The 53,114-nt window shown below is 53.4% G+C and carries 16 protein-coding genes, 1 tRNA gene and 1 other RNA gene; 16 read left to right on the top strand and 2 right to left on the bottom strand.

Annotation, left to right across the window (positions count from 1 at the left end; all coding sequences use genetic code 11):
- The first annotated feature begins 18 nt into the window (after positions 1 to 18).
- From PHH49_05890 to PHH49_05840, 11 genes are all read left to right on the top strand, one after another.
- The gene (locus tag PHH49_05890; protein ID MDD5488473.1) at positions 19 to 26,994 is read left to right on the top strand and encodes a deaminase; all 26,976 of its coding nucleotides are present in this window, start codon (positions 19 to 21) and stop codon (positions 26,992 to 26,994) included.
- Positions 26,995 to 27,183: 189 nt separating this feature from the next.
- A complete protein-coding gene (locus PHH49_05885; protein ID MDD5488472.1) occupies positions 27,184 to 35,223 on the top strand; it encodes a hypothetical protein in 8,040 nt (2,679 codons plus the stop codon).
- A 185-nt stretch (positions 35,224 to 35,408) separates the two neighbouring features.
- The gene (locus PHH49_05880) at positions 35,409 to 38,249 is read left to right on the top strand and encodes a hypothetical protein (protein ID MDD5488471.1); all 2,841 of its coding nucleotides are present in this window, start codon (positions 35,409 to 35,411) and stop codon (positions 38,247 to 38,249) included.
- A 201-nt stretch (positions 38,250 to 38,450) separates the two neighbouring features.
- Positions 38,451 to 39,359 carry a sugar ABC transporter permease gene (locus PHH49_05875; protein ID MDD5488470.1) on the top strand — a complete coding sequence of 303 codons (909 nt, stop codon included), beginning with the start codon at positions 38,451 to 38,453 and terminating at the stop codon, positions 39,357 to 39,359.
- A gap of 21 nt (positions 39,360 to 39,380) precedes the next feature.
- A complete protein-coding gene (locus PHH49_05870; GenBank protein ID MDD5488469.1) occupies positions 39,381 to 40,262 on the top strand; it encodes a carbohydrate ABC transporter permease in 882 nt (293 codons plus the stop codon).
- A gap of 19 nt (positions 40,263 to 40,281) precedes the next feature.
- The gene (locus PHH49_05865) at positions 40,282 to 41,904 is read left to right on the top strand and encodes a discoidin domain-containing protein (GenBank protein MDD5488468.1); all 1,623 of its coding nucleotides are present in this window, start codon (positions 40,282 to 40,284) and stop codon (positions 41,902 to 41,904) included.
- A gap of 37 nt (positions 41,905 to 41,941) precedes the next feature.
- On the top strand, positions 41,942 to 42,532 hold the full coding sequence (locus PHH49_05860; protein ID MDD5488467.1) for a hypothetical protein: 591 nt from the start codon (positions 41,942 to 41,944) through the stop codon (positions 42,530 to 42,532).
- 191 nt (positions 42,533 to 42,723) lie between these two features.
- Complete coding sequence (locus tag PHH49_05855; protein MDD5488466.1) at positions 42,724 to 43,380, top strand: glycan-binding surface protein; 657 nt, start codon at positions 42,724 to 42,726, stop codon at positions 43,378 to 43,380.
- 153 nt (positions 43,381 to 43,533) lie between these two features.
- Positions 43,534 to 44,604 carry a glycoside hydrolase gene (locus PHH49_05850; GenBank protein MDD5488465.1) on the top strand — a complete coding sequence of 357 codons (1,071 nt, stop codon included), beginning with the start codon at positions 43,534 to 43,536 and terminating at the stop codon, positions 44,602 to 44,604.
- Between the two features lie 54 nt (positions 44,605 to 44,658).
- Complete coding sequence (locus tag PHH49_05845; protein ID MDD5488464.1) at positions 44,659 to 45,924, top strand: ROK family protein; 1,266 nt, start codon at positions 44,659 to 44,661, stop codon at positions 45,922 to 45,924.
- 20 nt (positions 45,925 to 45,944) lie between these two features.
- On the top strand, positions 45,945 to 47,180 hold the full coding sequence (locus tag PHH49_05840; protein MDD5488463.1) for an extracellular solute-binding protein: 1,236 nt from the start codon (positions 45,945 to 45,947) through the stop codon (positions 47,178 to 47,180).
- A gap of 84 nt (positions 47,181 to 47,264) precedes the next feature.
- Here PHH49_05840 and PHH49_05835 read toward each other — a convergent pair whose 3' ends face one another.
- Positions 47,265 to 48,152: a hypothetical protein gene (locus PHH49_05835; protein ID MDD5488462.1), complete on the bottom strand. Its 888-nt coding sequence runs from the start codon at positions 48,150 to 48,152 to the stop codon at positions 47,265 to 47,267.
- A gap of 201 nt (positions 48,153 to 48,353) precedes the next feature.
- Between PHH49_05835 and PHH49_05830 the strand changes: the two genes are divergently transcribed.
- From PHH49_05830 to PHH49_05820, 3 genes are read left to right on the top strand one after another with little or no spacing between them, the layout of a single operon-like run.
- Positions 48,354 to 49,973, top strand: coding sequence for a glycosyltransferase family 39 protein (locus PHH49_05830; protein MDD5488461.1), 1,620 nt, complete (start codon positions 48,354 to 48,356; stop codon positions 49,971 to 49,973).
- Between the two features lie 8 nt (positions 49,974 to 49,981).
- Positions 49,982 to 50,689, top strand: coding sequence for a glycosyltransferase family 2 protein (locus PHH49_05825; GenBank protein MDD5488460.1), 708 nt, complete (start codon positions 49,982 to 49,984; stop codon positions 50,687 to 50,689).
- Positions 50,674 to 51,546, top strand: a complete 873-nt coding sequence (locus tag PHH49_05820) for a ChbG/HpnK family deacetylase (protein ID MDD5488459.1) — start codon at positions 50,674 to 50,676, stop codon at positions 51,544 to 51,546. The genes PHH49_05825 and PHH49_05820 overlap by 16 nt, the downstream gene beginning before the upstream one ends.
- A gap of 94 nt (positions 51,547 to 51,640) precedes the next feature.
- On the opposite strand, the gene PHH49_05815 is transcribed toward PHH49_05820, so the two are convergent.
- Positions 51,641 to 51,727: transfer RNA gene (locus tag PHH49_05815), tRNA-Leu, on the bottom strand.
- A 121-nt stretch (positions 51,728 to 51,848) separates the two neighbouring features.
- Here PHH49_05815 and smpB point away from each other — a divergent pair.
- A complete protein-coding gene (smpB, locus tag PHH49_05810) occupies positions 51,849 to 52,304 on the top strand; it encodes an SsrA-binding protein SmpB (GenBank protein MDD5488458.1) in 456 nt (151 codons plus the stop codon).
- Positions 52,305 to 52,351: 47 nt separating this feature from the next.
- Positions 52,352 to 52,737: a transfer-messenger RNA gene (ssrA, locus tag PHH49_05805) on the top strand.
- Positions 52,738 to 53,114: the final 377 nt, after the last annotated feature.

Below are 53,114 nucleotides of genomic sequence, written 5' to 3'. Positions count from 1 at the left end.
GAAGAAATGACCGGCTTCATGCCCGAGAGCATGGGGGCAGGCAATGTGGTACCGTCCCTTGCGGGCGCGGGACTTATAGCGGGATGGGTTTACCAGGCCGTGAACGGGAAAGAGCAAGATCTTGCCGCAATGACGGCAAGTGCGGATATGAGGAATATCCTTGCGTCCATGTCGGTGGGTGACGCATTGATCGTAGTGGGCGGGATAATAGCCGTAGCGGCGCTTGTAAAAAGTGCGGCATTCATAAGGGCCGTTATCGCGGAAAGACGTTCACGAAAAGAAATAGCCAGGGACCGCGAATGGGTCGTGGATAACGCGCCTGAACTTATAAACCGTTACGACGAGCTGGTCGGCGAGAACATCAAGAGGGTGCGGCATATGCCGGAATATACGGATGAGTGGTATGCTTTTATGCTTTGCTACCTGACGCTACGCCGTGAAGGCAGCCTTACCCTGGCGCAGTTCACGGGCATTTTACGTAACGATCTTGAGCGTGGGATAAAGAACCTTGGCGTGGTAATAGCTGGAGGAGAAGACCAGCTTGAGGATATGAGGCGCGAGGCGCGGGATACCACCAATGAGTACGTTAGACAGGAAAGACTTCTGCAGGTCGACCGGGTCGAGCGCAAGCTGGACAGGGAGCGGGCCGATCTTACGTATTACGCCAGGATGTCGGAAAATGCCGAGAACTACGCGAGAAAACTGTTCGAAATGGTCTCTGCCGATCCGGATATGTACCCGGGCATAACCACGGCAGGGGAGTTGGACAATTCCGTGAGTTATAAACTGTCATACGTTCCTATCCCAGGTGAGGCCGGGAAAGCGCACTCCCTCCTGGGAGGGCCACTGGCCGCGTATGTGGAATATGACCAGAAAGAATTTGATGCCCTGCCTTTATGGAAAAAGGTTGTCTGTATGGCCGCCGGCCCATTGGCCAACATAATAGTGCCTTCGGTGGCGATGCTCGGTCTTGTATTGATGGGGCCTGGGCTCATGTCGCCCGAGGTGTTCACGAATACGGCATATGTATTATTTATATTTACGGCGGCTTCTGTTATGAACGGCCTTGCGCAGCTTGTGCCGATAAGCGTGGTTTTCAGGGAAAAAGGCGAAGAGACCGTAAGGGATAAGGCGTTAACGGCTGTTGTCGGGGTCCTTGCCGCGGTCATGTCGCCGATACTTTTACCGATGACGCTTCTACATGAAGCCGGACATTACGCGGCGTTCAGGTCGTTCGGGGTGAGGAACGTGCGGCTTTATATAGGAAAGGCTTCCGTTCTCAGCGGCGCGGGGATGGTGTCCACCGACGGTGGGTACATGGTGAGGGAGTTAAGGGAACAGGTGGCCGCCAGGGTCGCGCCGGATGCCGGCGCGCATGATATCACAGTGACCGCTATTAAGCCCTGGGCAAGGACGTTCCTGATGATGGGGCTAGGCCTGGTAGTGCCTGCTTTGGTCGAGCTCATGAAAAATGGCCACGTCGGGACCTTGTCCCTTGTTTGTCTCGCATCGGGTCTTTACTGCGCCATTGCGTACAGGAAATACCAGCTCATGTCATCGACGCTTAAGAGCGAAATGACGCGCTATTACGAGAACTTGTTCTTCGGCCTTAATGTGAAGTATGGACGGGTAAAAGTGAGATTCGACAGGGATGATGTCAGCGAGGATGAGGTCATAGCCGGCGCGAAGGCCGAAATAAACACGCTTTTCAATAATGACCTCGACGGTTGGAAAAGGGAAAGGGCTTTGCTGAAAGAACTCACCGACAGGGATATCAGCATGAACCCGTATAGCGCCCAGTCCCTTGTGCTGGAGGATGTCGTAGATCTTCTCGCCAACAGGATGCCTGTCGCGAGAAGCGATGGCTACCGTCATTCTGTAGTCGTGTTGCTAAAGCGGTCGGGAGACAGGTATGAAAGAATGGTAGCGTTCATGGTGGAAGCGCATGAGGCGTTCGTTCCCTCCAGTAGACCCTACGCGGCGTTCCTGGCGCATTTTAAGGGCATGATAGCGCTTCTTCCCGGGGTTTTTATGGCATACCGTATGTTCTTCGCCGCTAAGGGGGAGAGAAGGATCGAAGTGGGAGGGGCAGATACGCGCGGGCAGGATACATCGGTACGTGTAAGAATGGACGGAACGGGAGATAGGCGATCCATACCCATAATTAACGAGGATAAAGAGATATATACGCTGATGCCCATGTTCATGATCAAGATGGATAAGTTGCGGGCCGATGTCGAGGAGTACCTCCTGGATGAAGCGCCCAACGAGGTGTATTTCAGCGAGCTGTGTAAAGAGTTCGAGATAGAGGACAACAACAGCCCGATGGCGCGCAGGGCAAAACGGGTCGTGCGCGATGTCCTTGACAGGCTCGGGTATGTGCCGTTCAGCGCGAACGGGAACTTTTTCATAAAACCGGACACTTTTGATACGGGCCACGCGTTCAGGCCCTTGTCATGGTGGTCGGCCCTGGGGCTTGGAGGCGGCGTCGACTGGGTCGCGCTTTTTACGGGCGGTACAGGATATATTGCCTATCATCTTATGGCTCATGGCCACAGTATGCCGATGGCCTCCGCGCTTTCGTTGGGTATGCTCGGTATTATTTCTCTTGTTTTCGCGGTAACGAGTTTTATGCGGGTTAAGGACACGATCGAAGTTATACGAAAGGCCCACCCGGAATACACGCTGGCCGAAGCCTTGACAACAAATATAGGCCGTGACCCAAAAGCGTTATACATGCTGAAAAAAGAACACCCGGATACATATATACAGATCTTTTGCCATGAGACGTTCGAGACGCATGTCCTGGGGCTAATGGCGTTCATACCGAGACGTGCCGCGTTGAAACGTATTTTCTCTCGCGTTGAACGGCCTGTCGTGGAAGACGCGGTAACAGCCGATGAGATCAAGGACTACCTCGACGTGACGGCCCCCGCGCTTCAAAGAGCACTTTATTACCATTTTTCCCGGCAGGCCGATATGGGGATCGACGGGTTCCGTACTGTATCCACGTATCCCTTCGAGTGTCTTTACGCTTCCGGCGTGCTGAAAGCCATGCTTATCGGGAAATTCGCCGGCAGGATAAAGAAGATAGAGCTTGTAGCGGCAAAGCCCGTATCGCTTGAGACTTCGGACATAAAGGAACACATATGGGTCGAGATGGAACTGTTCGACGGGGAGAGCTATTACGTCAGCCTGGCCGACGGCCAGTTCGACCGGACCTTCAAAGGTGAAAAAGTAGTGGGGTACAAGGACACTTTTTCCTGGCCGGGCAGAGAATATTATTTCAAGGCCACAAGTGACGGGTTCGACGCGTGGTTCAGGGAGAACGGGATGTCCGCCTTTACCATGTTCAGGATAGACGGTGCCGGCCGAGGGGAATATGAAGCGTATAGAGAAGAATACCTGAATATCGGTGATAGGGTAGCCCGCGGAAGGGCAGTGGAAAAACGGCTGGACCCGAGGGTCGTGAACGCCATAATACAGACATATTACGAAGTTTCTTCCGGGTTGACCTACGTGGAGGAGAAGGAAGCGCCTGCCGCGCCGGAGGTGACCGCAGCGCCGGAAGAGAAATCCGCTCCGTCGCTTTCCAGGGCGGAACTGCAGGATATGGCCGCGGCCGTAGCCGCCGCGCTTTTCGTTTCGGACAATGTATCGTCGGTCCGTACGCGGATAGAGGACGGAGTAAGAACGCTTCTTTCGGTCACCGGCGCGACCGCGGGTCCACGGGTCGTGAATTTAGACGAGGCTATGCGCAGGCTGCGCTTGGAAATGACCTCCGTTCTGGAACGGGAGGGATATGACCGGGATATATATCCGGATAACGCCGAAGATGAACTTGCTTTCCTTAAACTGGTGAGACGGAATTTACTGCAGGTAGAAAAAGTAGAACCCACGATCACGGGAAATCCGGTCATTGATGCCGCGGTACGTAAAGTGCGAGAGGCAAAGCCGGGTATGTGCCTGCCGCAGTCGGTCATGTTGATAGAGGTCTTGAAGGGGCTTGGAGAGAACGCCGTCCTGATGGGATGGAACGAACCAGGCAATGAGCTGTCGGTCGTGGCGGACCATTATTACGTTGTGACGGAAAAAGCAGGCCTGGTAGATGTATATCCCGAGGGACGTCCTAGAGATATCGTGCTCACGCCCGGCAGTGATTATATCGGGAACGATTCCCCCACATACAGGCATATCGCCCCACATCTGGACCACGATGTGATCGCGAGGATCGTAGCGGAGGTAAAAACCGAGACCAGTGAACCGGCAATGCGGGGCATGGCCACTCTGGAAGTTCTCGGCAGGGTGATGAGACAGCCGTATTCGCCGATACTTGTAGCGCCTTTCGTCGAGGAACCGCTGAAGCTCGGGATACCCTTGGCCATAAAGGCCGTGCTTGACGCGTTCAATAGCGGGATGCCGATACTTAATGGCGGCATATATGTCGCGGCGCTTGTTACGGCGGCTGTGGGGTTCGTGGCGCTTCATGTCCTGAACGAACGCGCGCCTCCGGGATACGAGAACAGTAATTTCATTACAAGGATAGCCGCTACGTACAGGTCGCTCACCCCGGATGAAAGGTTCGATCTTCTTGTGGCGCCGGTCATAGTGGGTGTCGCCGGTATAGCGATAGGCGTCCTGCCGCTATTCACGGAAGCCGGTGTGCTTCCCGTTCTAGTGCTCAGCATGGCGTTCCATATGGGGGCCAATGTCTCGAGGCTCTTGTCGAATATCGGGCGTGGATACGCGACCATAGCGGCGCCGGAAAGGGAGAAAGAGGCCGCACCTGTCGAGACCATGAAAGGTATAAGTGATATCGCGTCCGCGATACTCGATATAAGGGATTATCTTCTTCTGGCCGCCGGGGCAAAAAAGACAGTACTTTCCGATATGAGGGAGACTTCGGCCGCCGGGTCCTATGCCGGAAAATTCGCCGATATACTCGAAAGGTCCGGGGATATATACGAGAGACGGCTGGAGACCAGAGGCATAGTGCCGGCAACGGCCGTCGCCAGGGATGTTTCTCTTTCAATGCTTACCGACGTCGTGAGCGCGTTCGGCCTGGATAATCTCGATATAGACGGTATCGAGACGTTGACCGAGGCCGGGGATATAGCCTCCGCGATCACCGAACGCGTAAATCTGGCTTATGGTATCAAGGACAGGGCCGAACGCGAGAAGACGTTGAGGCTGGTGGCGGCGGAAGAGTTCATGTACGGAAAGGCCAGGGAAAAGGACAAGGATCTCCAGGGCTTCGTGGAAGAGCTCAAGGCGGTAGGCCATGAAATGGCGGAAGCCATAGAGAAGTCCGATAAAGCCGCCGAGACCGCTAAGCGCGTAGCCGCGGAATCGATCTCCAGGGTAGAAGCGCTGGCCGAAAAGAAACAAGAACTGGAGGAAAGCCTTGCCAGGGAAGAGAAGAGGGAAAAGGAAGAGGCGCGTGAGCAGGAAGCGCTCACTATCGATCTCAGGGAAAGAGGGGATTCCCTTCTCGCGACCGAGTTCATGTTCAATTTCATGAGGGTGCGTGACCAGAAGGGGATGCTGGAATGCCTGGTCAAGCCCTACAGGTGTGAAAAAGGCATAGACAGGAGGCCCCGAGAAAGGCGGAATTGGCCGGAAGAGGACGAGATCCAGGGAGCGTACAGGATGTTCGCGACCAGGTTCCATCCCGACGCGAGGATAAGCCGCGGGACTCTCTTTTCCGACGATGCCGAAAAAGATGCCATGATAGCCCGGAAGATCATGCAGGCCGTACAGTTCATCTTTGACTCGCGTAACGGTCATGTCGACGTGGTAGAGTTCCTTGCGGAGCATGAGAACATCCGGTTAGCGTCCCGGGCGGCAAGGATAAGCAACGCCCCGTCCAATAGCTCGGTCTTCTCGTGGAAAACAGTGGATAGAAGGAACACCATCAGTAGACGGGCATATACGATAGACAGGATAAAGAAGGCGCGTGAGGGCCTGGAGCAGGTCGGCCGCCAGATCGAAGAGGCCCGCGCCGACATGTCGCGGACAGCCAAGGAAGCGGAAGAAGCCGCGAAAGCCGTCATGGACATACAGGCCGAGGCGGAGGCCCTGCGGCTCACGATAGCGTCCGTTGAGATAAACATCGATGCTCTTGAGAACGGAGGCGTCAATGTCCTTTCGGACGAGGAATATGCCGAAATGGAAGAGTACGTGGAAGAAAAGATGGGACTCGGATATGTGAAGAACCTCATCGATTCCACAGCGGACATAGATTCCAGGCGTTCGATACTGAGGAAATACGGCGTGCCTGTAAGGCTTAACCTCGTGCGGTCCGGCACCGAAACGCTCGAAGAAAATATCCCGCTCCTTCTCGAGCAGGGATATGACCCCGCGGATATAACCGCCAGCCTACTTTCCAGGTTCTCGTCGGGGAAACTTATGCGGGAAGAAAGAAAGAAGAACATAGACCGCATAACCGAGGTTAGCGCGGGCTCGGCCGGAGAGACAGCCATGGAAAGGGCTAAGGCTGTTTCCGCGAGGATAGAGGCCCATACCGAGTCCCGGGAGGACCTTTTCTATGATTCCGTGGACGGTTTGAGGAAAGAGATCAAGGCCCGGCAGCGCGAGCTCAAAAAGGCGAAAGCGGAGCTTGCGCGCATAGAGGCGCTAACGGTAAGCGGGCGGACCATGAACGCCAGGAAAGCCCGAGCGTTAAGGATCAGGATAGATGCCCTGGAACGTTCACTTACCGCGGAGAACGTGCTGGAAGAACTTTTCAAGGAGAACGGGATTCTTGAAAAAAGCCTTGTGTTCCATTCAGTGGAGAATTTCGCGTCCAACGCATTTTATAAAGGGATAGCCGATATCAACATGCTGGAAGAAGGCGGCATCCCCGCGTTGAAGGGTACGGCGATAGCACTGGTTACCGAAGCTAGACAGCGGCAGTTGACCAGGGAAGAAAGAAGGTCGCTGGAGGAAAAGATTGACGCGCGCGTGGACAAGCTATTCCTTAAACATGAGGACAGGATCCGCGAGGAGATAGCCGTGTTCATGGGTCGCGATCCGAAAAAGGGGATATCCGTCGAAGGACAACCGTCGTTCCTGACCGATATGGTCATGACGTCGCTTCTCGCGATCGATGATATCGCCGCGAGGTACGATGGCCTTAATAAGCTTCTTCCCGAAAAACGGAAAGCTTTCGATGCCGCCGTGAAAGAAATATGCCAGGGGACGGATACGTCTTTCGGCCTGGAAGACCATCTTATAAATGTCGCGGTACTTGACCTCAAGATATCGTGGGCGGTATACAGGGTCCGTGAAGGTAAAATGGGCCAGGGAGAACTTGAGGCCCTGCGCGCGGACAGGGAAGAAGAAAGAGCCCTTATCGATAAGGGGAAGAACGATATAATAGAGGCATGCAGGGAATATCTGGATATAACGCCGGCGGCGGAAATAGTCCAGGCCGATTGGACGAGAACGGGACGCAGGTTCGCCATGGCCGCGGCGCTTATGGTCCTGGTAGCGCCTTTGGCCTATTTGGGCGCGCAACAGCTTACTACAGGCACCACGGGTGATATGGCCGGCATGGAAGCCGCAGCGCCTCTTTCGGCGCCTCTTGCCGCGGTAGAAAAACCCGATATGGCGGGGCAGGTAAGCGCGGAAGGGATAAAGGCCGCCGACGTTATGGCCGTCCCGGGGATATCTCCCGGCCCGGTAGCACCGGTGGAGGAGATGCCGGTAACCGCTACGCCGGAACCGGCCGAGGAAAAACCTGTAGTCGCTACGCCGGAACCGGCCGAGAAAGAAGTTGCCGCGGTACCCGGAGCCGGGACCGTCGGGGAAAAACCTCTTGAAGAAAGACCCGCTATTCCCAAGGCGCCGGAACCCTCGAAAATAACTACGGGAACCCCCGCGATCGTAATGGCCCCGGCCATGGAGGTGCCGGAAGAACCGTTCAGGCCGTTGGTCATAGAAACCCCGGCCCAGCCGGAGTATTATACGCTCGCGCTGGAGGATTTCCATTCAGCCATATCCAGGATAGGTAACGGGCAGCTTGGTAAACATCTTACGAAGAAGGTAATTGAGGATATAATATCCAGACTTTACCGGATAAGCGTGGCCGAGGTCGGTGGATCGCCCGCGATGGATGAAGTCGCTTTCCAGGAAAAAATATTCAATAGGACGATGGTCTATTACACGGCGTACGGACGGAAACAGATCGAGCTTCCGGCCGTATGGTCCACCGTGCCAAGGGCCTTACTCCGTTATGACCAGGCGTATTACGCGGATATGACCGCCCCGGGGTTCCTCGAAGCCATGGGATTGGCGATCTATGAAACGGCCCAGGCGCAGTACATGCGCGGGGGGAAAGTGCCGAAAAAGGTCGTAAGGGACGTGGAATGGCTCATGCCTTCCAAAAAACCGCCGGCGCTCAGCCTGGAAAGATACAAGCAGCAAAGGGCCTGGCTGGAAACATACGAGTGGCCGGGTGACATAAGGAAGACCGTATTCAACATTTCACGTTTCGGTTCCCCGAACACGCTTTCATGGGGAGCTCCGCATTATAAACAATCCGGAGAACTCGTTGACTTGCTCACGGCCGGAAGGATGCTCCTGGGCAGGAGCCTTACTGTGGACCCGAGGCTGGTGGACCAGGCGTATAACGATACGGAATTATTGGCGGATATGGGGTTCTTCCAGAGAACGGAAGGGCTTAACACGGCCCAGATGGAAACGTTAGCGGCTTCGGTGGTCAAACCTCTCGCCGGAAGCGGCATCATAGGGATGTTCCCGCCGGACCAGGCAGGTGTCTTTCGATCAATGGAACAACAGAGGATGGTCACCGAGAGGAATATAAGATCGCATTATACCGGCCAGGCTATGATACAGGGTATGGCCGCGCAAGAGTTCTACAGGAATGAACTAATGGGTATATCAAGGCGCGAGGCCATATACAGGGGCCAGATCGACAGAGAGGAATCCAAGGTAAGGACACAGCATGCCGCGGCCAGGATGAGGGCGAATTTCCGGTCGGCGACCCAGCCCACGTATTATGACCCCTACGATCCCTATAGCGCTATGCGGCAGAGAGGATATGCCGCGCAGGGCGCCCAGATGGAAGTGGACGGGATAAATATCGCCGAATCACGGACCCTTCAGGACCTCGCGGGGCAGAGGGCCATGCTTACACGGCAGTACGAGGGTGAACGGGATAACGCGGCCGCGCTTTACCGGTATAAGCTCCGGCAGATAGTGCCAGATGCATATGTTGACAGCAGGGTGGCGGGCAGGATATTGGCGGATAACGCCCTGATAAGGGACCAGGTAGCCTTGAGGCAGAGATTCGTTGTGGCCAAGATGCTCCTTGAGGCGCTTTATCCGGGGAAGAGCCTGCATGAAATACTGGCGACAGAGGGAAAAGGAGAACTGGAAAGGGATATAAGAGCCGCCATTGAGCGGATAGAGCTTATCGGTGCGAGAATGGGGACAAGCCCGAGCTCCACGGGGAATCCCCTGGCCGACACCATGTCTTTCCTGTCGCAGAGAAAAATACCGACCAGGAACGGTTGGGAAAAATATTCTGAAGACTGGACGAAAGTGGTCGAGCAGGCCGTGATCGAGCCGATCACCGGGCTCATATACGTTATGTATACGAACGACCATCCTGTTACGGTGAACCGGGGCCACATTTTCGTTAAATCCCCCAAAGCAGGCATGCCGACGCTACGTGAGATCATAATAGGAGAACAAGGCCCTGACGGAACGGCGACCATTACGATTAAATATTTCGATTATCCGGACAAGCTCGGCCGTCCCGGCAGGATAACGGCCACGGGCATGGTGTTCGGGATAGAGCGTATATTACAGACCATGCAGGATATCAGGTATCACGGCGATTCGATGGAGATAGAGGACTGTGTCGTGGAAGATAATAAGCATGTCCGGCAGGACGCCTGGTGGAAGACCGACGCGGAGATATTGAACACTCTCAAAGCTATGCCTGATCCCGCATGGGGTATGGATGTCAAGGTGCTCAGGACCATGACCGGCATCAAGTTTCCCGATGTGGCGGCGCCGAAACCGCTTGATATTAAAGAGGGAAAGGCATTTTTCAGCGTCCCCGACAGTGTCCCTGAGGACGCGGACCTTGGCGGGATAAAGACCACGGCGGATGACATGGTCAGAAGGGCCATGGAACAGGCCAGGTTTGACGCCAGCGCCGAAGGCAGGTTCTATAACCGTATCGGGCGATATGGCGACGGGAATGCCCAGAAACATATGACCCCGGCTGTTATCAGGGATATGATGGCGAAGAGCTATAACGCCATGCGTTTCCAGACGGGCTACTATAAAAAGCCCCTGAACATATCGTTCGAGAAGTACGAAGAACTGGTTTTTTCCAGAACGAGCGGTTATTACGATTCCTATCGTTCGCGTAAGCTGCTTCTCATGGAAATATGGGGTAAGGTCCCGAGGGCGCTCATGCGTTATGATACCGCCTATGAGGTAGACAAAGCCGCTCCGGGCCTCATGGAAGCCATGGGCCTGGCCATGTTCCAGACCATGACGGAATATACGGCGCCACCTGTATATGCCCAAAGGACGGTACAAGGTGTTTTGGCCCAGCTCGACAATACCAGGGTCATACCCGAACAACATCGGGAAGGGGTAAGGGCCATCATGGTCGATAAGGCGAGGTATGAGTGGCCGGCGGCAATAACCGATTCTGTCGTGCCCACCGACAGGACAAGCGGCGTGGGGAGTGACGGCCAATCCATGATGCTTTTCTTCCGTTTCTCTGAAGGTCTTTCCGACAAGGATATGCGCGCTTTCGCGAGCGATATAGCGAGATCGGTCTACGATATGGGCCTGGTCGAGGTGTTCCCGCCGGACTGGGGCGAGGTGAACGCCGCCATAACACGTCAATCAGTAATGAACCGCAATATGGAGGCGGCGCAGAGGCAGGGACAGCAGATGCTGCGGAGAAGGGACGCTGAAAAGGCGCGTAATGATGAAATGCTGAGGGTCATGCGGCATGAGGCCGCGTATTCCTATATGCAGCAGTCCCAGGCCGCGCGGACCATGGCCGGGTTCAGCACCCAGAGACTTAACGCGCGTGCTTCCGCCGGGATGTCACGTCCCGTATATAACGGCGGGGACTACTATTCTTATTCATCCCAGCTCGACAGCGCGGCTTCGGCATTCTCGTCGCGTATGGCCGCAATTAACGCCGCCGAACGCCAGGAAACGGCAAGGATAAGCGCGAACCAAAAAACGATCGCGCGTGAACATGACCAGTGGAGAGCGCGCGTGGCCGCTGAGTATGACAGGAAGATAAGGTCGCTCCCGGGAAAGGGAGGCTCTTACGACAAGGCCGACAGCTATACCCGCGTAGCCGCCAGCCTGATAATAGAGAACGCCGAACTGGCTCAGGGCCTGGTCATAAGCAAAATGGTCATGGAGGCTATTTATCCGGGAAAAAGCATCAGTGAAGTATACGCGGAACACCCGGCCGAGGAAGTGAAAAGGAATTTTAACGCCGGGGTATCCCGGCTTCTTTTGATAGCGTCAAAGTTGCCCGCAGGCGAGAATGTGTTGTCCGACGCCGCATCGTATCTCGCGCAGAGGAAGATCCCCGTACGTGGAGGGTGGATAAAATATTCGGCCGATTGGAACAGTGTCATAGAGGAAGCGGTCGAGGACCAGGCGAATAACAGGATATACGTGCGATATACCGAAGCGCATAATGTGGTGCCGAACCGGGGGCATATATTCGTAAAGATGAACGTGCCCGGGATGCCCACGGTACGCGAGATCGTGCCGGTGAAGATACCAGGCATGGATAAGCCGTGTCTCACCGTAAAATATTTTGACACGTTCGATCGTTTAAGGCGTCCGACCAGGGAAATGAAGACAGTGCTTATTGACGGTGTGGAATATGCTCTCAGTGTGACCAATAACATAAAATATCACGATGATTCCCATGAGATCGCCAGCAGTGACGTGGTATATTACACGGATAAGGTGGACGCGGAAGGAAGGCACCGGGGGTCATGGGAAGAGCTGGGTACTGAGACCCTTAAAAAACTGCAGACAGTGAGGTCCAAAACGCTCCAGTCCGATATGAAGAGCATCAGGGTGTTCTTGGACGCGGATATAAAGGCACCGGCCCCGGTAAAGGCGCCCGGAGCCGGGACCATAAGATACATCGGGGAAAAACTGGGTATACCTTATTCTTCTCTCAGGGAAGCTCCCATAGTGGAGGAGGTTTTTAAGTTGGGGATACCTTTCGCCATATTAGCCGTATTGAACAGGATGCTCCCGGGTATGCCGATGCTGAACGTGGCAATATTCGCGGCGGCACTTGTAGTGTTCGGCACGTTGTTCCTGGCAGGTCATATGCTGGGCATGAGGGCCCCGCCGGAAGCGCGAGGCAGGAACATCCTCGTTAAAGCCATGTCGATATACAGGTCTCTCACTCCAACCGAAAGAATACGCATATTCTCCGTTCCATTAAGGATATTCATAAAAGGCGCTATCATAGCGGCGATATCCGTGACGCTTTCACTTTCAGTCCCGGCCGTGATAGGTGCCGCGGGGCAGGGTATACTGTCAGCGGCTTTGCCGGTATTGGCGCATCCGGTAACCGCCATAGGTGCCGGTATTGCCGTGCATTTCGCGGAAAACCTGCGTGTAAGCAGGTGGTACCGAGAAGTGGGCATGGAGGAGGAAACGGACCAGCGTCTTTTATCCGTTTTAGATGAGGTGATAGAAGCGGCTCGTCAGAACAGCCTTATTTCCGCTGAGATGCCAGATAAACCCGGGGTACAGGTAAGGCCGCTGGGGGTATCGGCCGCGCTGGTCGACGGCCAGGGCAACATAGTGGAACTGGCTTCACAGAGCATGCCTTCGGAGTTCTATGAGGCGACAGGTAAAAAGTACGACCATGCCGAGATAAATACCCTTCGCGCGGCGGAAAAGAGCGGACATACCGATTGGGCCGATTATACTCTGGTGGTTTCCCTCGAGCCGTGTGACGAATGCGCGAAGGCCATTATGGCGAGAGGGATCAAAAAGGTCGTGGTGGCTACGGCTGACCCGACATCTTTTATCCGGACAGAAGGTGTTCGCGCGCTTCTTTCCGCCGGGATAGAGGTCACGATCGCCGATGAAGGAAGACAGCGGGACGCGCTTGAGCATATCGTACAGGGCCTTACTAGGAACGATCCGTCCTATCTTACGGGTGACCCGGTGGCGGAAACGATAGCCGCGGTATCGCGTCCTATCATGGTAAGGGAACAGGGACGTACACCCGCGGCATTAAAGGCGGAAGCGCTTACCTATCTGGGCCGGGAGAATAACAGCGAAATTACGCATTACAGCAGGCACCATCAGTATGAGTTTGAGAGGGTGGTAAGGGAACTGCTCGCCGGAACGGCGCTCTCGGGCGAACGCGGCGTACTGCAGGTATGCGTTATAAACGCCGATGTTTTCGATCCGTCGCTGGGGCTGGATAAATACTCCAACATCCGTATGCCCGGTAACAGCATAAGGTGGGCGTTACAGGGGGCCGCTCCTAACAGGCCCCTAAAGGTGGTCATAGCGGGCGCGCCGCGAAATCGGATCCTGGTCATCAACGATATCAAGAACAGCGGTCTCGCGTTGGACGATGTATATGTGTTAGAGGGGTTGGGAAAAGGCGAGAAAGTGGAACTTGTCCCGGCCGCCGAGGCGCGTAACGCGTTCTTCAGCAAGGAAGAAGGCCCGCGCGACATAATGCTGATGGGGCCCGAGGAGATAATGGGTGACCTGCCGGAGGATATCAGGGAACATACGCTCCGGGAGGTCAAATATGCCGTGAGGATAGCGGAAGAGATGGGACTTTCCGCGAACGACATAGAACTCATAAAAAGGGCCGTATGGGCGCATGATGTCGCGTCGGCCGGGAAGTTCGAGTATCCGACCGAGCTCGCGGCCATAAACGAAGGGTTCCACCGGATCGACCGAGAGGACAGGGCGGAACCGGTAAGCCAATACCTGGAAAAATGGATAAGGGATATATCCCCTAAATACGGGGTCCCGGCGCCCGCCGTGGAAGAAGCCATAAGAAAGGCCCAGGCCGGGGACTATTATCCCATATGGGAGCTTTATATAACTTACGCGGTGCTTGGGAAGACATCGCTTACGGATAATGAAAAAGCCGTCGCGAGGAACACGTTCAGCCATGGTACTGGATCCGTGGAAAAGCTCAGGGACGCCGGCGTTTCAATGCCCGAGGAACTCGAGTTCGTGGTGAAATACCACCACGACTACGGGGCACTCGACAGGACCCTTGGCAATATGACGCTTAAAGGCGTAATGACACGGGAAAAGGCCGATCACATACGAATGCTTACATCGTTACTTATAGTGTCCGATTCTTTCGAACAGGGAAATAATTACTTGCGGCTTGTGGAGATGAAAGGCAAGCCTAGAGTGGAGAATTTTGGCGAGACCGTCGGCGGATGGATACGGCACAGGTTCAATGTCATGGAGAGGATAGGGGAAAGAAGCGCTTTGCAGGCGCTTGAGCGTCTCCTTGCCAGTAAGGACCATAAGTTGCTTTCCGTGGTACGGGAAGCCAGACGTTCCGATGAGCTCATGCCCGAAGATATCGCGTTCATGGAAGGGTTGAGGCCGGACGCGGCCAAGCCTATCACCGCCGTGGACAGGGAAGAGATATTCGCCATGTATAAAGGCGATTATGTGCGCAACCACGCGCATAGGGTGGCGAGGATAGCGGAACTTTTGATGTCCGAAATGGGCATAGTAACGAAAGATCCCGGCCTGGCCACGGAAGTGTTGGCGGCCGTTGTGGGACATGACTTCGGAGGGGCGGGTACTCCGCTGGGTCCGACCAGAGTAAACCAGCTTACGGAAAGCCTGCTTGCCAAGGGCGTGGAACTGCCTGTGGGTACGTCACGGGACGAAACCTGGTACGCGAGGACAAGAGATAGTTTGTTCACGGCTCCCGAGGGTACGTTCACGCCTCTTGAGATGGAATTCGCCCTGGACATATTCCAGGGGCCGAATTCACTATATGAACTGAGGAGCCGGAATGTGGAGGTATCGCGTCCGGTAGAAGTGGCGATACTCTTCCACCACCACATAGGTGAGCTGGAAATGTACCTGGAGGAAAAGGACTGGCCGGAAGCCGAGAAGGAAAGAATACGGATGATCACCTCGATCCTGGTGGCGTCCGACACCATAGAGAACGGGATGAACCTCTTTAAAAAGATATTCTTCAGAGATACCTATGTCACGGAGACCCCGGAAGAGACCATGGAATGGCTTGACCCGGCGAAAAGCGGGATAATCAAAACGGAAGTGGTGGAGGCATACAGTTCACTCGTGTCAAAGGACCCGGAAGAGTTCGCGAAGGCGCGTGAGGACGCTTCCATTGTCAGCGTGACGGAACTCGGCAACCTCGCGGACGTTGGTAAGAAGGAAAAATATGACCGCGTGAAAGGACTTGTCAGGACAGCCTACTATCCGGCTTCCGGCATGGACCAGGACAGGACTACGGTCCTTAAGGCCATCCAGGAGAACCCGGAACTGGATACGGTCGTGCTCGCGGACCTTTACGCGTTCAGTGCCCTGGCTTCCGCCGAGGAGGCCATTAAGGCGGCGGATGAGGGCCGGTTCCGAAGTCTGCCGCCGGGACAGAAGGTCCCGATATCCTCATCGGAGGAGAGGATAGAGATAGAGTTTACGCCCAACGTAGCGCCGGATCGCAGGATAAGGGTCGTTCTTTACAAGGTGGACGCGACCGGGTTCATTCCCGACGAGATAAGCAGGTCCGAAGGCGCGGGTCTGTACATAATAAAACTGCCCGGCACGAGCGGCCTTATGAGCACAGGGATAGATCTTTATGGAAGCGTTCTTTCAGGTATGAGGATAGGGGACAGGGTGTCGGTCGCGGAGGCGAGACAGCCCGTTGAGTATATATCCCCGGCATCCGTGGGACTTACGCATATAAGTGGGCCCAGATGGCAGAGGAAGAGCGATCATCTCCAGGATGAGAGGTTCAAGAAACCCGCGGTCTTCATGAAGACCAGAGAACCGGGCAGGGAAAAGATAGACGCGGCCCTGATAAGGGACCAGCGCAGGGGAGCCGCCGAAACAGCGCCGTCGATCTTCGAGATGAAAGAGGACATAAAACCCGCGCTTGATGAAAAAATGGCGGCTACCCACCAGGTCGCGCGGCGGCATTTCGCTGAACTGACCAGGAAAATGATGCTCGAGGGTAGACGCCCCGTTATCGTGTCGGATCTTGACGGTACGATCACTTTGTCAAACCGGCCGATACCCGTAGGGAATATCATGTCAATAATATCGGCGCTTAAGGCCGGTGTGCCGGTATTCATCATAAGCGGTATAAGTAAGCGCCGCATCGATAAGCAGCTTTTAGGTCCGCTCATGGAGTTCATCGCCCCGGGAGAAGAGATCCTGTTCAACAACCTGTTCGTAGGGTCGGATAACGGGACGCAGATGTACAAATATGAGCCGGAGTCGCGGCGTTTTGAGTGTTTTTACGCCAATGACATGAGGGACGATCTTGGCGCCGGTGTATACGAGACCCTTGCTTCCGACATATTGCCGTCTTTCATCAGAACGGTCGGAGTGCATGAGGTGGCCATGAAGGCGGTCCGGGCCATAAAATGGGCGGCCCTGAGGGGTTGGCTCTACAGGCATTTCATGTGGAGATTCGATGGTGTAAGAGGCATGCTTTTCGGTGTGATGGGCAAGGAGCTTACCGATGCGGAATGGGACAGGTTCGTTCCCGGATCCATAGACCCGCGTGGTGTGGATGGAAAGACCACGCAACTTACATGGATGGTCCTGGGCAGGGAAGCGACCACGGAAGAGAAACTGAAATTCCAGAAGCGCGGGGGAGAAGAGATAAGGCGGCGTTACGAACGTGAGTTCGAGAAGGCGTTGCAAAAAGCCGGCATGTACATAGACGCCAAGGTATCGGGCCTCAGCTCCATAGATATATCCCTTCTGGACAAAGGGCGCGGGATACAGAAATTCTCGGAACTCATGGGGATAGACGCGGACAATATGATATTTTTCGGGGACGCTTTCCATCCGGAAGACAATGATGAGTCCGCGATAGGCGCTGTAGATAATGTTGTTAACGTAGGCTCCCGCGTAGACATCAAGCGGTCCCTGTATTATGCCCTGAACGCGGGGGAAAGGCAGCGGCAGTTCATCCAGCTCCCGAACTCCGGGCCTGAAGGTTTCGGGATGTTGGTTGATGACCTATCATCCGCTTATATGGAACTCTCCAGAAATATGCTGCGCCATATGCGCGGAGTATTCCCGGGTGTGCATAGTATGCTTGAACGGGAAAAGAAGGGGGACTTTGACGGGGCGGAAGCCATCGCGAAAAAAGAGGTGAAATACCTTGGGTCGATATTGTCCAGAGAAGAGATCAATGATATACCCGGATTCGTATCGATGATAACGGACCAGCGAAGAACGGGACGCGCTTTCATGGTGGATGATAATGTCCTGGCCCGGGTCCTGCGGATCATGCAGATAGTATATTACAGCAGGAATCCTGTGACGACCGATCTTAACCTTGTGCGTTACGCGTGGGGTGGCCCGGCCAATCGCATAATGTTGGGCCTGAAGGCGCCGGCCCCAGGGCAGAACGACGTGGCCGAGGTATGGAACAACTCCACGGTCATGAAAGGCGGCAGGGAGGACAACCCGTCGCTCATACCCGGAACGCAGATCACGGTAGGGGATGTGGAATTAAGCCCCATGAGTCTGAGGGAGCTTGTAAGAAGGGGAGATGATGTCCTGGGGAACGCGCATTATGAGAAGCCGTTCTTTGTGAAGTTCCTCTGCACAAGGTTCGCGGATAAGGTCCATATGGGGTTCAATGACAGGATAAAGGATGTGGGCAGGGAACGGTTCGTGCAGTGGCTGGTCGAGGAAAGGAAGAACGCGGGGGATATACAGTGGTCCCTAAGGACTAACATTACCGCCGAGGAGTTCAATGAATATCTTGCCGTGTATGAGGAATGGGTCCTGGTCGAAGCCGACGCGAAATGGACGCTGCCTTCTTCCCATCCGGAAGTGGCCCCGATAATATTGAAGATGGAGAGATTCTTCAGGGTGGGGACCAATTTGTCGGGCCTCATGGAGAGGACGGCCCGGAACCGGGCTGATATAGTCAGCGTGATGAACGAAATTGAGCTCAAAGAAGGTCATGTAGTACTTTCTCCCGCGGGATATCCGCATGCTATATTCGGGCTTTCCCACCAGACGCATCCTACCAGTGTAATAACGCATGAGGATGGGACCAAGGAATACCCGAAGAACGAGGCCTGGATAGTCGTGAAAGTTTACGGCGAGAACGGGAAAGAATACCTGGTCAGCGTCGAACCGCAGCAGATGTCGAACGATACGTACAGTTTCGCCGATTTCTACACACCTATTGTATGGGACGAAGCGACCGGACGCCCCAAGATGAGGAAGAATGTTACATCCGACGACATAAGAAGCTATGTCGAGAACGGGCTTTATACCGACCGCAGCACGACACCGCAGGATTTTATGCGTGAACCCAGGGACATAACCCCGGGTTCCGGGGCCCGCAAGGCAAAGATAGAGTCCCTTATAGAGGAAAGGTCACCGGTGTGGCCCACACAGTATTTCATAGTGCACAGGATGTCGTTCGACGGCCAGATAGACAGCCTGGCTTCATTGGACATCCCAGCTACTCCGCGGAAATTCCATGAACTCCTGGTAACAAAGGGCGAGATCGTGCTTAAGCGCAAGAGCAGGCCCGACATAACTCTAAGTGCCGGAGAAACGGTGTTCATGCCCGCCGGATCGGGAGAGTACAGGCTTGTATCGTCCTATGACGCCGAAGTGCTCAGGTTCTTCCCTGCGGAGGGATCGTATGGTGACATTGAAGGGGCCGTACGGGAAGAGGCGGGAGAGGAGGACGAGAGGGAGGAATACGCGCGCGGGCTACGGGCAGAAAAAGAAAAGTGGGCCGATCAGGTCAGGAAGTTATACATACTGACGCAGGCAGGTGTGGCTTTCCCCGCCGACGCGGCAGAACGCGAGCTTATGCTCAAGGCCGGTACATACGGATATATAACACAGTTAGAGGATGTTACGGCATTAGGGGAGTTCGCCAGGTTCAAGATCGCGTCGCTACATGACAACGAGCTCAGGCAGGTGACGTTCTCCGACGCGGAATATAACGCTATGTGGATGCAGAACGGCCTGAGGGCGGACCGGGGTAACGGGTCCTACGCGGTAATGATGTTCAAGATGGGTATATCCGAGAAGCTCAGGGCCGATATCATCGCGTATCTTGAGAGCAAAGGGTTCGATGTCGCCCGTGTAGGCGGACAGGGTGCCGTGGATATGACCACCATGCTGAAGCGTTGGGGAGAAGGAAGCGGGATAGGACATTCGGTCAAGGATATTGCCAGGGACGGGGTGGATACACGGGAAGCGGAAGCCGCGTTGAAGACCAATGACGGAAAAAGATTCATGGAATGGTTTAGTGGCCTCAGCGAGGACCAGAGAAAGCTGGATTCTGTCAGAATGCTCGAGTATTCGATGAACTGTCTTAGCCGCGGCATCGAGATGGTCATATTGCGGTCGCGGATATCCCGCCGGCAGCTTGTCAAGGAGTTCGGGCAGGAAGACGTCATTCCCGACAGGGAACTTATCAGCGCGCCGTTCCAGGATATCTTCAAAAAGATAGTGGTAGGGGACACACACGCTTTCAAGGCGGGGGAGATGACCTTGAGGGGACGGTTCATAAGGCCCGCGCTTTCCGATGCCGGAGAGATGTCGGAACTTTACGACATGGGGAAGAAATATGTCAAAGAGGAGGAGATAGGGCTTATAGCCAACGGGGTACATTGTCCCAAGGCGGGAGAAGAACTTGGCAAAGAGATCAATGACTACCTCCAGTTGCCGCAAAAAGCCTTGAGCGTGGCCGCTTCAGGCAGGCATCGGCCGACCGCCACCATATCGGGACTTAGGGGAGCATTCGGGCGAGGACAAGCGTTCGGCACGTACGCCGTCCGTACGGCCCCGTTCGTAGAGGAAGGCCTGTTCTTTTTCCTGCCTGCCCTCATTGGATATGTGCTGGATAATTGTTTCGCTACAGGCGGCCTGGCCACGTTGATGTCGATAATATCCGCGAGGATGGTCTTCCTCGCCCTGCATGGAAAAGAGGGTATGGCGCAAAGGGTGCCGGTACAGGTGGCGCTTTTCGGCGCGATGCTTTCACTGCCCGTGGCCGCGGTATTGCCTGTGGGGATGTTGCCTGTTACGGCGATAGCGACCATTCTCATGGCGACGGCTATATCGGCAGGATACCATGCCGTAAGCAATAAAGCCGCTCTTGTGTCCGGCGAAGCGCCAGCTGTCATAGAAGAGCCTTCTCCACGGGAAGAAGGTCCAGGTGCCCTGCCTGATGATGAGTTGACGCGGAAGGTCCTCGGCGGCCTGGTCAAGGTCATACCGGTGTTCAAGCCCGCTATTGACGGGACGCTCACCCTGGATAAATACATGAGTTTCAACGAGGACATGGCTGTAGCCGATGTCAGGGAAGGACTGCACGCGCTCGTCGACCGGGGACTCTTGAGCGTATCGACCGGTGCCGAGGGAGAGGAAACATATAAACTTACCTCCGCTGGAACGGCGATGGTGCCCCTGGTCTGGAGCGCCAACATATCCGACTGGCTTGAAAGGGTAAAAGAAACTACAGGGAACGAGCGGGCGCGGGTCTTGGATGAGATAAGAGAGCCGTCGATGCTCAAACTTTACCCCGGAGCGGATTCCATGGATAAGGAGCGAATGGGGGTCCTTAACGACCACCGGAGGGAAGTGCTCGACACGATATTCTCATGCCTTACCGAGGAGATAGGGGCGTATGACCCGGACGCACAGTACAGCATGTACAGGATAGACCCGCTTCTCAACGTGATAACGCAAATGCTGAACATGGCCGGCAGGCTGGGCGAAGAGGACCTGTCCATGGACATAGTTGAACGCATTATAGGACTTCCTTATTCTAGGCACGCTGATCTACAGGCACGCATGCAGCAGTTCAACATGTCGATAATATCGTCATATCCGGAAAAGGCGCGTACCCTTGTTTTTAACCTGTTGGCCGGGTTCCTGGAGAACGGTAACCAGGTAGTGGAGACCAACAACCCGCTTTTCAGCCTGGTAGTGTTCCTGCATAATTCCGGGAGCGAGAACTTTTATTATTTCCTGAGAAGGGTATGCGGGTTCTACTTTGTCGATAATTCCGGCCAGGTCAATATAGGCCCGGACCATGACCTCAGGAGAAGGACCAGGAACGGGGATTACGGGATAGATATCAACGGTGTTATCAGGGATTCCATACATAATAACCTGGGGGTATATGTGCTTGGCCTCCTGGAGCGTATGCTGGAGTATTACCAGACGGGTAACCGTGACGTGCTTGGTGACCCGAATTTTCAGGTGGACGCTTTCCGGGATGATGTGGTCCCGAGTATGGACGCGGTATTCCCGCAGGATACTCTTGATAGAAGGAAAGACCATGACATAAAGTCGGATATGTGGCATAAGGCTGTGGAAAGGGTGTTCTATTATCTTGACGGCGACTTCGGCCGCGAGCTTGGGGTTACCGGTCGCAACAAGTTCGACAAATTGAGGAAAATATCGGACGAAGACCTCCAAAAGATATACGACAGGGTGAACAATGATCTTCGCGGAGATCCCAATTTTGTACATGAACTTCAGGTGGAAGAACACAGCTGGGGACTTTCGGGGTATTTTTACGCTTACAGGGAGCTTTCCAGGAGATATAAGAGGATAAACACAAAAAAGGCGCTTACCCGCGAGTTCGGGATAGTGGCCGACCAGTACAGTTCCGTAAGGGACGTTATGCGTGATGTCGGGGTGGAAGACGTTTTCGGGTTCGGGCAGAGCGCTCTTTCCAGGGAGCTTGCCGCCGGGGATCCGATGATGGCCCTTGGAAAAGTGCTGGCTCTTAAAAAGGCCATCAAGAACAGGATATTCGATCCGGCCCTTCCATACGACCTTGACGAGCTGTTCGACAGGTACAACCATGACTGGGGCCGTGACGATATAGGTAACGCGTATGGAGGGGCATGGGTGCTTGACGACAGGCTGGGCCTTTATATGGCGGATAACGTGCTTACGATGCTTACGGCGAAGTACATAGAGGAGCTATCGGCACGGTATGTTTTCGTGAATGACGTTAATGTGAAGGACGTGCTCAGGTATATAAGCGTATTATCCGAGATAAGCAACGTGGAAGGATTGATGCCAAGGTCGTTCAAGGACCATATAGACACGCTTTTGAACGAGAGGGACATCGACTCAGGTGTGGTCCGGGACCTCCTGTTCTTCATGGAATCGCAGTGCGTTAAGATACAGAATCATGTCGCGCATAACATGAAGGATTACGTCGAACATATGCTTGACGCTGAAGGTATTTTCGGGGCCGAACAAAGGAACCGTGAGATCAACAGGCGGCTGGCGTCGCTCTTGAGAAGGGACAAGGTGTACAACGCGTTATCGCGCACATTGCCGCGGATAAGAAGGTATTTCGAGGGAAAAGAAGGCGCTGTGACGCTTTCATGGGAGCAGAAAAGTCCTGAAGAGGATTTTGTCCGGTTCGGTCCGGACCTGGGGGCCCAGGAACTCGAAGGGGCTTTGGGACAGGGCAGGTACAGGTTGTCGGCCAAGGGAATTGAGCTTATAAGAATGGCCTCTGAAGGAGTACAGGTGCCCGAGGGGGTCATAATACCGGCTACTATGGACATGGAGCGGACCATGGTATCCGCTCGTCAGGGTGTAAAGGCGCTGGGTAAGAGCATTCAGCGAGGGGATGAGCCCGAAGCCCCGGAACTGGGGTCCACGTCGAACCCGCTTGTCGTGTCCGTAAGGTCGGGCGCTTATTTCGTTATGCCCGGGCAACTCCCATCCATACCCAATGTCGGGCTTTGTCGCGCGACGATGGAAGGGTTCATCAACAAAATGTCGAGTAAGCACGGGTTGACGCGGAGCGACGCGGAATGGACAGCATGGGATTCGTATGCCAGGTTCCTGAAGAGTTATGGTGTCGATATCCTTGGCATAAAAGAAGAGTACTTCGAGCGGGCGCGCCTCGGCGTGATGAACGCATATGGCGTTATGCTGGACAGGGACCTCCCTGTGGGGGACAAAAAGGCGATAGCCGAGCAATATGAGAATATCATCAGGGCGGAAAAGGGTGATGACGCGGTGCCTGAGACGGCGGAAGAACAATTCGAAAGATGCGTGACAGCCGTAAAGGGTTCCTGGGACAGATCCGGTAAATACAGGGAGAACATCGGGATACGGGGGGATTGGCCCGGCACGGCCATTATCATACAGCGTATGGTGTTCGGGAACATCAAGAGTAATTCCGGTGCCGGGGTCGTGGTCTCCAGGATGATCAATGTAAGGCAGACCGGTATAGACGGGGACTTCCTGTACTGTGGCCAGGGTGAGGATATAGCGCAACACAGGGCCGAGGACCTTGAGAAAATGCAGGATGTGCCGGACGGCATACCGTGGAAACGGGACCTGGTGGAATACGCGAAACGCATAGACGCGGCCCTGGGTACGATAGCGGAGATAGAATTCACGGTGGAGAACGGTAAGTTGTATGTCCTGCAGGTCAGGAACGCTTACGCGGAGGAGCCTGTAAAAGATTATCTTTTCATGGCCAGGGACGAGTTCCTCATGGTCAAACCCTCTGAGTTGATACCGGCCGGAGGAGGGGCCTACAGGGGCGTTGTGTTGAACGTGCATGGCCGCACCCCGGATCCCGAAGAGATCGACAGGTTATACCGGGATGCCAGGGGAAGAGGGTGCGACGGTATCATAGCTGTAAGCGACGACCTTGAACCTAATGAGATGGCCAAACTCGTGATCAAGGACGAGGACGGGCGCTTGAAGATAGGTGGCATCATCACCAGGAGGGGAAGTAAATTCTCGCACGCGGCGGATATAGCCAGGTATCACGGTATGTCGGCACTGGTCAACGTGAAAAGCGTGGATTTTGACGAGGAGTCGCCGGAAAAAGGTATTTTCAGGATAAATAACGAGTATGTGCGTGACGGTAACATATTATCGATATCCGGGACAAAAGGGTACATCATGCACGGGCTTGTCCCGGTCAGCGCGGGAGAGTTCTTCAGGACCAACGGCCGGCTGGATATGACGTTCGGCCAGTTCTCCATGCTCCTCAAGACGAGGGGACAGGTGCTCAGCGCGATAAACGAGCTGGTGGACGATGATATACAGGCAAGACCCGATATCTCGCCCATGGCGTGCCTGCGGCTCATCGTGGAAAGCCATCGCGAAATGCTTGAGGCAAGGGCTCCCGGCGTGCTGGAGGCGATCAATGATGTGCTGGATGAAAGGGCCGGGATAGAAAGCCTGCGGTACATAGTTGTCGCCGAGATGAACAAAAAGAAAGAAGAGCATCTTACCGCTGAAGTGACCGAAGAGATGATGAACATAGTGGCCGACACCATTTCCCGCGCCGAGGTCCTTAACAAACTTAATATAGAGCCGGAGAACGTATTGTCGGTAGAGCTCATGGAGCGCGATATAGACGGCCAGGGCGGCAGGGTATGGTTCAATCTAAAGGTAAAGACCAGGACGGAAGAGGTCCCGCTGGTGGTCGTGCTGTACAGGGATGGGTATGATCTTGACCCGAGCCTTATGATGAGCGGTAAGGCCATGGCCTCGCGGCTTGTCCGGTATTACAGGGATGGTGTGATAGAACAGTACCGTTCGCGTCTTGAGTCCGCCGGGCTGGATGTCGATATGGTGGAAGAGTCGCATCGGGACGCCGGTGGGGACAAGGAAGGGGCGGTGCAGGTCCTGACTGAAAGGATGAAAGGGGTCCCGTACGCGCCGTTGGCTTCGGTCGTCGCCGCGATCGGCGCGGAGAACATGGAATCCTTCTATAAACGATGTGACGCGATGGGTGACCCGTTCTCCCTGGCGAGGACGTTCTTCCGCGTTCTTGAGGGTGGGAGGTACGACGCGATAAAGATACGCCTGAGCGAAGATCACCCGTCCGTACATGACAAGATATCGGATGTGCTGGTGGGCGGCGAAATGAACGGGAGGGAGGTCGGTCCCGAGGAGATCAGGGAGATCCGTAAAGAAGTGATAAAGACGCTGCTCAACACATACGACAACCGGATCGAGATCTACAAGGCGCTGGCGAAAGTGTTCAACCTGCCCAGATACCACAAGAGCATGTCGTACGCCGACATGAAAGCGAACATAGGCATGATCAGGGGAACGGATATCACATACGCGCGAAGGACCCTGCTAAGCAGCCTCCTGGGATTGACGGGAGAGTATATAGTTCCCGAGGATATACAGATCGCGTTCGAGAAAGCCGGGCTTATCAAGCGGTTCCCCATGGATATAACCCTAAGTGATATAGCTATTGTCACCGGCGCTGACGGAAAGGATGAGATCAAGATACTCAGATGGGGGGCGTTCTTCCAGAGATGCACGGAAAAGGACCTGATAACGTACCTCAAGGACGATCTCGGGTTCAGGTATTCCGATATCTTCGACGCTGTCGAAGAGCTTTACAGCCGACAGGACGCCATGTCGTTCTTCAGGGAAGCTTACTCCAGGGAGAACCGGGGCACCACTTTATCCGCGGCAGTAATGCATAGGATGGAAGCGCTCAAGGATGTGCCGAACGTCATTATAGGCATACCGTCCGACGTATACGCGCTGTTCGAGGAACATGATATGGTGGGCTCGATCGAGATGAGGACGCAGGCGCGTATCGTAAGCATAAGACGTAACGGCAGGGACGGGATGATAAAACAGCTTATGTCGTACGTGGATGGTGGTAGGAGCGTCGCCGGCCTGATAGACGATACGGTCCTGGAGGTCGATAGGAACGACATGACGCGGAGCGCGACGCAGGTAACGGAGATCATCGGGGATTTCCGCGAGAAGGTAGGGAAAGACCTGATGGCGTCGATAGATATTCCCGTTCCCGGGATCGATGATAGCGTGATCGAGGTCCTTGGCAGGCAGGACATCACCCCGCGGGATATAATAGATTCCGGTATTGAGGAAAAGATCAAGGGCGTGGAGGACATACATGGTCTGGCTGGTGTCGTGGTCAAGGCCCTTCCCCGGGGCAGGTCATATGATATAAGTGATAAGAGCCTGCGCCAGATAAGGCTTGCCCAGGCCAGGCTGGAAAAGATATATGGGGAATATACGGGGAATGAAGCTGATCTCAGGATGGATTATCCGCGGCATTTCACTAATGATATGACCGAGCATTATGTGGTACACTTCTCCAGCGGGATTGGCCCGATAGTGGTCCCGCCGGGCCTTGAGATCGAGAGGAGACGCCTTGTCCAGCGCGTCACGAAAGAAACGGATAACAACCACGATAAGTTCTTTGTCGTGGCCCCCAAAGGCAGCGATGTCGAGGACTTCAAGTCGGAGATAATGGAAATGTGGATGCTTGACGGCGTTGTGGACAGGAAAGATGTCGTGATCCTGGAAGAAAGGAGCGGCGGGTATAAGACCAGCGATCTATACGCCATGCTCCAGGCTAACGCGGTCCCGGATGTGCAGGTATCCCCGGAAAATACAGGATTCCGTTGTCTGGGTGGATATCTCGACTATGACATCATAGCCAAGGGATTGGGGCTGCTGCAGGTGGACATATCGCCGAAGGCGTTCAGTACACTCAACCAGTACGAGGTACTGGTGAACCTTATACTGGCGTACGAGACCGGGGACGTTACGGAATACCTGACGACCCTGCCTGAGCTGGAACAGCGCGAGTATAAGCATTACATCTATGTCAGGGACGCTAAGCCGGTGGACCTTGAGCAGGAGATCAGGCGTTACTACGAATTGTACAGGCGCGAAGTGCTGATAAAAGCGTAATAGAGCGCCGCGGAGGTAAAAATTGGTGGGAAAAAGTCGGCTTTTTTGTTATAATATAAAATAGCCAGATTTAAGTGTATTGACATTTTATGTGTGATGATATATACTGATGCTGGAGTGTAAATTTTCAAAAAGCAAGGTATTTTAACGATCTAACATATATATATAGTAAAATTAAAGGAGAAAAAAATGATAGGTAGCACCCTCAAAAAATCCTTTATTTCAAAAGCTGTGAGTCTTTCTCTGGCGGTCGTATTCTCACTTTATAACGTGAGCTTCGCCATGCCGGAAGAAGCTATCGTACAGCACGCCATACCGGAAGCTAAGGCGTCACTTCCCATTGAGGATATAGGGATAGCCATTGATGCTGGCACGATCAAATCGCGTTATGCCGGCGATTCCGGTAAGGTCATAGTCCACATACAGGACGCGCATTGTAATTTCGAGGCGCAGTCCAACATAAACAAGATATTGGACCAGCTTACAAAGGAATGCGGCATACGACTTATTTCCGTAGAGGGTGCGGAAGGTGTCGTTGATACGTCATGGTTCAGGGCTTTCCCCGATGCCGACATACGCAAGGAAGTCGCTACCTACTTCATGAAGAAAGGCGAGATAACCGGGGCTGAGTTCTTTTCCATCGTATCCGACTATAACGGCAAGATATTCGGCGCGGAGAACAGGGAATACTACATAGAGAACCTTAAATCCTTCACGGAAGTTTTTCCCTACAAAGAAAGCATAGAGGACTATTTCAAGGGGCTCAGGGATATATCCAACCGATTGAAGACGGTCGTTTACTCGCCGGAACTCCTTGAGGTCGATTCCAAGATAAGGGAGTTCGACGGTAAAGATCTGGAACTCGGCCATTTTGCCGCGTTCCTGAACAAAGAAGCCATAGCCAACGGTGTCAGCACTTCTGATCTTGTTAATTTCACCAAATTGCTCGATACGCTTGAGTACGAGGACAAGATAGACTTTGATACGGTCGACCAGGAAAGAAGCGCGTATATAGAGGCCCTTTCCAAGAAGCTCAATAAGGAAGAGATGACCGAGCTGGTGGGGCAGAGCATCAAGTTCAAGAAGGGTTATATCAAGGCGGTGGATTTCTATACTTTCCTGCGCGATCTGGCCAAGTTATACGAGATACCCATAACACAGGAATATCCCAACCTTTTCTACTACTACATCTACACGAAACTTTACGAGGGCATAGACAACGAACAGCTTTTCAAGGAGATCGACATACTGGAAACACGTCTAAAGGACAGGCTTTTCAAGGATGACACTCAGAGGACCCTTGACAGGTCGGATGCTACCATAAACATGTATGTGAACCTCGTCAACATAGAACTTACCAACGAGGATTACGATGTCTTCAAGGAATATCTTTCGGAAAGTAACGTAGAAGAGGTCGTTTCTTTCATCAAGAACCTGTCCGACAGGTACGGCATGCGGTATGAGATAGGTACCGTGCCGGCGGAAGTAAAGGACAACCTGCCCAAGATGGTGAATTTTTACGAGATAGCCATGAAGAGGGACCGGGCGCTGATCGATAATACGCTCAAGTTCATGGAAAAAGAAGGCAACGACAGGTGTGTACTTATAGCCGGAGGGTTCCACACGAGGGGCATAAAGGACCTCCTGGAAAAAGCCGAGATATCGTATCTTGTGGTCACGCCTAAAATAACGAAGGATACGGAAACGCCTTATATAAAGGTACTCACCAACCAGAGGACGTCGCTGGAGGATATTATCACCGAAAGTTCGGCCATGACGGGCGCAGGCGCGACCGCTGCCCGGGATAAGGTGAACGGGAAGACATTGTCGCCGCTCATGAGGTTCGCGTTCGGGATAAACCTGTGGCTGAAAGAAGGCGACGCGGGCCTGAACGAATGGTCGATAAAGCTTACGGGTATAGACGGCGCGGAGACTTTTGAGGACCTTGTCAAAGGAGATTTCGAGACGGCCGTAAAAATGCTCACTGAAAGATGGCTCGACAGGATAGATACGGATATGGTCGAAAAAGCGGGTATGACCCCGGAAGCGGCCCGGAAACAATGGTCGAATTTTGTGCAGGATGACAAATTGTGGAATATGCTGCAGACCGTATATATCGGTAAGTACGACGCCTATTTCGCCGATAGGGGCGAGGCGCCGAAGGCCGAGGTCATAGCCAGGATAAAGGAGGTCTTCTCCTCATTCAGGAGGGAGGCCAGGAACGAGCTTAGCGCCGAAGGAGAGACGGCTCCCGCTCAGGACAGCGGCAGCGCTACTAACAGGGGCACCACTACTCCCGGGACCCAGGCCGCGGGAAGTGTCCTCAAGACCGACAGCGATGTTGAGAAGTTCGACGAACAGATCAGGACGAGTTTTCTTACCGGCCGGGCCAAAGTGGTCGAGAGGACCGATAGGGACGCCCTTAACCAGAACATAGATGAGAGGTTCCATTTCGTAACGCATGAAGGGTTCAATGACGCGCTTGAAGCCGCGGGGCTTCCGGTCAACGTCCATCCCGGACGCGGCGGCGCCGACAGTGACCACGCTTTATACCAGGCACACATGGATAAATACGTGTACGATAGGTTGTCCAAGAGGGACAGGGAGAGCCTGGCAAGACACGAACTTGCCCATTTGCTGGTTACTAACGCTGAAGATGTCGCCTACAAGATGCGTGAAGCCGGCACAACGGACCAGGCGGAGATAGAGGCCGCGATAAGGACCGAATTGGGCGAGCAGGCGCTTGAACTTTGGAAGGGCTGGGAAAAGCTTCTAAGGGAGGAATACCCGGGACGTTTCTTTAGGGATAAATACGCGAAACGCGTTCTTACGGATAGAGAAAAAACGGTCCTGGCAGAACTGCAGGAAATGTATGTGAACGCTCTTCCGGGCGCCAACGTCAAGGGCGTGGTCGAACGCATGAACGCGATAACGCTCGAAAGAAAAAAGAAAGAACGTGCCGAGCTCCAGAAGACCCTCGAATCGCATTCCAGACAGATGGCGGACGCGACCGCCGACGGTAAGGGCCCGGATGTGGTCATAGTCGTGAGTTCCACCGACGAGCAGGCCAAGTTCTGGCAGGAGAGGCTTACGAGCGACGGGACGAACGGGTCAGGTGCCGTGGTCAAGAAAGGCGCGGTGGTCCTTTCCGTACCGGAGACCAACTGGAAAGGCGGGGCCGGGAACGGATTGGGGACATTGAACGGCTATGTGCAGGCCGCGCGCAAGGCCCAGGAGCTGGGTCTTATCTCCACGGACGTACCGACGGACAAGGTCGAGCTCAGCCGGGATGAGATCCTTTCTCTCATAGGTGCTTTCAGCAGTTACCTGGACGGTAAGAGCGCTTTCATGTTCCATACCGCCGGTAAAGGTACGCGTACCGCTCCTCTACCAGGGGCTGAAGGTAATTCCAAGCCAAATATAAAACTCCCGAAAGTCGTCGATGTAAGAGGTTCAGCCGAACCTATAACCATACTTGAATCAGTGATAATGGAGACCAGCATATACGCCGAGAACAGGGAGAACCGCCTTGGCGTGTTCTGGGGAGATCAGGTCATAATCAACCAGAAACCCATCAATGCCCAGCCCACGCACCATGTGGAGATATTCGGCCAGAACGTTCCGCTTGATGAGAGCATAAAGTCATACGGTGTCCTTATAGCCGGTGACCAGGAAGGCGACGCCATGCAGAGGGAAAAACTCCCGATGCAGGAAGTGCTGGACGTGCTCAGACAGAACGGCAAGGGGCCGGACCAGGTATATAAGAGCATCGGGTCGTTCACTATATCTAACGGCCTTCTCTCGGCCCTTCTAGCAGACAACGTCGACGCGCTCCAGGCGCGCGGTGCGGATCCGGATAACCGGCCCAAGAGCCTGGACACGGACCCGGACTGGTGGCAGCCGCTCACGTCCACGCTGGAGGAATATAAGGCGATGATGGCTAAAAAAGGAAAATCAGAAGCCAAGGCCGAACAACAGTGGAGAAAAATGAACGAGCTCTGGAGCGCTTTCGACAAAGGCGCTCTCAGGAAGGTCGGAGTGACGGATGTAGGCAAGAACTCACTGTGGTGGGATTACGGCCAGAACAAATATTATCTCAGTAACATGCAGATACTGACGGAAAAAGACACCGTCAACGGCGTATCTTCCAGGGCGTTCTTTGGTATCGATAGCTGGATATCCGGATCCGTTCTCGGGGACACGACGTCGGTCGACGACACAAGAAAGCGTTTTACTCCCGAAGCCCTCGCCGAAGGTCGCGCGGTAGCGACGAGAGCCGGGGTAGCGTATATGGACATAAGGGATTCGATCGTGCAGAATTCCACGATAAAGGGAGGACGGCTCAGGAATTGCGTCGTAATAAACAGCTATCTCGAGAACGTAGTGGCCGAGAACGCGGTTATAATAGGAAGCACGATAATCAAACTTAACGCGAACGACGCCCTTGTCTATAACGTAGTGGATGACGAAGTGTCCATTACCTCCGGCCAGCTCCTTACCAACATATTCCACCCGACCGTCGGAAGGATACAGATGAGGACCGACGTCACCAGGGACGGGAGCGTAGACTGGAATGAGGAGAAATTCATCTATGACAATTTATATACGTATAACGATATAGCCCAGCTCATGGCGCAGGATGGCGTCACGATCGACAGCATACAAAAGACCAGGGACGACATGGCCAGGAGGCTGCGGTCCACCGGTAAGATGGACGATAAGCTCAGCCCGGCGGAGATGGCGAGGACCATGGGCCTTATGAGGGCGGCCAAGGTCCAGGAATTAAAGGAAAAGGCCGGGGCTGACAGGAAGAACGGGAAGTTCAGCGACGCGGGAAAGAAAGAATCCTGGGCGGCAAGGATATCCTCGGATGAGGCTGACGCGAGAAGGTCCATAGCCTACAGGATGATGGTAGCCGAGGGAGTACCAGAGATCGGAGTAGCGGAATATCTGAGGATATTCGCGCTTCCGACGACTCCCGAGAACATCAAGCTGGCCGAGGCCGAGCTTGGAGCGGTAAGAGCGCTTGTCGCGATAGTGAACCAGGACCGCAAGGACTATTATAAGAACGTCGAGCCTTTAAAGTTCGGCACCAGCGGTCTCAGGGATACGGTGGAGAAACTTACGGACATGGAAGTATACATAAATACCAGGGGCTTTGTGCGGTATCTTATCGAGCAGGGAGAGGTCAGGAGAGTGGATTCTATCGCCATAGCGGGCGATCTCAGACCGAGCACCCCGCGTCTTATGACGGCTCTTGCCAAAGCCATAGAGGACGAAGGGTTGGCCCAGGGATATGAGCTGACCGCGGACCTCAGAGGGTACCTGCCGTCACCCAGCGTTGCGCTGGAAGGCTTCATCGGCGCCAAGCCCAGCATCATGGTCACGGGTAGTCATATTCCCGCCGACAGGAACGGTATAAAGTTCAACAAGAAGAGCGGTGAAGTGCTTAAACAGGACGAAAGCGGCATACTGTCCAACGTAGCTAAAGCTAGGGCCGAAGAATACTCGCTTGGCTGGGAAGAGTCGCTGTTCAACCAGGACGGAAGTTTCAAGACGGAGCCGGAATTTGATCTGCAGGCCAGACAGGAAGAGAGCATACAGACTTTTGTCCAGAGGTATACAAGCGTGTTCCCGGCGGATGTGTTCAGCGGGAAGAAAGTGTTCATCTACCAGCATTCAGCCGTAGGACGCGATATAGTTTCCCGTATATACAGGGAACTCGGCGCCGAGGTCATAACGCCTGGTGTGGACCAGCAGGGCAGGTATATTGAAGGGCGCGAAGAGGATAACATAATAAAGATCACATACACCGACGAGAAGACAGGTGAAGAGGTCACGGAGAATATAAACCTTCGCAGCGAGGAATTCGTTCCGGTGGATACGGAAAAAGTCTCCAACAAGACCAGGGGCATACTCGCGGCTATCGCGAACAAATACCGTCCGGATGTCATTATATCCACTGACGGGGATTCCGACAGGCCACTATTCGTGGATGATCAGGGCAATTTCCTTACCGGGGATAAACTGGGGCTTTTGGTGACGAAATTCCTTGCCGAGAACGGGCAGAAACCGGAGATGGTCTCCTTGCCTGTCAGCACCAACGAGGGCGTAGTAGCGGAACTTGAAAGAATGGATATAAAGGTGGTCAAGACCAAGATAGGGTCACCGCATGTAGTGAAGGCCATGAACGACTGGACAAAAGCCGGCCGCGGGCATGAGAATGAGCTTGTACTTTCATGGGAGGCGAACGGCGGGTTCCTTCTCGGCAGCGATATAGACCTTATGAACGGGACGCTCAGGGCATTGCCCACACGCGACGCGGTGCTTCCATTGATAGCTTCGGCCCTGTTGGCTAAACAGAAGGGCCTTACGGTGCAACAGCTCATCGACCAGGAAATACCTCATGTATACAATACTGCGGGGGTGTTCGATGATTTCAGGGACCAGGCCGGGAGGAAGATAGAAGGTAACCAGGGCTTCGATCTCATGGCGAGCACGGTCAAGAAATTCTCGCCCAAACTCAAGGACAAGAACGTTATAGCAGTGAATTTCGCCGAAGGCACGGCGCTCCGGAGAGTGCTGGACCAGGAGGCCGGGCCGGAAATAGCTGATAAATATTTCTTCGAGACAGAGATCATCCCGATAAGCGAACTTGATGAAACGGACCTCGCGGAATGGGACAGGGTACGCGATCTTTTCGGGGAACAGATACTTACTTCCGAAAGAGGGTTCGGCAGGATAAGTACGATAGATATACTTGACGGGATAAAAGTAGTGTTCGACAACGGCGAAGTATCCCATTTCAGGCCTTCGGGGAACGCGCCGGAATTCAGGAACTATACCACCGCCGCTACCGCGGAAAGGGCCAATGAGATGGTAACGCTCGGTGTGAACCAGATAATACCTTCCATGGTCGAAGTGACGCTGAGCTCCCCGGCTGAAACGGTAGGGCCTTCAAGGTGGACGCCGGGCAGGCAGGCGGCTTCGGCTGACGGCCAGTGGGCCCAGACGCTCTCTGCCGCCGTGACGGTCGATCTTGGGATAAAGGGAGAACAGATACTGGCTACCGGTGACCATGAATATGCCGTGACCGTTAACCTGAACGAGGATGGCGGCGCCGTACAGGCATTCGACCAGGTGGCGCTTGTCGGCAGGATGGGCCTGGATAAGGTACTTACAAGGGAAGAGCTGGACACCAAATTCCCGGTACTCAGGGTGAGGTCGGGTTCTGTGAACCTGATAAATGCCCAGGGCCAGGTGGTCAGGCAACTCTCCGAGAGCGACGAGGAGCCCATGGGCTTCAATTATCTTGAAGGGGACACCGATTACACCAGGTATGTGGTGGAAAAGACTGGCGATGGCAAGGCCGTGGTGGATATATATTATGTCAACGACCTCTCAGAGAACGCCGCTTACGGGGCGTTCAACATGGTGCGCAAGCACCAGGGAGAGATAAAGCAGGCGGGTAGCATAAATAACATCATGCCCGCGAGGATGTTCATTGACGGGAACGACACTTCTTCCCGGGCCGGTACACGCGAATGGTACCAGGAAGAGTTCCAGAAGGATGTCAGCGATGGGATAGCGATAAGGTCCTATACCGACGACGACGGGCTTAAGGCGGGAGAAGGCCTGGAGCTTGCCATGAAGATGTTCGATCCGAGGGCCGTTAACGTGTTATACGCGAAGAAAAGCGATATAGACGCTTTTGTGGCAAAGACCGAAAGCATGGACGCGGCGTCCGCGGAGGCCAGGGAAAGAACGGCCTTCATACAGGGCGTGAAATTCCGCATATTGCCGGAGGATATCTTCGATGCCGGTAAGGGTTATGAGCGCGGCAGGGGACTTATGCATACGTGGGAGACCATAGCTACCGGTCTTACCCAGGCTGCCGTAACGCCTGATGTTTTCGCCCGTGAATATGAAAAACCGAATACGGAAAGCATACTCTGGGACCTCAAGGCGTATTTCGACCAGACAAGGCCCGAGGAACAGCCCGAGATAGAATATGAGGACCTGTACGGACTTCTTTCATATTCCGAGGTCGGGGACCTCAGGTCAAGACCCGGTTTCGCGATAAGCAACGAGAACATATTAGCGCTTCTGGAAAGCGGCATGAGCGGGTTCCTCCAGATAGTCAACCGGTTACTGGCTACTATGCCGATAAGGCCGTTCAACCCGACAGACCAGCTGCACCAGAGAAGAAAGGTCATGTGGTCCGTGTAACGGACAGGAGCAGGGTGGATATATGTACAGAAAGAGCAGGCCGACGCGAAAGGCCTGCTCTTTTTTTTCGGGTCATTGTACTTGGCAAAAAAGCGAGTTTGTCATATACTATCCCCGTATTGTAAAATGATAATAATATACATCCCCGGATGTATGTATATACCAACAGGGGGAAATACCGGGTAATGTCTCAAAATAAAGAACAGAACACGCTCAAGTTCGGTACAAGCGGCCTCAGGGACCGTGTAGAGCATATGACCGACAGGGAGTGCTATATAAACGCCAGAGGTTTCATATCTTTTCTCCTGGAACGTGGAGAGCTGTCCCGTGGAGGCAAGATAGCCCTGGCAGGCGACCGCAGGCCCAGCACCCCTCGCATAATGGCCGCTGTACATAAAGCTATCCTCGATTCTGGCTGCCAGACCCTGTATTGCGGGCTTATTCCCAGTCCCGCGCTCGCGAATTTCGCCATATTCCGAGGAGTTCCCAGTGTCATGGTCACCGGGAGTCACATCCCGGCGGACAGGAACGGTATCAAGTTCACCAAAAGGTCCGGCGAGGTCCTGAAGGATGATGAGGATGACATATTGAGGAATGTCAAAGCCGTGAGGGCCATGACGCCTGGGCTTTTTGATGATACCGGCGCGTTCCTCGAGAAGGTCCCGCTACCGGCCGTCACGATGGAAAAAGAAGCGGAAGAAGCCTATATAAAGCGTTATACGGAAGTTTTCCCCCCGGATATGTTCAAGGGCCGGAGAATAGTGGTATATGAGCATTCCGCGGTGGGCAGGGACATGCTCAAGAAAGTGCTTTCCGATCTCGGAGCCGAAGTGATCGGCGTGGGACGGAGCGGGGAGTTCGTTCCGGTCGATACGGAAAAGGTATCGGAAGATACACGTTCGCTTCTTTCCCAGTGGGCGGAAGAACACAAGCCGTTCGCCATAGTTTCCATGGACGGGGATTCCGACAGGCCGCTCGTGGCCGATGAACAAGGTGTTTTCCTGCCCGGGGACAAACTGGGCGCGCTTGTATGCCTTTATCTTAAACCGGATTTCGCCGCCATACCGATAAGCGCTAATGACGCGGTAGTGAGCGCCCTGGAGGAACGCGGGATCAGGCTCCGACAGACTAAAATAGGTTCTCCTTATGTCATAAAGGCCATGCTGGATGAGCTTGGCGCTAACCCGGCGTCAAAGGTGGTAAGCTGGGAGTCCAACGGAGGGTTCCTACTGGGAAGCGATACGGATACGGGCAAAGGTGTATTGAAGAGCTTGCCCACGCGTGACGCGGTACTGCCTATAATATGCGTGCTGGTACTGGCCATGAGGTCCGGGCGCGCGCTTTCCGGGTTCATAAAAGAGAATTTGCCCGCGCGTTTCACTTACGCCGACGTGGTGGATGACCGGACCGAAGGGTGCGGTACGTATACGGCCGAGATGGGGAAAAAGATCATAAGGGACCTGTCCCCGGCGAACGGGGATATTACGCGTGTAGAGGTCAATAACGGCAACATGGTCGCCAATGGAACGGACGCGGCTTGTTCCGCGGGACTGCTGTACTCCGTGGCCAGGTTGAACTCTTATTTCACTTGTGTTCCGGGCCTGGGCGACATCACGGCCATCGATTTTACGGACGGTATAAGGATCATGTTCGAAAGCGGCGATGTCTGCCACTTGAGGCCTTCGGGGAACGCGCCGGAATTCAGGGTATACGCGACTTCCGATACCGAGGACAGGGCGAAGATGATAGTCAGCAAAAGGGGGAGAATATTGGTCTCGATAATTAACGATATGTCAGGTAAGGTCAAACACGCTTCCGCCGGGGCCCAGGCGTATTCCGCTACGGGCGCCGATGAGGCCGCGCTAAAGGAGATAGTTCTTGGGGTAAGGTCCGGCAAACCCGTATATCTCATGCCATACGAGGAACCAAAGGTGTGGGGTATAGGAGGCATAGGAGAATACTGGTATGGCGCGGAGGCTGGCGAAAAAAGTTCCATAGCCCGGATAGGCGCGTATACCGCGCCTATGGCGGCTATCTTCTCTGAAAGTACCGAAGAAGTGCTTGGAAAAGACGTTATTGAGCATTTCGGGAACACGCTTCCACTTGTTAAGATATTGACGCCGAAAGGGAGGCTATCCCTGCAGTTCCATGACGCGAAGAACGAATTATGGATAATAACGGGCATAGATACATCGGTCGCGGGAAAGGAGCCGTCCCTTATCGTCGGGTTCAGCGAAGGATCCGTAGAAAAGTACGGCGGGTCGGTGACCCGGATGTATGGTTTGGCCCTCTTGGCGTACGGAAAGGCGCTTAACGAGCTTATAGATATATTGGAAGAAGAAGGCTGCGGGACCATAATGGAGGATACGGGTGATGTTATCCTTGCGGCCAAAAGGGTGCTGGCCGAGAAGCCGTCGATAGGAAGATATTTCGAGAACGTTACCAAGGCCAGGAAGGACATGGAGGTTTTCTATAATTACAGGAAGGTCAACATCGGGGATGTCATCCCGATACCGGCCGGCACGCTTCACGCGCTGGGGCCGGGCATAGAGATAGTGGAGCCGCAGATCCCCGGACCTACACAGTCCCTTGAGGATGGAGCCACGTATCCGGTCAGGTACTATTTTCCGGGCTATGAGAGGAAAGGTGCGCAGAAAAAGCTGGATGTTGACAGGGTGAACGAGATGACTCCCGGTATTGCCGGGGACATGCGCCCGGAAACGGTATATGACCAGGATGGCCGTTTCGTTGAGAAGCTGCCTGGCGGGTTCGAGGATAAAGGGCTCCAGGTACACAGGGTCTGTCTGGAAAAAGGATGTAAGCTGGAGCTTGGGGGCGTGAACAGTTTTCATACTTTGGTGACCGTTCACGGCAAGGCGTCCGTTGTTGTCGGGGAAAAAGCTTATGATATACCCAAGGCGCGACCGGGTGGGGAAATGCTTCTTGTTCCGGCGTCAAGTGAGCGCTTCATTTTAAAGGCCGAAGGTGGCAGGACCGAGATAATAGATACTTTCTCCCCCGCGTAAAGATACGCAACACCTTTGTTCACAACAACTTACAAAAACATAGTTATGCCGGTGTTTTAATGATATAATAGTAATTAATAAGATAATTTTTAAAAGCATTTATAAATATAGAGAGTTGACATATTAGTGAATATTTTGTAAAATAACAACTCTAAATCCTTAAAACTGTGTATCTTAAGTGTTTCAGCGCCAGGGAGAGCGATGGGGACGGCAACGATCTTACAGAAGCTTAAAGAACAAAAAACATCATACTTTTTCATCATAGTACCCGCTATCCTGTTCCTTGTTTTCCAGCTCGCGCCTGTCCTTATTTCTTTTTTCTGGTCCTTTACCTCATACGATATCGTACATGCTCCGCGTTTTGTAGGTCTTGCCAACTACAAGAACATACTTTTTAACGATCCGCTATTCTGGCAGGCCATAAAGAACACCGTGGTCTATGTGATAGGTGTGGTGCCCCTGGGCATATGCATATCGCTTCTTCTCGCGGTGGCGATAGATCAGAAGATTCATTTCCAGAACTTCTTTAAGTCCATATTCTTCCTTCCAACGGTGACCGCCATAGTGGCTGTTTCCGTAATATGGAAGTGGCTGTACGCCGGCGAGAAATACGGGCTGTTCAACTATTTCATAATGAAACTGGGGGCCCAGCCCGTGGATTGGCTGGTCGATCCGGCCTGGACCCTGCCGTCCATAATGATCATGTCCATATGGGCCGGGGTAGGGTGCAACATGATGCTTTTCCTGGCGGGGCTTCAGACCATACCGCCTGTGATGTACGAGGCCGCGGAGATTGACGGTGCCGGGTTCTGGAAGAAATTCTTTTATGTGACGCTTCCCTTGCTCAAACCTACTATAGTTTTCGTCACTATGATGAGCTTTATCTTCAGTTTCCAGGTCTTTGAACAGGTATATATAATGACGGGTGGACAAGGGGACATAGGTGGAGTGCTTAACAGCGGGCTTACCATAGTCGCGTATCTTTACGATAAAGGGTTCCAGAAGTTCGAGATGGGATACGCTTCGGCGCTCGCGTACATAATTTTCTGTTTTATTTTTATCCTTACGATGATAAACAAACGGTTGATGAAGACCGATATACGCTATTAAGGACGGGTGGAAGGGCGAGGCATGTTATATCCAGGCATAGACACAAGGAAAGATCCACTGCTCATAAGGACGGTGATATACGTTTTCCTTTGCCTGGGGGCGATCACGATGGTACTTCCTTACGCGTGGATGCTCGTGACGTCCATAAAACCCCTTTCGGAGATACAATCCTATCCGCCAAGTTTCATAGTGAAGAACCCGACCTTTAAACCTTACACCGACCTTTTTAAAATGGTGCCGATGGCCAGGTATCTCTTCAACAGCCTTTTCGTGGCCGGGGCCATAACGCTTTTCAATGTATTCGCGACATCTCTGGCGGGTTACGCTTTTGCCAAGCACAAGTTCTGGGGACGGGACAAGCTGTTCTTCCTCTTACTGGGGTCCCTTATGATCCCGTGGCAGGTGAACATCATCCCGGGTTTCGTTATTGTAAAGAACCTTGGATGGCTCAATACGTACAAGGGGTTGATAATACCCTCGATGGCGTGGTGCGCGTTCGGCATATTCCTTAACAGGCAATTCATATACAGCATACCGGATGACCTTATAGACGCGGCCAAGATAGACGGCTGCAGTGAGTTCATGATATACCGGAAGGTCATATTGCCGCTCATAAAGCCTGTAATGGCGACGCTGGCGATATTCACCTTCCTGCAGCAATGGAATAATTTCGTATGGCCGCTGGTCATAATACACACAAGCAGCATGAGGACGATCCCGCTGGCGCTGGCCGTTCTCAGTGGACAGTTCGGGGCGAATTTCGCGATGGTAATGGCCGGGGCCGTAGTAGCGACGGTGCCTATGCTGGTAGTATACCTCGTGTTCCAGAAGTATATTATCAAGGGTGCCGCGATCACTGGCCTAAAAGGGGGAGCGCGGCCACGCGTTGTAACCGGACAATAAATGAAAAAGGAAAGGTGATATGAAAGTGAAAAAAAGGGATATTTCGGTTCTTCTTGTCATGATGATGGCACTGGTCATAAGCGGGTGCGGTGAAAAGTCCGGCGATGCGGGGATGTCTTCCGCGAAAGGGTCCGTCCAGACGGTGGTAGGGGTAGCTGAGGGAGAGCCTCTTGTTTATCTGGTGGTCGAAGGCGCGGAGGCCTCGAGTTTTGACCAGACGCCCGACTGGGCGCCTGAGCCTGACCCGATGGCCCCGGTTGACGGCGATATGATCACGAGATGGTCCAGTGACTACAATTCGGACGACCAGTGGATATCTTTCGATCTCGGTAAGGAAAGCGTGGTCAACAACGTGATCGTCCGGTGGGAAAGGGCTTGCGCGTCCGAATACAAGATACTTGTTTCCTCCGACGGAAAGAAATGGCAGGAGGTCTATTATGAGAAGAACGGCCATCCGGGCATGGTCGAATCCGTGTTCAGCCCCATAAAGTGCCGCTATGTCAAGATAGAAGGGGTAAAAAGGGCTAACGAGGACTGGGGTATATCAATGTGGGAGGTCGAGATATACGGCCCGGCTTCGCATAACCCGGGAGCTAAGACCACGAAAGAGGAATATCTTTCGAAAGGGGACGAGGCCGCCAAGAAAGAGGAAGCCAAAGAGCTCCTCTCCGAGAACGCTTCCGCCGTGGTGCCGTTCTCCGAGAAGGTATTTCAGAAGGGTGTTGTGTACACGTCATGGATGTCGGACGAGCTCGAGCTTCCCGTGTCCGATATCACTCTGGTGGAGCTTAAGAATACCGGGTATGACAGCGTGGCCATAATGGTCCCCGCGTACCAGGATAAAATAGACTCGACGGAGATATTCATCAACGATACCGCTGATGGGGATACGCCGACCATAGCGTCTCTTGAACACGCGGTCAAGACGTGTCATACTTTGGGCCTCAGGGTCATGATAAAACCGCATGTCGATCCCAGGACCGACGAAGCGCGTATAAACATAATGCCTTCCGAAGAATGGTTCGACAGTTACGAAAAGTTCATTGTTAAATACGCCGAGTTCTCGCAGAAGAACGGTGTGGAGCTTTTCTCCGTAGGCACGGAGCTGGAAGCGACCACGTTCGAGGCCTGGGCCCACAGATGGGACCGGGTCATAGATAAGATAAAGGAAGTGTACAAGGGGGACCTCGTATATTCCGCCAACTGGACGGAATACAAAGAAGTGCCTTTCTGGTCCAGAATGGATTTCATAGGCATAGACGCGTATTTTCCCATAGCTTCCAGCGATGAACCCACGGTAGAAGAGCTCAAGGCGGCGTGGAACACCATCGCCGATGATATAGAAAAGTGGTATACTGAAAAAGGCCTGGAGACATGCAAGGGTGTCATACTTACGGAGATAGGGTATCCTTCCGCCGACGGGTCGGCAAGGCAGCCCTGGGTGGCTATCTCCAACAAGGAAGACCAGCAGGAACAGGCGGATTGTTTCGAGGCCATGTTCGATGTGCTCACCCAGAGGTCGTGGTTCAAGGGATATTATGTGTGGCAGTATTTCCCGCAGGACAGGTGGAGCCCTCTTGGCTTTACGATCAAGGGTAAGACCGCGGGAGAAGTTATAAGCAAGTGGTTGGGTAAGGAATAAAGTTCTGTTGTATACAGTAAAAAAAGGAGGAAGTGTCATGAAGAAGATCATAATGTTAATGGCAGCCGTGGCGTTGATAAGTGTCAGCATGGTCGCCGGCGCGGAAGAAGAGACCGTACTTTTCGGTTTCGAAAGCGGCCTTCAGGGTTGGGAAATACCGGATTGGGCATATGAGAAACCGGATCATGTGCAGAATTCCATCGAACCGTCCGATATGTACGCTTCTGAGGGCACCCAGAGTCTTGAGATAGACGCTGATTTCCCGGGTGGCAGGTGGACCGGAGCGATAGTCGAGATAATGCAGTACTATGACTGGAGCGATTACAGCAAGATAGCCGTTGATGTATACCTGCCCGAGGACGCTCCCGCAGGACTTAAAGGTTCCATAATACTCACGGTCGGCGACAGCTGGAAGTGGGTAGAACAGAGCCGTGAGACCGCGCTTGAACCGGGCAAATGGACCACGATAGAAGGCGATCTTATGCCGGGCAGCATCGACTGGAGACGTATACAGGTGGATGACTCCTTCAGGGCAGATATAAGAAAGATCGACGTCAGGGTCACGTCCAACAACAAACCGGCATATACCGGTCCGATATATGTAGACAACATCAGGGTGATAAAGTAAGTGTTGTTCTTGGGCCTTTTCGGGCCCTTTATACATGCATTACGCAAGCAGAAAGCCCTGCCACAGGGCTTTCTGCTCGTTGTTTCGCGGGCAAGTGTGGCGGAGAACTGCGTGGAAACGAACGTATCTTAATGAAAGGACAGGATATGAGATCCAGGAGTTTAATTTTTTCCCTTGCGACGGTCCTATGTATGGCCGGAATGATATTTTTTATGACAGGGTGTGGGAAGTCCCAGGCGCCCGGCCAGGTAAAGGCTCCGTCATCCACCGAGGCGGCTACCGAAGTGCAGGAAGAGGTATTAGTGCCTTCGGACGCGCCGATAACCGAGGAGCGTGTTTATTACGACTTCGAGGGGAACCTCAAAGGGTGGGAGATACCTATGTGGGCGCAGGGTAAGAGCGACTATGTGGCCAAGGATATCGTGATATCCGAGGACGTGGCTTCGCAGGGCAGGTCCAGCATGAAGTTCAACGCCGATTTCCCGGGAGGGTCGTGGAACGCGGCACTCGTGGAGATCCAGCAATATCTCGATCTCAGTTCTTACCGGGTCATCAGGGTTGATATATATGTGCCGGAAAATACGCCGGAAGGGCTTAAGGCCAAACTTATCCTGACCATAGGGGATAACTGGAGGTTCGTCGAGCAAAGCAGCAGTGTGCCGCTTGTCGCCGGCGAATGGGTCACGCTTACGGCTAGCATAGAACCGGGCAGCTATGACTGGAAAAGGATCGTCCCGGATAAGAGGTTCGCCGAGGATGTCCGGAAGATAGCGGTCAGGATCGAATCCAACCGCAAACCCCAGTACAGCGGGCCGATCTATGTGGACAATATAAGGGTCGGGAGATAAAGGAGGCCCGGGCGTTCAGCCCGGGCATTTCCGTACTCCGTTCTTTCGGACTTATAAAATCTTGAAAGCCGGTGTTATAAATAGCGGAAGACGGAGGGCGGCCCGTGAGGGCCGGCTGTGAACAACGGAAAAATAAAGGATAAAGGGGAAAAAATGGCAAAAACAAAAAAGGGAAGCATAAACAAGCTTGTTCCGGCGATAGCCGCTGTAGCGGTGGTCGGGGCTGTGCTCATAAGCATGAGCCTTTTCAACAAGAAGGGCACAGCGATCGAGTTCCAGAAGGGTATGGGATACGCGACGTGGTCGAACGGCGCTTATCTGGAAGGATCTTCCGATAATTCGCTCACACGCCTTGGCGAGATAGGCACGAAATGGACCAGTATACTCGTCACGTGGTACCAGACGACCTGCTGGACCGGGGATATACAGAGGACGGGCCAGACGCCATCGGACGAATCGATGGTACACGCTATCAATAAGGCGCATGAACTCGGGATGAAGGTAATGCTCAAACTGCATCTTGACCTACTGGACAAGACCGACGGCAGCTGGAGAGGCGAGATAGGCTGTGTGAGGGAAGCTGATTGGGATGAATGGTTCCGCAAATACACCGAATATGTGCTTTACTACGCCGACATGGCGGAGAAGAACAAGGTGGAGATGCTTTGTGTCGGGACCGAACTCTCTTCATCAGCGACCAGCAAAGGGTATCTCTGGAGGGACCTGATCAAGGCCGTGAGAAGCAGGTACAGCGGCGCGCTTACTTATGCCGCGCACTGGGACAGGTACCAGGACATAAGGTTCTGGGATATCCTGGATTATGTGGGCATAAACGCGTATTTTCCCCTGACGGAGGAGATGGACCCCAGCTATGACACACTGAAGGAAGGCTGGGCCAAGTGGGTGACGGAGATGGAGGATTTCCAGAAAAGCGTCAATAAACCCATAATATTCCCCGAGATAGGTTGTTCGTCCGCCGATGGCGCGGCTATCAGGCCGTGGGAGCATGTACCGCGCAGCGAGGTGAACCTTAAGCTGCAGGAAAGATATTATAAAGTGCTTTTGGATATTTTCTGGGAAAAGGACTGGTTCTACGGCATGTACTGGTGGTACTGGGGAACTAACGTCAACATGGGTGGCGAGTACAACAGGAACTTCACTCCGCAGAACAAACCGGCGGAAACGCTTGTAAAAGAATGGTACGCTAAGCCGTCTCCCAGATAAGCCGGATCATGGCTGTGTGTGGGGCAAACTTTTTAGCAAAAAGGAGTATCCGAGATGAGAAATTTTATCATGAAGGATGAAAGGTTTTCTGAAAAAGAGCGCAGGAACCTTAGCATGCTGGACGCCATTCGGCGAGGTGGTGAGATCTCAAGAGCGGATATTTCCAAGATAACGGACCTCAACATAGTCACCGTGTCCAACTATGTAAGCAAGTACATAAAGAACAAGATAGTCTTCGAGACGGGACTGGATATTTCCACCGGGGGACGCAGGCCGGAACTCCTTAAGCTCAACCCGGACCATGGGTACAGCATAGGGATAGACCTGGGGGCCCCGCATCTCGCGAACGACGCTTCTATCGTCGCGATAGTAATGGATATATCAGGCAAGATACTCGCGCGTGAGAAAGTGCTGAAGGAGAAAGAGTCTTTCGAGAAACTTACCGAAAAGGTCCTTACACTGGCGGATAAAGTGGTCGAGACCTCGGCTATTCCCAGGAGCAGCATAAAAGGCGTAGGGGTAGGTATATGGGGCGTTATCGACAGGTACCGCGGTATGGTCAGGTACGCCGTCGAGAACGAGCATATAGTCAGTTTTACCGCGCTTCTTTCCCAGCTGGAAACAAGGTTCGGCGTGCCGGCCATAATCGAGCATGACGCTACACTCGCGGCTTTCGGCGAACGCTGGTCCGGGATAGGCGAAGGGAGTATGGCGGAGAACCTCATATTTCTGTGTTCGGACTCAAGCTGCGGGCTTGTGATCAAAGGCGAGCTTTATTACGGTTCGACGAAGAGCGCTGGAGAACTTAATATAAACCCGCCTCGTCCGGTCAACGGGGTCGAGAACACGCCAAGCAACTGCTGGGAGAATTATGACCACGGATGTTGCCTCAGGTCACGGGGCATAGACCTGGGGGTGCCGGAGAAGGCCAAAAAGATGTATGCCGAGAGCGGTGAAGAGAGGTCCATACTTATGGACATGCTGGGCGGCGACATGGATAAGGTGAATTTCGGCGCCGTAGTGGAAGCCGCGGAAAGAGGTGATCGCGTATCCCTGAAGGTCCTTGAGGACGCGGGGAATTATCTCGGTACCAAGATAGCCTTCCTTATAAACCTTTTCAACCCGGAAGCCGTCGTAGTGGGGCGGGGTATAGAGAAAGGCGGGGATATCTTCCTTTCAAGTGTAAGGAAATCCGTGAGACGATGGGCATACGAAGAATCCCTCAAGGTGGTCAAGATACTCCCGACCAGCCTGGGAGAGGATGTGGTGGCCGCAGGCGCGGCCGCGCTTGTCATACAGGACATGTTCGCTAAGGTATAAATGGTCTAAGGGGTATATAGATGTTGAGACGGATTTTTCTCTTGTTCTTATCGGGCGTTCTTGCCTTGTCCTGTGCCGGATGCGGAGGTGGCCCGAAAGACAGGAAAGAGCTTGTTATCTGGCTGGTAGGGTCGGAGGGACAAGCGAGGACCATAGTCGAACTAAGCAAGGCGTTCACCGCCGAGACGGGTGTGGTGATATCCTGTCAGGCCATCTCATGGGGGGACGCGCACAGCAAATACCTGACCTCCATAGCCGGAGGAGTGACCCCGGACATAGGCACTATGGGTCTTACCTGGGGCATCAGGTTCGGCGAACTGGGGGCGATGGTAGACCTCAAGCAGGCTTTTCCCAAGGACGTGAAAGCCATCGAAGCGAAGATATTCCCGGGTATACTGGAGTCGACAAAGTTCGGGGACAAGATCTTCGGTATACCGTTCGACATGACCGAACACATAATGTATTACAGGTCAGATATCATCCCGCAGCCGCCCAGGACGTGGGAGGAGCTTCTTGCCAAGCTCAAGGAACTGAAAGACCAGGATAAAGGCATAGTGCTGGACTGGGGTTCTCTTGAGTGGATAGGGTATTCTCCTTTCCTATGGCAGGCCGGGGGCAGTTATTACAACGAGGATTATACCAAAGTCACCCTGGATTCCCCGGAATCGGCCAGGGCGCTCGCTTTCATGGCGGAACTTTACCGGGAAGGCATGCCAAGAACGGCCGTTCCTCTGGAACAGGGACTGCGTACGGGTGATTATCCTATCGCGATATCCGGCAACTGGAAGATAATAAGCCTTTCGGTCGGAGCTCCCGAGATCAAGGATAAATGGTCCATAGCGATGCTCCCGGAAGGACCGGGCGGGAAAAGAACGGCTTTGATAGGGGGACGTATCCTCGGTATTTTTTCCGCGTCCAAGAAAAAACAGGAGGCGTGGGAATTCATAAAGTTCCTTTTCCAGCCGGAGAACCAGATAAAGATATACCAGGCCTCGCTGGAGACGGAGGATGCCTACCTTCCCCCGAACATGGATACATGGAAAGACCTGCCGGCGGACGATAAGTTCAAGAAGGTGCTCAAGATGCAGGCTAATGACGCCCAGGGGCCGCCGCCCGTGCTGGCCTGGGACGCGAGTACCAGGTTCGTGAACCATGCCGTACAGATGGTGGTGCTTAAAGGCGCTGACCCCGTGGAAGAGCTTAAGAAGGCGACGGCACGTATGCAGGAAGAGCTTGATAGTATAAAGACCGAATAGAAGGCGTGTCTGCCGGATAAAATAAAAAAGCGGAGGAATATTCCTCCGCTTTTTTATTTTATCCGGCAAGCCGGTATCGATACATCAGAATTGTGTGGATATCTTCGCCACGAGTTCCTGGTCGGCGGCTACATTGCGGCCCCAGAACCAGTAGCCGTACTGTATGTCGAGATTGAGGGACTTGTCCGAACGGGTAACGTCGCTTGTAACGCTTCCCGACGATATTGATCTTCCGGTAAGCGCGTCATAAAGGTCCAGGAGCTGGAAAGACGGGCCGATACGCCATATAGCGTAGTCTTTTTCCACGTTCCCCGTAGAGTCGTGGCATATGATAGCGTCCACCTCGCTTTTTATAAGAAGCCATTTGGTCGGCCAGAACCCGGCCTCGACGAATATGGGTATCTGGTTGGCAACCTCGCGGTTGTAGAACCTGTAACCCTGTTCAAGCCCGATGTAGAAAGGTATCTTGCGGTCGTCCCAGACCTTGCCGATCATCCAGCGCAGTTCATAACCGTCACTTCCGTCCGATAAGCGCGGGTTCTCGTCCTGGCCCCAGCCGGTATAGATAAAGGCCCTGGCCTGTATACTGAATACGAAAGGTTTTTCCTGGAGCCTGACACGCGCCCCAAAATCAACGGTGGGTGCCGCGTGGCTTTTTACCCGGTAAGGACCCCATGCGGGCGGGCGGCCGTATTCCTTGTACTTGGCTTCCTTGTATTCTACCCCTCCGAGTATGGTCAGCCAATCGGTCACACCGTATTCCATCTTGGGATTCAGCGACCATCCCCATGACCGGGCATTCTTGGCCTTCCGGCCCCTGTCATAACTACTGTTGAAATCCTCTTTTGACCAGTTGGCCTTCATAGAGTATTCCAGCCATACGTTGTTCTTCGGCAGCGTCCATGCTCCGGCAAAAGCGAGTTGGGGCAGGGCAAAACAAGCTAATAGCACTAATACGGCTAATTTCTTCATGCGTCTCCTTTTCGGATATAATGTCGTATAACAGGTAATTTAGCCGACGAGATAAATAAACAAGTTTGGAAATAGTATATAGTATAAGTACTTATACGTCAAGTGAGCCGGTAACAGAGATAAAAACGTATTGACTTGGCGGTATATTGGTATATATTATTAATATCCGCACCGTCCCGGTGCTTTAGAAAAAGGGGGATAATGGCTATAACCGCAAAAAAGACCCATATTTACCTTATTATATTGGTGGCAGTAAGCGCGTGCCTCTTTTTCTCCAAGCTGGGGGATATGCCGCTCACCGATCCGGACGAGAGTTTTTACGCCGAGACCGCCAAAGAGATGCTCCAGGCCGGGGAATGGTCAACCCCGATCATTTTCGGTGAACCGCAATTCGAAAAACCCGTACTTTTTTACTGGCTGGTGATGATCGGGTACCTTGTCTTCGGGATAGGTGAGTTCGCCGCGAGATTCCCGTCGGCGTTATTTGGCCTGGCGGGGGTTATAGGAGTATTCCTGCTCGGAAGAAAATTATTCTCGTCGTTCACGGGGTTCATCTCGGCGGTGATCATGGCTACCTGTCTGGAATACGCGGCCCTAGCGAGGGCATGTGTGACTGATATGGTGCTCACGGTCACGATACTTTATTCAGTGCTTTTTTTCGTGTTGGCATGGGACAAAAGGAAGGTGCCGTATTACGTCTTGTCTGCCATCATGGCGGCCCTGGCGGTGCTTACGAAGGGCCCTATAGGCATTATGGTAATAACCGTCGCGGTCGGGGCATATGTGCTTCCGCTTCGCGATCGGCGCAGGCTTAAAGAGGTCCCGTGGGTTTTATGCTCGGCCGTGTTTCTTGTTACGGCGCTCCCGTGGTATATTACGGCTTACGTCTTGCACGGTAGTGTCTTTATCGATGAATTTTTCGGGTTCCATAATGTCACAAGGTTCCTTGTCCCCGAGCACAGGATAGGAGCTTCGCCGTTCTTTTATATTCCCGTCGTGATAGGAGGCTTCTTCCCGTGGAGTTTTTTTCTTCCCGTGGCGTTCTCCGATATGTACAGGGGGAGGAAAGACCCCGACGCGGCCGAAAGGCCTTGTCGCGTGTTCCTTTCCGTGTGGATACTATTCGTACTCTTGTTCTTCTCCGCTTCAAGTACCAAGCTGGTTACTTACATATTTCCTATCTTTCCGGCGCTTGCCTTGGTCACGGGAAGATATATCGCCAGATATCTTATTGCCGCTGAAGTTGGCATCCTTCCCAAAGGGTTTAAGTGGTCATACGCAGTCACGCTCGGGGCTTCCGTTGTTGGCGCTATCGCGGGACTTGTGCTCTTAAGGAGCGAATACGGGTATATACATGTTGGTGCGATAGCGGCGGCCACGGTATTTATTCTGGGTTTAGGAGCATCGCTTGCCCTTTTCGCTAGAGGCAGGATGTTTTATTCTATAATGGCCGTGGCCGGGGCCATAGCGCTGGCGGGGGTCATCATGGTCGGTACAGTTATGCCGGTTATCGGCGAAGCCGAGTCCAGCCGGGAACTTTCCATAACCGTGAACGAGATGGCGAGCCCGTCGGAAGAGCTGGGCGGGGAATCGGACCACAGGCGGGGGATAGCGTTCTATACGGGGCGTACCGATATAAAGGATATACACAGGTTCGAGGACCGGAACGAGTTCTTCAAGTCCGCCGGCAGGGTGTGGGGTATAGTGAAACGTAAGCATTACGAGAGCCTGAAACAGTTCGTGCCGGGACATATCTCGGAGCCGATCGCGGAATGCGGTAATGACGTTCTGTTGACCAACAAACCGGCTGCCGCCGAATAGAGGGAGAGATGGAAAAAGACCTTAGCGTATCGTTCGTTATGCCCATGTTCAACGAACGCGATAATATACGGGACACCATAGCCGGGATCCGTAAGGTGGCCGGGGAGATAACACGCGACTATGAGATAGTGATAGTGGACGATGCCTCGACCGATGACAGCGTGGACGTCGTGGAGGCCGCGCGGGCCCAGGACCCTTCTATACGGCTTATACGGATGAAAAAGAACACTAAGTTCGGGGGCGCGTTCGCGGCAGGGTTCAAAGGCGCGGAAAAAGATGTTATCGTGTATATGGATTCCGATATGCCGGTGAGCATAGACAACATAAAAGCGTCTTTCCCGCTCATAAGGGAAGCGGACATCGTCACCGGATACAGCATGATAAAAAAAGGCGATACGGTCAAACGCAAGATAATGTCCGGCGTGTACAATCTCATGGTCCGTACGCTTTTCGGCCTGAACGTGCGGGACGTGAATTCCGGGTATAAGATAGTGAGAAGAGAGGCGATAAGGGACCTCCGGTTCGTGTCACACAGCCCTTTTGTCGATGTCGAGCTTTTTCTTAACGCGAAAAAACGCCGCCAGAAAGTGCGGCAATATCCCCTGATATTCCTTTCCCGGTCGGGAGGGGTATCGCATATATCCAGGCTGCCCGTGGTCCTGGCGACTTTCAGGGATATGCTCAAGGTCAGGGTACTGTCATGGCTAAGAAGGTAAAAAAACTCATAATAAACGCCGATGACCTGGGACTCTCAAGGTCCGTGAACGAAGCGGTCAAGACGTGCTATCTTGACGGATGCATAACGGGAACGAGCGTTATCCCGGCGGGCAGCGAGTTCGTGGATGCCGTGCGTATGCTGGAAGATATATCAAAACGCGAGGTGGGGGTACATCTTGCCCTGACCGGCGGCTTTTCCCCCGTATCCAGGGACCTTTCGCTTATCGGTTCGCTCGTGGGCCCGGACGGAAAATTCCCGGCTGGATACTTGGGTGTGGTCTCGAAATATGCCCGCGGGGTACTGGACCTGGATGAGGTGTATTCGGAGTTCTCACGGCAGATAGATAAGGTGAATACCGCCGGACTTACCATTACCCACCTGGACAGCCATGAGCACATACATATGCTGCCGTCGGTGCTTACCGTGGTCATGCGCCTTGCCAGGGAGAACGACATCCCTTACGTACGGTTCCCGAAAGAGCCGTTAGCGGTCGTGAGAAAACATATGTCGATACACAACTTATTTAGATATAACATGTTACGCTTGCTATCCGGCGCCCTTGAACGTAATTTCGACGTGGGGTACCCGATATCCAATGATCATTTTCTCGGACATTTCCATTCGGGTAATATCGACGACGGGGTACTGGGTTTCATGATGGATAACCTGCCCGACGGGCTTACGGAGCTCGCGGTGCATCCCGGGGCGAATATGGAAGACCTTACCGAAAAGTCGCCATGGCACGTGAACGCGCCCCGTGAACTCGAGGTGCTTCTCGGCGGTAACTGGCGAAAGAAACTAAAAGACGGGGGTATAGAACTCGTTACACACCGCGATGTCGCCACCATGATATGAGGTCACGGTAAGTGGTCCCGGGGCAACGGCTTTCGTGACGCGATATAAATAAAAGAACCGGCTGGGTAACCCAGCCGGTTCTTTTATTGTAAAATGGTGCGGGCGAAGGGACTTGAACCCCCAAGGAGTTGCCTCCATATGGACCTGAACCATACGCGTCTGCCAGTTCCGCCACGCCCGCGCATTTTGTGATTGCCAACAGGCTCAAATTATACTATAAAAGGAAGTTACCGTCAATCGTACAGTGACGAAAACCCGGGTGTATTGAAAAGTCCGGGATAAAGGTATATAATGATATGAAAATGGCTGAAAATAAAACACTTATAACCAATCGCCAGGCCCTGCACGACTATTATATTGAAAAGAGGTTCGAGGCGGGCTTGCAGCTCCGGGGGGATGAGGTTAAATCGTTGAGGGCGGGGAACGCGAATCTCAAGGGCAGTTTCGCCAAGATAGAGGGAACGGAGATCTTTCTTCACGGGATGCATATAAGCCCTTATGATTTTACGCGAGAGGCGGCGGATCCCGTAAGGGCGAGGAAACTTTTACTGCACTCGTCTGAGATCAAACAGCTCGTCCAGTGCGTGTCCCGGGAAGGGTATACGATAGTCCCGGTGAAGGTGTATTTTAAAAGAGGGTACGCCAAGGTGGAGATAGCGCTCGCTAAGGGTAAGAAGCTTTACGATAAGCGCAAGAGCATTAAAGAGAAAGAAGCTCAGCGGGATATGGCAAGGGTTTTCCGCGGGCACAGTAAATAGATAACGTTCTTTGAAATATAGCTGTTGACTGTATGTTACATATCGAGGGGGGTGACAGGCCTCGACATGTTCTTATGGGCTTAGGGCAGCATGCAGAGGGCTCAGGTGGCCTCTTAAAAAACCTGAAACAAAAACAAACGCAGACTACAATCCAGTAGCTGAGGCAGAAGCAATTCTCGCCTCTGGCGTGTACACAGCACCGGCCATGTTTGCCGGTGCGGCTCTTTGATCAGTGCTTGTCTGATCATTTTGAGCTTCATATGCAAGCACCCTTGTTGTTGCGTCCCCGGATAACAAAGGGTACTTAGGGGAATGCTTCGCGGATGCGTCCTGTTTGCCGGGACTCCGCGGAAAAGATAAAGACAAACTAAGCATGTAGATACTCTTTGGCTTGAGTTCATGGACCCGGGTTCGAATCCCGGCACCTCCACCATTTAAAACAAGCAGAAAGCCTATTTCATATTTGGAATAGGCTTTTTTGCTTTAACCCCTATAAAAATCAAGAACATACACATTCAGCGAAAGACAGAGAACGTCAGTTTTCATCAGTTGAAAAAGGCGAGAAAACGCACACGAACTTGGTGAAAACTTGGTGGAATTTACTAAAGCCTATTTGCTCTCATTAGGGAGCGAGTAGGCTTTTTTATTTTTATGGGCTGTTATCGGGGGAAAGGATCGCGAAAATGGGCGAAAAGGGCATCGGACCGTATGTCGAGGACTACCTGTCGTTTCTCAGTGTCGAAAAGGGGCTTGCCGAGAGGACAATTACTGGCTACAGGGCCTGTCTTAGGGACTTTTTCCGCGCGGTTG

The organism is Candidatus Omnitrophota bacterium, from assembly GCA_028715965.1.
Lineage (GTDB): Bacteria > Omnitrophota > Gorgyraeia > Tantalellales > Tantalellaceae > JAQUQS01.
The sequence above is the reverse complement of the archived record's forward strand: the minus strand, read 5'-3'. Positions and strand labels throughout refer to the sequence as shown.

Bases quoted from the DNA above. Each gene is read 5' to 3' on its own strand.
- PHH49_05890 (MDD5488473.1), top strand. From the start codon at position 19: ATGCCCGAGAGCATGGGGGCAGGCAATGTGGTACCGTCCCTTGCGGGC.
- PHH49_05885 (MDD5488472.1), top strand. From the start codon at position 27,184: ATGATAGGTAGCACCCTCAAAAAATCCTTTATTTCAAAAGCTGTGAGT.
- PHH49_05880 (MDD5488471.1), top strand. From the start codon at position 35,409: ATGTCTCAAAATAAAGAACAGAACACGCTCAAGTTCGGTACAAGCGGC.
- PHH49_05875 (MDD5488470.1), top strand. From the start codon at position 38,451: ATGGGGACGGCAACGATCTTACAGAAGCTTAAAGAACAAAAAACATCA.
- PHH49_05870 (MDD5488469.1), top strand. From the start codon at position 39,381: ATGTTATATCCAGGCATAGACACAAGGAAAGATCCACTGCTCATAAGG.
- PHH49_05865 (MDD5488468.1), top strand. From the start codon at position 40,282: ATGAAAGTGAAAAAAAGGGATATTTCGGTTCTTCTTGTCATGATGATG.
- PHH49_05860 (MDD5488467.1), top strand. From the start codon at position 41,942: ATGAAGAAGATCATAATGTTAATGGCAGCCGTGGCGTTGATAAGTGTC.
- PHH49_05855 (MDD5488466.1), top strand. From the start codon at position 42,724: ATGGCCGGAATGATATTTTTTATGACAGGGTGTGGGAAGTCCCAGGCG.
- PHH49_05850 (MDD5488465.1), top strand. From the start codon at position 43,534: ATGGCAAAAACAAAAAAGGGAAGCATAAACAAGCTTGTTCCGGCGATA.
- PHH49_05845 (MDD5488464.1), top strand. From the start codon at position 44,659: ATGAGAAATTTTATCATGAAGGATGAAAGGTTTTCTGAAAAAGAGCGC.
- PHH49_05840 (MDD5488463.1), top strand. From the start codon at position 45,945: ATGTTGAGACGGATTTTTCTCTTGTTCTTATCGGGCGTTCTTGCCTTG.
- PHH49_05835 (MDD5488462.1), bottom strand. From the start codon at position 48,152: ATGAAGAAATTAGCCGTATTAGTGCTATTAGCTTGTTTTGCCCTGCCC.
- PHH49_05830 (MDD5488461.1), top strand. From the start codon at position 48,354: ATGGCTATAACCGCAAAAAAGACCCATATTTACCTTATTATATTGGTG.
- PHH49_05825 (MDD5488460.1), top strand. From the start codon at position 49,982: ATGGAAAAAGACCTTAGCGTATCGTTCGTTATGCCCATGTTCAACGAA.
- PHH49_05820 (MDD5488459.1), top strand. From the start codon at position 50,674: ATGGCTAAGAAGGTAAAAAAACTCATAATAAACGCCGATGACCTGGGA.
- smpB (MDD5488458.1), top strand. From the start codon at position 51,849: ATGGCTGAAAATAAAACACTTATAACCAATCGCCAGGCCCTGCACGAC.